Source organism: Roseateles sp. L2-2 (genome assembly GCF_050613215.1).
Lineage (GTDB): Bacteria > Pseudomonadota > Gammaproteobacteria > Burkholderiales > Burkholderiaceae_C > Roseateles > Roseateles noduli.
This window is the reverse complement of sequence record NZ_CP192509.1, coordinates 4,220,909-4,278,193: the sequence shown is the minus strand read 5'-3', so window position 1 is coordinate 4,278,193 and position 57,285 is coordinate 4,220,909. Positions and strand designations below refer to the sequence as shown.

46 protein-coding genes and 2 tRNA genes (2 of these 48 only partly in view) are annotated in these 57,285 nt (G+C 67.9%); 22 read left to right on the top strand and 26 right to left on the bottom strand.

Features of this window, described 5'->3' with window-relative positions; translation table 11 throughout:
* The 5 genes from ACQZ13_RS19125 to ACQZ13_RS19105 form a co-directional block, all read left to right on the top strand.
* On the top strand, positions 1–712 hold the 3' portion of the coding sequence (locus tag ACQZ13_RS19125; protein WP_431047142.1) for a sulfonate ABC transporter substrate-binding protein. Its footprint begins 272 nt before the window's first position; only the last 712 of its 984 coding nucleotides appear in the window; the start codon falls outside the window, past its left edge; the stop codon is at positions 710–712.
* 84 nt (positions 713–796) lie between these two features.
* Positions 797–1,978: an FMNH2-dependent alkanesulfonate monooxygenase gene (ssuD, locus tag ACQZ13_RS19120; RefSeq protein WP_431047140.1), complete on the top strand. Its 1,182-nt coding sequence runs from the start codon at positions 797–799 to the stop codon at positions 1,976–1,978.
* Between the two features lies 1 nt (position 1,979).
* Positions 1,980–2,810 (top strand): aliphatic sulfonate ABC transporter permease SsuC, encoded by an 831-nt coding sequence (gene ssuC / locus ACQZ13_RS19115; RefSeq protein ID WP_431047138.1) that lies wholly within the window; start codon positions 1,980–1,982, stop codon positions 2,808–2,810.
* 13 nt (positions 2,811–2,823) lie between these two features.
* On the top strand, positions 2,824–3,726 hold the full coding sequence (locus ACQZ13_RS19110) for an ATP-binding cassette domain-containing protein (RefSeq protein WP_431053292.1): 903 nt from the start codon (positions 2,824–2,826) through the stop codon (positions 3,724–3,726).
* A 139-nt stretch (positions 3,727–3,865) separates the two neighbouring features.
* Entirely contained in the window at positions 3,866–5,188 is a 1,323-nt protein-coding gene (locus tag ACQZ13_RS19105) for an MgtC/SapB family protein (RefSeq protein ID WP_431047136.1), read from the top strand.
* Between the two features lie 10 nt (positions 5,189–5,198).
* Here ACQZ13_RS19105 and ACQZ13_RS19100 read toward each other — a convergent pair whose 3' ends face one another.
* From ACQZ13_RS19100 to ACQZ13_RS19085, 4 genes are all read right to left on the bottom strand, one after another.
* Positions 5,199–6,311 carry an alpha/beta hydrolase gene (locus tag ACQZ13_RS19100; protein WP_431047134.1) on the bottom strand — a complete coding sequence of 371 codons (1,113 nt, stop codon included), beginning with the start codon at positions 6,309–6,311 and terminating at the stop codon, positions 5,199–5,201.
* Positions 6,312–6,475: 164 nt separating this feature from the next.
* Positions 6,476–7,426 carry a lysylphosphatidylglycerol synthase domain-containing protein gene (locus ACQZ13_RS19095; RefSeq protein ID WP_431047132.1) on the bottom strand — a complete coding sequence of 317 codons (951 nt, stop codon included), beginning with the start codon at positions 7,424–7,426 and terminating at the stop codon, positions 6,476–6,478.
* The gene (clsB, locus tag ACQZ13_RS19090) at positions 7,423–8,799 is read right to left on the bottom strand and encodes a cardiolipin synthase ClsB (RefSeq protein WP_431047130.1); all 1,377 of its coding nucleotides are present in this window, start codon (positions 8,797–8,799) and stop codon (positions 7,423–7,425) included. Before clsB ends, ACQZ13_RS19095 begins: the two co-directional genes overlap by 4 nt.
* A complete protein-coding gene (locus ACQZ13_RS19085; RefSeq protein ID WP_431047128.1) occupies positions 8,796–9,533 on the bottom strand; it encodes an endonuclease/exonuclease/phosphatase family protein in 738 nt (245 codons plus the stop codon). The genes clsB and ACQZ13_RS19085 overlap by 4 nt, the downstream gene beginning before the upstream one ends.
* A gap of 584 nt (positions 9,534–10,117) precedes the next feature.
* Between ACQZ13_RS19085 and ACQZ13_RS19080 the strand changes: the two genes are divergently transcribed.
* Together ACQZ13_RS19080 and ACQZ13_RS19075 are read left to right on the top strand one after the other, a co-directional pair.
* On the top strand, positions 10,118–12,766 hold the full coding sequence (locus ACQZ13_RS19080; protein ID WP_431047126.1) for a TonB-dependent receptor: 2,649 nt from the start codon (positions 10,118–10,120) through the stop codon (positions 12,764–12,766).
* A 15-nt stretch (positions 12,767–12,781) separates the two neighbouring features.
* The gene (locus ACQZ13_RS19075) at positions 12,782–14,125 is read left to right on the top strand and encodes a sugar MFS transporter (RefSeq protein WP_431047124.1); all 1,344 of its coding nucleotides are present in this window, start codon (positions 12,782–12,784) and stop codon (positions 14,123–14,125) included.
* A gap of 86 nt (positions 14,126–14,211) precedes the next feature.
* Here ACQZ13_RS19075 and ACQZ13_RS19070 read toward each other — a convergent pair whose 3' ends face one another.
* The 6 genes from ACQZ13_RS19070 to ACQZ13_RS19045 all read right to left on the bottom strand — a co-directional run bounded on the left by ACQZ13_RS19070 (position 14,212) and on the right by ACQZ13_RS19045 (position 20,854).
* Positions 14,212–15,687, bottom strand: a complete 1,476-nt coding sequence (locus ACQZ13_RS19070; protein ID WP_431047122.1) for an ATP-binding protein — start codon at positions 15,685–15,687, stop codon at positions 14,212–14,214.
* Positions 15,677–16,396: a response regulator gene (locus ACQZ13_RS19065; RefSeq protein WP_088408256.1), complete on the bottom strand. Its 720-nt coding sequence runs from the start codon at positions 16,394–16,396 to the stop codon at positions 15,677–15,679. The genes ACQZ13_RS19070 and ACQZ13_RS19065 overlap by 11 nt, the downstream gene beginning before the upstream one ends.
* A complete protein-coding gene (locus ACQZ13_RS19060) occupies positions 16,393–17,691 on the bottom strand; it encodes an ABC transporter substrate-binding protein (RefSeq protein WP_431047120.1) in 1,299 nt (432 codons plus the stop codon). Before ACQZ13_RS19060 ends, ACQZ13_RS19065 begins: the two co-directional genes overlap by 4 nt.
* A 298-nt stretch (positions 17,692–17,989) precedes the next feature.
* Positions 17,990–18,065, bottom strand: a tRNA-Ala gene (locus tag ACQZ13_RS19055).
* An 88-nt stretch (positions 18,066–18,153) separates the two neighbouring features.
* On the bottom strand, positions 18,154–19,611 hold the full coding sequence (locus tag ACQZ13_RS19050) for a hypothetical protein (RefSeq protein ID WP_431047118.1): 1,458 nt from the start codon (positions 19,609–19,611) through the stop codon (positions 18,154–18,156).
* A gap of 79 nt (positions 19,612–19,690) precedes the next feature.
* Positions 19,691–20,854, bottom strand: a complete 1,164-nt coding sequence (locus ACQZ13_RS19045) for an NlpC/P60 family protein (RefSeq protein ID WP_431047116.1) — start codon at positions 20,852–20,854, stop codon at positions 19,691–19,693.
* 18 nt (positions 20,855–20,872) lie between these two features.
* Between ACQZ13_RS19045 and ACQZ13_RS19040 the strand changes: the two genes are divergently transcribed.
* Together ACQZ13_RS19040 and ACQZ13_RS19035 are read left to right on the top strand one after the other, a co-directional pair.
* Entirely contained in the window at positions 20,873–23,050 is a 2,178-nt protein-coding gene (locus tag ACQZ13_RS19040; RefSeq protein ID WP_431047114.1) for a propionate--CoA ligase, read from the top strand.
* Positions 23,050–25,044, top strand: coding sequence for a M3 family metallopeptidase (locus ACQZ13_RS19035; protein ID WP_431047112.1), 1,995 nt, complete (start codon positions 23,050–23,052; stop codon positions 25,042–25,044). Before ACQZ13_RS19040 ends, ACQZ13_RS19035 begins: the two co-directional genes overlap by 1 nt.
* On the opposite strand, the gene ACQZ13_RS19030 is transcribed toward ACQZ13_RS19035, so the two are convergent.
* Entirely contained in the window at positions 25,029–25,880 is an 852-nt protein-coding gene (locus tag ACQZ13_RS19030; protein WP_431047110.1) for an HAD family hydrolase, read from the bottom strand. The two genes, ACQZ13_RS19035 and ACQZ13_RS19030, sit on opposite strands and share 16 nt — an antisense overlap.
* Positions 25,881–25,985: 105 nt before the next feature.
* On the opposite strand from ACQZ13_RS19030, the gene mdtD reads away from it, so the two are divergent.
* Complete coding sequence (gene mdtD, locus ACQZ13_RS19025; RefSeq protein WP_088408250.1) at positions 25,986–27,449, top strand: multidrug transporter subunit MdtD; 1,464 nt, start codon at positions 25,986–25,988, stop codon at positions 27,447–27,449.
* A 76-nt stretch (positions 27,450–27,525) separates the two neighbouring features.
* On the opposite strand, the gene ACQZ13_RS19020 is transcribed toward mdtD, so the two are convergent.
* The 3 genes from ACQZ13_RS19020 to ACQZ13_RS19010 all read right to left on the bottom strand — a co-directional run bounded on the left by ACQZ13_RS19020 (position 27,526) and on the right by ACQZ13_RS19010 (position 30,606).
* Entirely contained in the window at positions 27,526–29,295 is a 1,770-nt protein-coding gene (locus ACQZ13_RS19020) for a PhoH family protein (RefSeq protein WP_431047108.1), read from the bottom strand.
* A 307-nt stretch (positions 29,296–29,602) separates the two neighbouring features.
* Entirely contained in the window at positions 29,603–30,082 is a 480-nt protein-coding gene (locus tag ACQZ13_RS19015) for a peroxiredoxin (protein ID WP_067270239.1), read from the bottom strand.
* A gap of 149 nt (positions 30,083–30,231) precedes the next feature.
* Positions 30,232–30,606, bottom strand: a complete 375-nt coding sequence (locus ACQZ13_RS19010; RefSeq protein ID WP_431047105.1) for an Mth938-like domain-containing protein — start codon at positions 30,604–30,606, stop codon at positions 30,232–30,234.
* Between the two features lie 132 nt (positions 30,607–30,738).
* Here ACQZ13_RS19010 and ACQZ13_RS19005 point away from each other — a divergent pair, with 132 nt between their 5' ends.
* The 5 genes from ACQZ13_RS19005 to ACQZ13_RS18985 are packed head-to-tail and all read left to right on the top strand — an operon-like array spanning position 30,739 to position 36,260.
* On the top strand, positions 30,739–31,965 hold the full coding sequence (locus tag ACQZ13_RS19005; protein WP_088408247.1) for a pyridoxal phosphate-dependent aminotransferase: 1,227 nt from the start codon (positions 30,739–30,741) through the stop codon (positions 31,963–31,965).
* A gap of 27 nt (positions 31,966–31,992) precedes the next feature.
* Positions 31,993–33,303 (top strand): homoserine dehydrogenase, encoded by a 1,311-nt coding sequence (locus tag ACQZ13_RS19000; protein ID WP_431047102.1) that lies wholly within the window; start codon positions 31,993–31,995, stop codon positions 33,301–33,303.
* A complete protein-coding gene (gene thrC / locus ACQZ13_RS18995; RefSeq protein WP_431047100.1) occupies positions 33,300–34,709 on the top strand; it encodes a threonine synthase in 1,410 nt (469 codons plus the stop codon). The genes ACQZ13_RS19000 and thrC overlap by 4 nt, the downstream gene beginning before the upstream one ends.
* Positions 34,702–35,982, top strand: a complete 1,281-nt coding sequence (locus ACQZ13_RS18990; RefSeq protein WP_431047098.1) for a molybdopterin molybdotransferase MoeA — start codon at positions 34,702–34,704, stop codon at positions 35,980–35,982. Before thrC ends, ACQZ13_RS18990 begins: the two co-directional genes overlap by 8 nt.
* 26 nt (positions 35,983–36,008) lie before the next feature.
* The gene (locus ACQZ13_RS18985; protein ID WP_431047096.1) at positions 36,009–36,260 is read left to right on the top strand and encodes a MoaD/ThiS family protein; all 252 of its coding nucleotides are present in this window, start codon (positions 36,009–36,011) and stop codon (positions 36,258–36,260) included.
* Between the two features lie 31 nt (positions 36,261–36,291).
* On the opposite strand, the gene ACQZ13_RS18980 is transcribed toward ACQZ13_RS18985, so the two are convergent.
* The gene (locus tag ACQZ13_RS18980) at positions 36,292–39,126 is read right to left on the bottom strand and encodes a tetratricopeptide repeat protein (protein WP_431047095.1); all 2,835 of its coding nucleotides are present in this window, start codon (positions 39,124–39,126) and stop codon (positions 36,292–36,294) included.
* A gap of 116 nt (positions 39,127–39,242) precedes the next feature.
* Positions 39,243–40,055, bottom strand: a complete 813-nt coding sequence (locus ACQZ13_RS18975; protein WP_431047092.1) for an acyl-CoA thioesterase — start codon at positions 40,053–40,055, stop codon at positions 39,243–39,245.
* Positions 40,056–40,375: 320 nt separating this feature from the next.
* On the opposite strand from ACQZ13_RS18975, the gene ACQZ13_RS18970 reads away from it, so the two are divergent.
* Complete coding sequence (locus tag ACQZ13_RS18970) at positions 40,376–40,708, top strand: type II toxin-antitoxin system RelE/ParE family toxin (RefSeq protein ID WP_431053290.1); 333 nt, start codon at positions 40,376–40,378, stop codon at positions 40,706–40,708.
* Between the two features lie 260 nt (positions 40,709–40,968).
* On the opposite strand, the gene ACQZ13_RS18965 is transcribed toward ACQZ13_RS18970, so the two are convergent.
* From ACQZ13_RS18965 to ACQZ13_RS18945, 5 genes are all read right to left on the bottom strand, one after another.
* Positions 40,969–42,633, bottom strand: a complete 1,665-nt coding sequence (locus ACQZ13_RS18965; RefSeq protein ID WP_431047090.1) for a flavin monoamine oxidase family protein — start codon at positions 42,631–42,633, stop codon at positions 40,969–40,971.
* A complete protein-coding gene (locus ACQZ13_RS18960) occupies positions 42,615–44,222 on the bottom strand; it encodes a polyamine aminopropyltransferase (RefSeq protein ID WP_431047088.1) in 1,608 nt (535 codons plus the stop codon). The genes ACQZ13_RS18965 and ACQZ13_RS18960 overlap by 19 nt, the downstream gene beginning before the upstream one ends.
* A gap of 56 nt (positions 44,223–44,278) precedes the next feature.
* Positions 44,279–45,211: an SOS response-associated peptidase family protein gene (locus ACQZ13_RS18955; protein WP_431047086.1), complete on the bottom strand. Its 933-nt coding sequence runs from the start codon at positions 45,209–45,211 to the stop codon at positions 44,279–44,281.
* Between the two features lie 108 nt (positions 45,212–45,319).
* Complete coding sequence (locus ACQZ13_RS18950) at positions 45,320–46,168, bottom strand: metallophosphoesterase (protein ID WP_431047084.1); 849 nt, start codon at positions 46,166–46,168, stop codon at positions 45,320–45,322.
* Positions 46,168–47,109, bottom strand: a complete 942-nt coding sequence (locus ACQZ13_RS18945) for a LysR family transcriptional regulator (RefSeq protein ID WP_431053288.1) — start codon at positions 47,107–47,109, stop codon at positions 46,168–46,170. The genes ACQZ13_RS18950 and ACQZ13_RS18945 overlap by 1 nt, the downstream gene beginning before the upstream one ends.
* Before the next feature lie 89 nt (positions 47,110–47,198).
* On the opposite strand from ACQZ13_RS18945, the gene msuE reads away from it, so the two are divergent.
* Genes msuE through ACQZ13_RS18930 form a run of 3 tightly spaced genes read left to right on the top strand, consistent with a single transcriptional unit; the run spans position 47,199 to position 49,896 of the window.
* Positions 47,199–47,780 (top strand): FMN reductase, encoded by a 582-nt coding sequence (msuE, locus tag ACQZ13_RS18940; protein WP_088408236.1) that lies wholly within the window; start codon positions 47,199–47,201, stop codon positions 47,778–47,780.
* 45 nt (positions 47,781–47,825) lie between these two features.
* Complete coding sequence (locus ACQZ13_RS18935) at positions 47,826–48,821, top strand: DUF1852 domain-containing protein (protein ID WP_431047082.1); 996 nt, start codon at positions 47,826–47,828, stop codon at positions 48,819–48,821.
* Positions 48,822–48,870: 49 nt separating this feature from the next.
* Positions 48,871–49,896, top strand: coding sequence for a methionine synthase (locus ACQZ13_RS18930; RefSeq protein WP_431047078.1), 1,026 nt, complete (start codon positions 48,871–48,873; stop codon positions 49,894–49,896).
* 31 nt (positions 49,897–49,927) lie between these two features.
* Here ACQZ13_RS18930 and ACQZ13_RS18925 read toward each other — a convergent pair whose 3' ends face one another.
* Complete coding sequence (locus ACQZ13_RS18925) at positions 49,928–50,230, bottom strand: hypothetical protein (RefSeq protein ID WP_431047076.1); 303 nt, start codon at positions 50,228–50,230, stop codon at positions 49,928–49,930.
* A gap of 65 nt (positions 50,231–50,295) precedes the next feature.
* Here ACQZ13_RS18925 and ACQZ13_RS18920 point away from each other — a divergent pair, with 65 nt between their 5' ends.
* A complete protein-coding gene (locus tag ACQZ13_RS18920; protein ID WP_431047074.1) occupies positions 50,296–51,108 on the top strand; it encodes a platelet-activating factor acetylhydrolase IB subunit in 813 nt (270 codons plus the stop codon).
* Between the two features lie 45 nt (positions 51,109–51,153).
* Here ACQZ13_RS18920 and ACQZ13_RS18915 read toward each other — a convergent pair whose 3' ends face one another.
* The 3 genes from ACQZ13_RS18915 to ACQZ13_RS18905 form a co-directional block, all read right to left on the bottom strand.
* Complete coding sequence (locus ACQZ13_RS18915; protein WP_431047072.1) at positions 51,154–51,714, bottom strand: phospholipase D family protein; 561 nt, start codon at positions 51,712–51,714, stop codon at positions 51,154–51,156.
* Positions 51,715–51,859: 145 nt separating this feature from the next.
* A tRNA-Arg gene (locus ACQZ13_RS18910) sits at positions 51,860–51,936 on the bottom strand.
* Positions 51,937–52,106: 170 nt separating this feature from the next.
* Positions 52,107–54,092: an OPT family oligopeptide transporter gene (locus ACQZ13_RS18905; RefSeq protein ID WP_431047070.1), complete on the bottom strand. Its 1,986-nt coding sequence runs from the start codon at positions 54,090–54,092 to the stop codon at positions 52,107–52,109.
* Positions 54,093–54,485: 393 nt separating this feature from the next.
* Between ACQZ13_RS18905 and ACQZ13_RS18900 the strand changes: the two genes are divergently transcribed.
* Complete coding sequence (locus ACQZ13_RS18900) at positions 54,486–55,943, top strand: putative bifunctional diguanylate cyclase/phosphodiesterase (RefSeq protein ID WP_431047068.1); 1,458 nt, start codon at positions 54,486–54,488, stop codon at positions 55,941–55,943.
* A 34-nt stretch (positions 55,944–55,977) separates the two neighbouring features.
* On the opposite strand, the gene ACQZ13_RS18895 is transcribed toward ACQZ13_RS18900, so the two are convergent.
* Positions 55,978–57,081, bottom strand: a complete 1,104-nt coding sequence (locus ACQZ13_RS18895; RefSeq protein WP_431047066.1) for an NADH:flavin oxidoreductase/NADH oxidase — start codon at positions 57,079–57,081, stop codon at positions 55,978–55,980.
* A gap of 141 nt (positions 57,082–57,222) precedes the next feature.
* On the opposite strand from ACQZ13_RS18895, the gene ACQZ13_RS18890 reads away from it, so the two are divergent.
* Positions 57,223–57,285 carry the 5' end (the start) of a LysR family transcriptional regulator gene (locus tag ACQZ13_RS18890; RefSeq protein WP_431047064.1) on the top strand. The gene runs 867 nt beyond the window's last position, so 63 of the gene's 930 nt are visible here — the first part of the coding sequence; the start codon lies at positions 57,223–57,225; its stop codon lies beyond the right edge, outside the window.

Sequence of the window (57,285 nt, the reverse complement as noted above, 5' to 3'; positions counted from 1 at the left end):
CGGCACCGTCGGCGAGGCGCCGCCGATCTTCGCGCAGGCCGCCGGCGCGGACCTGGTCTATGTCGCCAATCAACCGCCCGCGCCGACCGCCGAAGCGCTGATCGTGCCGAAGGACTCGCCCATCAAGACGCTCGCCGACCTGAAGGGCAAGAAGGTGGTGCTGAACAAGGGCTCCAACGTCCATTACCTGCTGGTCAAGCTGCTGGAGAAGCAGGGTCTGAAGTACACCGACATCAACGTCGTCTACCTGCCGCCCGCGGACGCACGCGCCGCCTTCGAGCGCGGCGCCGTCGACGCCTGGGTGATCTGGGATCCCTTCCTGGCCGCGGCGGAACGCCAGCTCGGCGCGCGCGTGGTGGCCGACGGCAAGGGCGTCGTCGCGAACCACCAGTTCTACCTGGCCGAGCGCGGCTACGCCGAGAAGTACCCGCAGGTGGTGCAGGCCATCATCGAGGAGCTCGCCAAGCTCGACCGCTGGTCCGAGAACAACAGCGCCGCGGTCGCCGCGCTGCTCGCGCCGCAGATCGGACTGGACCTCGCGACGACGGAAGTCGCCGCTGCACGCTTCGCCTACGGCATCCAGCCGATCACGCCGGCCATCGCCGCCGAGCAGCAGAAGATCGCCGACGCCTTCCATGCGCTCAAGCTGATCCCCAAGCCGATCCGCATCGCCGACGCGTTGCCGAAGTCGGTCCGCACCGCGGCCAAGTAAGCGACTCGCCACCCGCGCCCTGCACCCATCCCCGCAAGCCCTCCGTCGCGGCGTCCGCCGCGGCCCCTACACGAGCTTCCCCCCATGAAGATCCTCTGGTTCATCCCCACCCACGGCGATTCGCGCTACCTCGGCACCTCCAAGGGCGCCCGCGTCGCTGACTTCGACTACTACCGCCAGATTGCGATCGCGGCCGACAGCCTCGGCTACGAAGGCGTGCTGCTGCCCACCGGCCGCAGCTGCGAGGACAGCTGGATCGTCGCCGCCAGTCTCATCGAGGCGACGCGGCGGCTGAAGTTCCTCGTCGCGCTGCGGCCGGGGCTGGTGCAGCCGGTGCAGTCGGCGCGCATGGCGGCCACGCTGGATCGTCTGTCCGGCGGTCGGCTGCTGGTCAACCTGGTGACCGGGGGCGATCCCGATGAACTCGCCGGCGACGGGCTGTTCCTGCCGCACGAGGAGCGCTACGCGCTCTCCACCGAGTTCCTGACCGTGTGGCGCGACGTGCTGCGCGCCAGCCACGACGGCGAGGACATCGACTTCGACGGCGAGCAGCTGCGCGTCAAGGGCGGCAAGTTGCTGTACCCGCCGATCAACAAGCCGTATCCGCCGGTGTTCTTCGGCGGCTCTTCAGGGCCGGCGATCGACCTCGCGGCCGAGCAGGTCGACACCTACCTGACCTGGGGCGAGCCGCCGAAGGCCGTCGCCGAAAAGATCGGCGAGGTGCGCGCGGCCGCTGAAGCGAAGGGCCGCAAGCTGGAGTACGGCATCCGCCTGCACGTCATCGTGCGCGAGACCGAGGAAGAGGCCTGGGCCGCCGCCGGAGATCTGGTCAAGCATCTGGACGAGGACGTGATCGCGGCGGCGCAGGCCAAGTTCGCTTCGATGGACTCGGTCGGCCAGCGTCGCATGGCGGAGCTGCACGGCGGTCGCTTCGACAGGAACAACATCCGCGCGGGCCTGGAGATCTCGCCCAACCTGTGGGCCGGGGTGGGCCTGGTGCGCGGCGGCGCGGGCACGGCGCTGGTCGGCAATCCGCAGCAGGTGGCCGATCGCATCCAGGAGTACGCCGCGCTGGGTCTCGAGTACTTCGTGCTCAGCGGCTACCCGCATCTGGAGGAGGCCTACCGTTTCGCCGAACTCGTCTTCCCGCTGCTGCCGCTGGACGTGCGCGAGAAGCTCAGCGCACCGAAGCTGACCGGCCCCTTCGGCGAGATCGTCGCCAACAACTTCGTGCCCGGCCCGGCCAAGCTGGCCGCGGCGAGCTGAGATGAGCACGGTCGCGATCAAGGGCCGGGCTCAGGCCCAGGTCAGAGCCGGTGCGACAGCGGGCCGCGGCATCGGCGCCTTCAAGGGCCTGGTGCCTTGGATCGTGCCGCTGGCGGTGCTGGCGCTGTGGCAGTTGAGCGCGCAGGCGGGCTGGCTGTCGACGCGCGTGCTGCCGGCGCCGTCGTCGGTGGCCAAGGCGGCGTGGGAACTCGCGGTGTCGGGCGAGCTGTGGCGGCATCTGGCCGTGAGCACCGGTCGCGCCTTCATCGGCTTCACGATAGGCGGCGGGCTCGGCCTGCTGCTGGGGCTGCTGACCGGCTCGCAGCGCTGGGCCGAGACCGCGCTCGACACGACGCTGCAGATGCTGCGCAACATCCCGCCGCTGGCGCTGATCCCGCTGGTGATCCTGTGGTTCGGGATCGACGAGACGGCCAAGCTGTTCCTGGTCGCGCTGGGCGTGTTCTTCCCGGTCTACCTGAACACCTTCCACGGCATCCGCGGCGTGGACCGCGACCTGATCGAGATGGCGCGTTCCTACGGGCTGAGCGGCTGGTCGCTGTACCGGCAGGTGATCCTGCCCGGCGCGGTGGCGTCCATCCTGGTGGGGCTGCGCTTCTCGCTGGGGCTGATGTGGGTGCTGCTGATCGTGGCCGAGACCATCTCGGCGCAGAGCGGCATCGGCTACATGACGATGAACGCGCGCGAGTTCCTGCAGACGGACGTGGTGCTGGTCGGCATCCTGATCTACGCGCTGCTGGGCAAGCTGGCCGACGTCGCGGCGCAGGCGCTGGAACGCGCGTGGCTGCGTTGGCATCCGGGCTACCAAACATGACGGGCAAGACATGATGAGCGTGACCGAGATCGACGTCCTGACCGAATGGCAGGATTCGCAGCCCGCGGCGCAACAGCAGGCGGTCACGCGGCGCGTCGCCGTCGAGGCGTCGCCAAATGGCGGGCAAGGCGGGCAAGGCGAGCTGAGCGGGCAACCCGTGACCCTGGACGGCCTGGGCAAGTCCTTCGGCGAGCGCCAGGTCTTGCACGGCATCGACCTGGACATCGCGCCCGGGGAGTTCGTCGCCATCATCGGCCGCAGCGGCTGCGGCAAGAGCACGCTGCTGCGTCTGCTCGCGGGGCTGGAGACGCCGAGCGCCGGCGCGCTCGCGGCCGGCGACGCCGAAGACACGCGCTTCATGTTCCAGGACGCGCGGCTGCTGCCGTGGGCGCGCGTGCTGGACAACGTGGCGCTGGGGCTGGAAGGCGCCGATGCGCGCGACCGCGCCCGGCAGGCGCTGGCGCAGGTCGGTCTCGCCGACCGCGCCGGCGAGTGGCCCGCGCGGCTGTCCGGCGGACAGCGGCAACGCGTCGCGCTGGCGCGCGCGCTGGTCCATGCGCCCAGGCTGCTGCTGCTCGACGAGCCGCTCGGCGCGCTGGACGCGCTGACCCGCATCGACATGCAGGCGCTGATCGAATCCCTGTGGACGCGGCATCGCTTCACCGCGCTGCTGGTGACGCACGACGTGGCGGAGGCGGTCGCGCTGGCGGACCGTGTGCTGCTGATCGAGGACGGGCGGCTGGCGCTCGACCTGCGTGTCGACCTGCCGCGCCCGCGCCGGCGCGACGCCTCGTTCGCGGCGCTGGAGCAGCGGCTGCTTGACCGCGTGCTCAGCACGCCGGGTCGCGAGCCTGAACCGGCTCACGAACCTGCTTCCCTTTCCGTCGCCGCGCCGATGTTGCGCTGGGCGGTGTAAGAGCGCTGCGCGGGCCGTCGGTGGTTGAAGGGCCGGGGGGCCTTCGCAACACCGACGGCCTTGCGCGGCCATCTTGCGCACACCCGAGGCGGGGGTCGCGCCCTTCGCGAGCGGGGCGGGTTGCGGTACGCTGGGTCGAATGACGCCAGTGCTTCCGACATCGACGCCACTGCCCAACGCCGAGTGGCCCTATCTCGAAATCCTGATCCGCCTTGCACTCGCCCTGTCCCTGGGGCTGCTGCTCGGTCTTGAGCGGGAACGGCGCGGCAAGGAAGCCGGCCTGCGGACCTTCGGCTTCATCGCGCTGCTGGGAGCGCTGGGCGGCTCGCTGGGCGAGCACTACGCGCTGCTGAGCCTGCTGCTCGCCGCGGGCCTGGCGGTGCCGCTCAACGTCCACACGATGCGCGGCGGGCATGGGCCGGAGCTGACCACCTCGGCGGCCATGCTGGTGACCTGCATGGCGGGCATCCTCTGCGGACTGGGGCACACCGTGACCCCGGCGGCGGTGATGGTCAGCACGACCGCGCTGCTGGCGTGGAAGGAGCGCCTCTCGGGCCTGTCCATGGGCCTGACCGAGGGCGAGGTCCGCTCCGCGCTGCTGCTCGCGATCCTGGCGATCGTGATCTACCCGGCGCTGCCCGCAGGACCGATCGGACCGTGGCATCTCATCGAGCCGCGCGCGGCCTGGGTGACGGTGATCCTGATCGCCAGCATCGGCTTCGTGAACTACATCCTGTGGAAGCTCTACGGCTCCAAGGGCGCGGAGCTGTCCGCGTTCTTCGGCGGTCTGGTCAACAGCAACTTCACCGTGGTGGAGATGGCGACCCGCGTGCGCGAGACGTCCGGCCGCTTCGCCGAAGGCGCGTACCGCGCGGTGCTCGTGGCCGTCGCCGCGATGGTGATGCGCAACGCGGTGCTGCTGCTGATCCTCACGCCGCTGGCCTTCGTGAACGCGGCGGCGGCCTTCGGTTTCATGGTGCTGTCGGCGGCGGGCTTCGTGGTGCTGAGCCTGCTGTCGCGCCGCAACGGCGCGGCCGTCGAGGACGTCACCGACATCAAGCTGGAACTGCCGTTCTCTCTGCCCGTGGCGCTGCGCTACGGCGTGCTGTTCCTGGCGCTGCACGTGGTGGGCCGGCTGATGCAGCGCGAGTTCGGCGAGGGCGGCTTCTACCTGGTCACGGTGATCGGCGGCCTGCTGTCCAGCGCGAGCGCCGTGGCCGCCGCGGCCAGCATGGCGGCGCAGGGCGCGATCGGGTTCGACGTCGCGGCCAACGGCGCGGTGCTGGCCTCGATGACCAGCCTGGCCTTCAGCCTGTCGTTCATCCTGAAGACGGGCCACCGGCGCCTCATCGCCCGCCTGGCGCTGGCCATGGTGGCCATCGCGGTGGCGGGCGGACTCGGCGTGCTCCTGCGCGAACTGGTCGCGCCGTTGATCGCCAGCCTGCTGCCCAACGGCGGCTGAGCCCGGTGCCTCAGTTCCCGAACGCCTTGCGCAGCCGTTCGCCGGCGAAGGCCTGCGCGTTGCGGGCCTTCTCGACGACCGCGGCGGCGCCGAAGAACTCGTGGGTGACGCCCTCGTAGTCGCGGCGCTCGACCAGCACGTCGGCCTTCTTCAGCGCGTCTTCCATCTTGGCGCTGTCCGATCGCAGCGGATCCACGCGGGCGCTGATCAGCGTCACCGACGGCAGGCCGGCGAGCTTGGCGTCGACGAGGTTCAGGCGCCAGTCCTTGAGCTGGTCCTTGTTGTCGAGCAGCTTGTCGACGAACCACTCCACCATCGCGCGGTTGAGCGGCTGGGCGGCGGCGTTCTCCAGGTAGGACTCGGTGTTGAGGCTGCTCTGCGTGACCGGGTAGACGGCGAGCACATGCGCGGGCTTCTGCAGGCCGGCGTCGCGCGCCGCGATCGCGGTGGCCAGCGCGAGGTTGCCGCCGGCGCTCTCGCCCGCGAGCGCGACGCGGCTCGCATCGCCCTTGAAGCCGGCGGCGTTGGCCAGCGTCCACTTGTAGGCGGCCAGCGCATCGTCCCAGGCGGCGGGGAACTTGTGCTCCGGCGCCTGGCGGTAATCGACGGAGACCACGACCGCCTGCGCCTGCCTGGCGATGCCGCGAGCGCTGGCGTCGTAGACCTGCTTGTCGGCGATGACCCAGCCGCCGCCGTGGAAGTAGACGACGACAGGGAAGGGGCCCGGACCGGCCGGCGTGTAGAAGCGCGCCGGGATCATGCCGGCGGCGCCCTGCACGGTGCCGTCGATGCTGGTCACGCCGGGCACGAGCTGCGCGGGATCCGTGCTGCTGCCGTTCTTGCGCAGCAGCGCGTTGACCGCGTCGGCGATGGTCGGGTTGGCGCGTGCGGCGGCGACGTCGATCTTCTCGATCGCCTTGGGCCGCAGACCCTCGTGGGCCTTCAGCACGGCGAGCATGTCGCCGTCGAGGCGGATCCGGCCCATGGTCTTGGCGATGGCGGTCTTGACCTTGCCGGGCTGCTCGTTGCCCGTGCCCTTGCCGGCCTCGTCGGCGGCATGCACGAAGGGCAGGGTGAGCAGCAGCGCGCTCAGCGCGGCGATCTGGAATCGGAGGTGGGGCATGGCGACGTCCTTGTTGAGCGGTGCGGTGCATCCGGATGCGGATGCTCGCGGAGGGCTCAGCAAGGCGGGTGCCCGGGTTCGCAGGAGGTGGCTCACTGCCGAGGCCGCTGGCCCTCACCCCCGCCCTCTCCCGCAAGCGGGAGAGGGAGTCATACAGGAGGCTGCTACTTCCTGGATTTCGCCTCCAGCACGAAGTACGCGACGGCCGCGATCGACAGCGGCGCGAGGTAGTACAGCGCCCGGTACGCGATCAGCGCGGCCAGGACCTGGCCGTGACCCAGCGTCGGGCCGAGGAAGGCGACGAAGACCCCTTCGAGCACGCCCAGGCCCGCAGGCACGTGCGCGATGACGCCGGCCACCGCGGCGACCAGCAGCACCGACAAGGTGTGGCCGTAGTCGACGCCCTGCTGCAGCAGCACCCACAGCACCGCGCCCATCGTGAGCCAGTTGGCCGACGAGATCGCCAGCTGCATCAGCGCGAGGCGCAGGCTGGGAACGAAGAAGTCGTGGCCGCGCAGCCGGAAATCGCGTCGCGGCGAGAACGCGCACAGCGCCAGATAGACGGCGACGACGGTCCACATCAGCGCGCCGAGGCCGCGCAGCGCGGTGGCGCTGATCTGCCACTCCGGAGGCGGTTCGAGCCAGCCGAAGAGGAACAGCCCGCCCGCCAGCAGCCCGTAGCCGAGCCAGTTCGAGGCCATGCTCAGCGCGAGGATCTTCGCGGGCTCCGGATGCCTCAAGCCCTCCCGCGCATAGAGCCGCAATCGCATCGCGACGCCGCCGACCAGCGAGCCCAGGTTGAGGTTGAACGCGTAGCTGATGAAGGTGATCAACATCACCCGACGAGTCGGGATCGTGTGGTGCGCCCAGCGCTTCCCGATCAGGTCGTAGCCGCTGTAGATCAGGTGGCTGAGCGCGCACAAGACCGCGCCCCCGATCAGGACGCCGACCGGCAGCTGACGCAACGCATCGCCGACCTCGTCCCAGTCGACCTGTCGCGCGGCCCAGGCGAGCAGCGCCACCACGGCGACCGCGAACACGCCGCTCAGCCATCGGCCCCAACGCCAGCGCGCCGGGTGTCGCCCCGCGGCGTCCGGCGTGGGCGTCGCACTCACTCGGCGGTCTCCTTGCGCAGGCATGCCGCGCCGGAAGTGCAGGAAGTGCCGGAAGCGCCGGGAGTGACAGACAGGGAGACGCCTTGCCACTGCCAGGCCTCGGCGTCCGGCAACTGCGACGCGCTGACGACCACCGGCGTCTGTGCCACCGGCATCACCGGTTGCGCCTGTCGCGGCAATCGCGCCAGCCAGCGCGGGAAGTGGCGCATCACGTGAAAGACGAAGGCGCCCATGCCCAGCCGCCACCACCAGCGATGCGCGTTGGTCTCCTCGATCTTCAGCAGCTTGCACTGGCTCTTCATCAAGGGCAGCAGCTTGTCGCGCAGCGCGCGGTTGAATGCGCGGTCCTCGACGATGAGGTTGGCCTCCAGGTTCAGCGACAGGCTCAGCGGATCGAGGTTGCTCGAACCCACCGTGGCCCAGTGATCGTCGACCAGCGCGACCTTGGCATGGATCGGTCGTTCGCAGTACTCGTGGATCTGCACGCCGGCGCGCATCAGCCGGTCGTAGACCAGTTGGGCCGCCCAGCGCGCCCACGCGATGTCGGGTTGTCCCTGCAGGATCAGGTGGACCTTCACGCCGCGGCGCGCGGCGCGCTGCATGCTTCGCAGCAGCAGGAAGCCGGGGAAGAAGTAGGCGTTGGCGATGATCACCTCATGCTGTGACGCGTGCAGCGCGAGCCGGTACATGCGCTCGATGTCGTCGCGGTGGCGGTGGTTGTCGCGGGTGACGATGACCGCCTTGGCCTGGCCGGCCGTGGCCGCGCCGCTGCCGGTGGAGGGATTGCTCGTGCGCGGTTCCTGCGCGCGGCTGCGCCACCAGCGGCGCTGCGCGGTCGGGCCGGCGGAGCGCGTCTGCGGCGTCGCGGTCGCGAGGATCTCCCCCGTCACGCGCCGCAGCTGCGCCACGACCGGTCCCTGCACGCGCACCGCATAGTCCTGCTTGGCCTCGGGGCCGAAGTCGATCAGGTGGTCGGCCGAGTAGTTGATGCCGCCGATGAAGCCCGTCTCGCCGTCGACGACGACGATCTTGCGATGCAGCCGGCGGAAGGGCTTGAGCCGGCGCGACAGCTTGGGCGGCGGGTCGAAGACATGCAGCCGCACGCCCGCGTCGGTGAGCCCGTTCACGAAGTTCATCGACAGCTCCGGCGAGCCGAAGCCGTCCACCGTCATGTCCACGCGCACGCCGCGTTTCGCGGCGGCGATGAGCACCTCGCGCAGCGCCAGGCCGACCTTGTCCTCGAAGAGGATGAAGGTCTCGATGATCACCTCGTGCTTCGCGCCCTTGATCGCGGCGAAGACGGCGGGGAAGAACTCCTCGCCGTTCTCGAGCAGCTCGAGATGGTTGCCGGCGCTCCAGTCCGGGCGCTTCACAGCCGGATCTCCGCCGCCAGCGGCGCGTGGTCGGACAGGTGCGACCAGGGCCGGCGCGGCAGCACGATGGGGTGCTGCACCGACGCGCCGCGCACATAGATGCGGTCCAGCGCCAGCAGCGGGAACCGCGCCGGGAAGGTGCGCGCCGCCGCGCCGTAGGACTTCACGAAGACCTCCGCGAGGCCGGCGCAACGGCTCAGCATCCGGTGCGCGCGCTGGCGCCAGTCGTTGAAGTCGCCGGCGACGATCACCGGATCCCCCGGCGGCAGGCTGTCGATCAGCTGGCACAGGCGCTCGACCTGGCGCTGACGGTGCGATTCGCGCAGGCCCAGGTGGACGCAGATCGCGTGCAGCTCGCGGCCGTCGGCCAGCGTGAGCACGCTGTGCAGCAGGCCGCGGCGCTCGGGGCCTTCGACCGAGACGTCGTGGTTGGTGTGCCGCGCGATCGCGAACTTGGACAGCAGCGCGTTGCCGTGGTGGCCCTGCGGATAGACCGCGTTGCGGCCGTAGGCGAAGTCGCTCCACAGGCTGTCCGCGAGGAACTCGTAGTGGGGCGTCTGCGGCCAGGTGGGCACCCGGGCCGCATGCAGTTCATGCTCGCCGAGGACTTCCTGCAGGAAGACGACGTCGGCGGACACGGCCCTCACCGCCTCCCGCAGCTCGTGCAGGATGAAGCGGCGGTTGAAGAAGCCGAAACCCTTGTGGAGATTGACGGTGAGGACGGTGAATTTCATGGCTTGCCCAGGCAAGCCTTGTTCCCGTCACCGCGCCTCGACGGAAGGAGGCGTCAGCGGTCGTCGCCCTGGAGGATCATGGGTCCGACGCACAGGACCCCGAAGGTGAGGGCGAATGCGCCCACGAGAATCGCGCCTATCAGTTCAAGCATGGGGTGCTCCTGGTGGCGGTGCCGCTTGGCAGTGCCGGGATGGCAGTGTCGACTTGCGGCGGGCTCCCGGATCCCTGGGCCGCGTGGCCCGGATCACCGGGTGGGAGCGATCAATACTAGACCTGTCGGACGCCGCGCCGCAATCGCGTCGGACGGAGTCCCACCGCTCGTTCGGGGGATTCCGGGCCCGGGTTGCGCAATCTTTCCAGCCGTGCTCGGAACGGGGACTAGGCGGTATGGCGTGCCGTACGCGTCCGACAAGGGAAAAGGGGCGGCAAGAGCCTTTCAAGGCGGTTGCAAAGCGGCCTCGACCTGACCCTGTCTTGCGCCAACGTAACGTCGGTGCAATGAAGTCCTGCAAAGCGCAACGCGCCGCGCCGGACAGAGGCCGCGCCACTAGATTGCGGGCACTCGTTGCCCAGGAGCATCTACGTGGACCAGCCTCTCCCCAAGCGTCTTCCGAAGTCTCAGTTCGAGCGTCAATCCCGGCCGGCGCCCCGACCGCTTCTGCTGCCCAGGCTCATCAGCCTGGCGCTCGGCGCCGCGGCATTCGGTGCCGCCCATGCGCAGGAAGCGAAGACGCAGGAAGCGAACCAGCTCGACACCGTCGAGGTCCGCGGCGTGCGGGCCACGCTGAAGAAGAACCTGGCCGAGAAGCGCGAGGCGCAGAGCATCGTCGACAGCATCAGCGCGGAGGACGTGGGCAAGTTCCCCGACAAGAACGTGGCCGACTCGCTCCAGCGGGTGCCCGGCATCTCGGTGGACCGCATCTGGGGGGAGGGCAAGGCCATCTTCGTGCGGGGCACCGACAAGAACCTCAACATGACGCAGCTCAACGGCCAGGCCGTGGCGTCTTCCGAGTGGTGGCTGAACGAGCCGCAGACGCGCAGCTTCAACTACGACGTGCTGCCTTCCGAGATCGTCGGCAGTCTCGATGTCTTCAAGAGCCCGTCGGCCGACCTGGATGAAGGTTCCATCGGCGGCCTGGTCATCGTCAAGACGCGCAAGCCGTTGGCTTTCAAGGATCCACTGACGGTGCAGGTCGCCGCCGAGGCCATGTACAGCAAGCTGCCCGGCAAGACCGACCCGCAGCTCTCGGGCCTGCTGAACTGGAAGAACGACGCCAAGACCTTCGGCGTGCTGCTGGCCATCAGCAGCCAGAAGCGCCACATGCGCCGCGACGGCCTGGAGCAGTTCTCCGACGGCAAGTACGACGTGAAGGACCAGAACGGCGTCGTCACCAACGCCTACGCCTCCTGGGGCGGCGGCTCGGCCATCTTCCGCCAGGAGCGCGAGCGCACGACGACCAACCTCGCGCTGCAGTTCCAGCCCAACCCGGCTACCGATCTCGTGCTGAACCTGATGGATTCAGACATGAAGATGAACAACAACAACCAGAACTACCTCTGGCAGGCCGGCGGCCTGGCGGTGGGCGGCGTCATCAGCGCCGTCGACCCGAAGTTCATCACCGTGGCCGACGGCAGCAAGGCGCTGGTCGGCGGCACCTTCGGCCCCAAGACCGGCGTGTCCTTCGAGCCCATCTATCGCGAGAGCTACATCAAGTCGCGCGTGGCCGACCTCGACGGCACCTATCAGGGCGGCAACTGGCAGCTCCACGGCCAGGCAGGCACGACCAACAGCTCGGGCGGCAGCAAGCATGACCGCCACTTCTGGATGGAAGGCGACACGCGCACGACGATCTCGCTGGGGCCGGACCATTACGGCGTGAAGTACCTCGACATCAATCCGCTGGACCCGAACGCGCTGACGCTCAAGTCCGGCGACGACCGCATCCGCCGCATGGACGCCAAGGAGAACTACGCCCAGGGCGACGTCACCTTCGACATCGACGGCGCCGTCGTCAAGGCGGTGAAGGTCGGCGCGAAGTTCCGCGACAACACGCTGAAGAACACCCGCATCCAGGGCACGGCCGGGCCGGGCTCGCCGGGCTGGCAGTCGTTCTCGCTGGCCGACCTGTCCACGGGTCCCTCGCCGTCGCTGAGCCAGGCCGCGGGCACGTCCGACGCGCTGCGGCAGTACGCCTGGTTCGACGACGGACTCGTCGCGAGCAAGGGCATCCCGATGTTCGACCAGGCGATGGTCTACAAGGACGTGCTCAACGAGAACTACAAGATCCACGAGCGGATCGGCGCCGTGTATGCCAAGGCCGACTTCGCGGTGGCGAAGTTCCGCGGCGACGTCGGCCTGCGCGTCGTGCGCACCCAGCAGACCTCGGAGGGCTACCTGGGCAACGCCAGCGGCGGCTTCACGCCCACCAGCGTCGACCACAACTACACCGACGCGCTGCCCAGCCTGAACGTCGTCTACGACCTCAGCAAGGAGGTGGTCCTGCGCGGCGCGGTGTCGCGCGCCATGGCCCGCCAGACCTTCGACCTGCTCAGCCCCGGGTTGCGCCGCGACGGCACGGTACTGTCCAAGGGCTACGCCGGCAACCCGCTGCTCAAGCCGGTGCACGCCAACCAGGCCGAGATCGGCGCCGAGTGGTACTACGCCGATGCGGCGCTGGTCTCGGGCACCTTCTTCATCAAGAAGCTGGACACCTTCACCTACAAGGCATCCAAGTCCGAGCAGGTGGGCGGCGAGACGCTGACCGTGGAGCGCCCCTACAACGCCGACAACGGCGCCGACATCAAGGGCTTCGAGCTGCAGTGGCAGCAGCCCTTCGGCAACACCGGTTTCGGCACGGTCGTGAACTACACCTTCACCGACGCCAAGGCCGGCGCCGTCGCGGGCCAGCCGCGGCTGAAGGTGCTGGGCAACTCGCGCGACCAGTTCAACTTCAGCGGCTATTACGAGCGGGGCGGCATCACGCTGCGCGTCTCCTACAACTACCGCTCCAAGAGCTACGGCAACGTGGAGATGGGCGGTCAGGTCGTCAACGCCGCCTACGGCCAGTGGGACGCGTCGGCCAGCTGGGACGTGACCCGGAACATCGCCCTCTACGCCAGTGCGGTGAACATCAACAACGAGGTCATCAAATCCAACACCGTGGACGGCATCCCCGTCGGCATGTACGAGAACGGCGCGCGCTACAGCGTCGGCGTCCGGGCCAAGTTCTAAGGATCGATGTCCTCCATGCACACCACCACTCTCCCATCCCCCGCACGCCAGGGCGTGCTGCTGCCCATGCTCTTCATCGGGCTGATGTTCTTCATCCTCGGCTTCGTCACCTGGCTGAACGGCTCGCTGATCCCCTTCCTCAAGATCGTCTGCGCGCTCAACAACTTCCAGGCCTTGTGGGTGGCCTTCGCCTTCTACATCGCCTACACGGTGATGGCGCTGCCGTCGGCGGCCGTGCTCGCACGCATCGGCTACAAGAAGGGCATGACCGCCGCGCTGGGCGTCATGGCCGTGGGCGCGCTGGCCTTCATCCCGGCGGCGCGCTCGGGCCAGTACGCGATCTTCCTCGTCGCGCTGTTCACGCTGGCCAGCGGCATGACGCTGATGCAGACGGCGATCAACCCCTACATCGTCTGCATCGGCTCGCGCGAGAGCGCGGCCATGCGCATCTCGATCATGGGCCTCTTCAACAAAGGGGCCGGCATCGTCGTGCCGCTGGTGTTCTCGGCGCTGATCCTGTCGGGCATGGAACGGTTCTCCGAATCCGCGCTCGCGGCGCTGGACGCCGCCGGCCGCGAGGCGCTGCGCAACGAGCTGTCGCAGCGCCTGGTCGTGCCCTACACGGTGATGGCGGCGGGGCTGCTGGTCTTCATGGCGCTGATCCACTTCTCGTCGCTGCGCGAGCCCGATCTGGATGAGGACGATGCGCCGTCGGGTGCGTCTTCGGGCGCGTCTTCGGACGGGGTGAAGCCCTGGGGCGTCTTCCAGCATCCGCAGGTCGTGCTCGGCGCGATCGCGCTGTTCGGCTACGTCGGCGTGGAGGTGATCGCGGGCGACACCATCGGGCTCTATGGTCGTGAACTCGGGGTGGCGCACTACGGGGTGCTGACCTCGTACACCATGGGCTTCATGGTGCTGGGCTATCTGCTGGGCGTGGCGCTGATCCCGAAGTGGATGTCGCAGCGCACCGCGCTCATTCTCTCGGGAGCGGGCGGCATCGCCTTCGTGCTCGGCGTCGCGCTGTCGTCGCCGACGTCGACCGGTGTCTCGCAGGTGCTGCTGGGCTGGGCGGGCGTCCCCGCCGTTCCCGATACGGTGTTCTTCCTGGCGCTGCTGGGCCTGTCCAACGCCCTGGTGTGGCCGGCCATCTGGCCGCTGGCGCTGGAGGGTCTGGGGAAGTACACGGCGGCCGGCTCGGCGCTGCTCATCATGGGCATCGCCGGCGGTGCGCTGATCCCCATGCTCTACGGCCATCTCGCCGATGTGACCAGCCCGCAACTCGGCTACTGGGTCATGCTGCCGTGGTACGCGCTCATCCTGCTCTACGCCCTGTTCGGGAGTCGCCTCAGGAAGTGGTGACGGCGGCGCCATTCTTTCTCCCTCTCCCGCTTGCGGGAGAGGGCAGGGGTGAGGGCCAGCGGCGGTGGCAGTACGGCAGTGAGGGCTCAGCCTGCAGGAAGTGCGACGCGCACTTCGAATCCGCCCGACGGATGATTTCGGAAGCGCACCGTGCCGCCGTGATCGGCCACGATCTCGCGCACGATGGACAGCCCCAGCCCCAGGCCTTCCTTGCGGAGGCTGGCACCGTGCTCCAGCCGCGTGTAAGGCTGGCCCAGGCGGGCGAGGGCGCCGTCGGGCACGCCGGGCCCGCGGTCCCGCACCGTGACGAGCACGAGTCCCGCCTCGTCGCTGCCCACGCTGACCTCCACGGCCTGCGCGGCGTCGCCGTAGAACATCGCGTTGTCCAGCAGGTTGCCGAGCGCGCGCTTGAGCGCCAGCGGCTTGCCGACCACCGTCAGCGGCTCGTTCTGCAGCTCGATCGTGTGTCCGCCCATGCGCGCGTCCCGCACCATCTTCTGCAGCACCAGGTCGATGCGCAGCGGCGCGCGGTTCTCGTGGATGTCGGTGTCCTTCACGATCTGCAGGGCGGTCTTCACCATCATGTCCAGCTCGTCGAGGTCCTCGTGGAACTCGTCCTGCACGGCGGTGTCGTCCAGCAGCTCGCTGCGCAGCCTCAGCCGCGTGATCGGCGTGCGCAGGTCATGCGAGATCGACGCGAACAGCCGCTCGCGATCGCCGATGTAGCGGCGGATGCGCTCCTGCATGTCGTTGAAGGCCTCGATGGCCTGACGCACCTCCTGCGTGCCGCTGACGCGCAGCGGCTTGGGCGCCACGCGCCGGCCCACGAGGGCCGCTGCGTGGCTCAGACCCGCCAGCGGCCGCGTGATCGCACGCACGGCGATCAGCGTCAGCAGCACGGCCAGGCCCAGCGCGATCAGCTGCGGGGTCAGGCGTTGCCAGGTGAAGAACTCCAGCTGTTCGAGGTAGTAGGGATCGGGCAGGGTGCTGCTGAGATAGAGCCAGGTCCCCGGCTCGGTCTCGGCCTGGATGACGAGGAAGGGCGCGGGCCGCTCGACGGCGATCAGCGAGGGTTCCACCCAGCTCTCCGGCAGATCGCTGAGCAGCGCGCCGCTGGGCGACACCGCCAGGCCGACGGGCGAGGCCAGCGAGACGCGCACCGGCGTGCCCGGGGGGAGCTGGGTCGTCAGCTCCTGGGTGACCCGCTGTTCCAGCATGCGCGCCATGGCCTGGTCGGGCAGGGGCGTCACCGTCACCGCGGCGTTGTTGAAGAACACCTGGAAGCGCGTGCCGCCCATGGTGCGCAGCTGCTCGATGAGCAGGGGCCGGTAGGCGGCGGGCAGTTCGCGCAAGGCGCGCACGGCCCCCATCGCGCCGCTGGTCACATGATGGGCGGCCAGCTCCGTCTGGCGCCGCACCCGCTGCTCGATCTGGCTGTACCAGACGAGGTTGACCGTGAGCTGCACCAGGGCCAGTCCGCCCAGCATGGCCAGGACGAAACGGCCCTGCAGGCTGTCGAACAGGAACTTGCGGGCGCGCTGCCAGGCGGATTCACGGCGCATGCCGCGGCGTCACGGTCGTCGAGAACACATAGCCCGAGCCGCGCACGGTCTTGATCAGCGCGGGCTGCTTGCCGTCGTCCTGCAGGCGCTGGCGCAGGCGGCTCACCTGCACGTCCAGCGAGCGGTCCAGCGGTCCCAGGTCGCGTCCGCGCGTGACCTCGGCCAGGCGGCTGCGGTCCAGCACCTCGCCGGGGTGTTCGACGAGCAGCTTGAGCAGCTGGAAGTCCATGCCCGACAGCGCCGTGGCCGTGCCGTCGGGGTCGACGAGGCTGCGCTCCAGCAGGTCCAGCGTGAAGCCGTTGAAAGCGTAGTAGCGCGGCTCGCGGGTCTTCTCCTGGCCGGTGCGACGCGTGATGGCCTTGATGCGCGCCAGCAGCTCGCGCGGGTTGAAGGGCTTGCCGAGGTAGTCGTCCGCGCCCAGCTCCAGGCCGACGATGCGGTCGGTCTCGTCCGCGCTCGCGGTCAGCATGATGACCGCCACCTCGGAGCGGCGGCGCACCGACTGGCACAGCGTGAAGCCTTCGGTGTCGGGCAGCATGACGTCGAGGATGCACAGGCTGATCTCGTCGCGGTGGCGCTCGAACTCCGCCATGAAGCTGGCGCCGTCGTGGGCCAGCAGCACCTCGTACTGGTTCTTCTCCAGGTAGGTCTTCAGCAGGCTGCGGATCTTCTGGTCGTCGTCGACGATCAGGATTTTTCTCGGGGTCATGGGGCGGCTTTCCTCGGACTCAGCGCGCGCAGCAGGCCCTGCAGCTTGCGCTGGGCGGCGGCGGGCGTCTGGCTGGGGTCCAGCGCGAAGCGGTGGACGGTTTCGATGATCGCGTTCTTGCCGATCTCGCCGAAGGCCATGCGGTGCACGAGGCTGGGCACGCGCGGCGTGGCGGGGTTGGCGAAGAGGTGGAAGGAGGCCTGCGCGCAGGGGTCCAGTTCGTCCACCGGCACGTCGCGGCGCACGGGGATGGAGCCCTTGATGCGGTTGTAGCCCAGCTGCAGCGTGGCGCTGCCGAGCAGCTCGGCCATCTTCTCCTGATCGGCCTGGCTGCCGCCGTTGCCGCTCAGCATGGCCAGCGTGTCGATGCTGTAGAGGTGGGCCTGGGCGGTGCCCGGCACGGCCTTGCAGGTGAAGTCGCGCTCGCCTTCCAGCCCCAGGGTGCCGAGCTCGCCGCGGGCCCAGTCGCCCATGATCATCATGGCGCTGCGCTCGTTGGCGAAGTCGGCGACGACCTCGGTCCAGGGCCGCTCGCCGGGCGCCGCGCCGCCGGCGGGCAGCGCGAGGTTGCGCCAGTTGCGCAGTCGCCTGAGCGCGCGCTCCAGGGCGGGATCCTCGAAGGCGCTGAGGTCGCGCTGCTCCAGCATGCGGCGGTACAGCGCGGGGCCGGCTTCGCTGAGCAGCAGCGCCTCGAAGACGGTGGCCACCTGCCAGGGCTCGTCGCTGAAGGCCACCGGCGTGACGCCGGCCGCGCGCAGCTTGATCGCGGCGCGCTCCAGGCCGTCCCAGTCGTTCGGAGGCTCGATCCCGTGGCGCTTGAGCAGGGCCTTGTTCAGGTAGAGGTTGTTGATGCGTTGGATGCCCAACGGCGCTGCGACGATGTGGCCGCGCACGGTGACCTGGGCCATCACCTGCGGGAACATGACCGAGGACCAGTTGCGTCTGGCCGCCACGCCGTCGAGTTCGAGCAGCAGGCCCATGTCGGCCCACTCGTTCATGGACGCGCCGTTGAGCTGCGCCACCTGGGGCGCCATGCGGCGCAGGATGCGTTCGTTCAGCACCTTGATGGCCGGGCCGCCGCCGCCGCCGGCGACCGCGCCGTCGACCCATTTCAAGCCGTTCTCGGCCATGCGCGCGGCGACGTGGTTGGCCGCGGCCCGCTCGCTGGCGGAGGTCCACCAGTGCAGCACGTTCAGCTCACGCGCGCCGTCGACGGGCGGGGCGGCCACGGCCGGGCCGGCCGCCAGGACCGCGCAACTCCAGGGCAACACCGCCGACGCCACCATGCGTCGCATCTTGCGGGTTGCCCAGGCGCGCCCACCTTGCGTTTTGTACGACCACTGTAATGTTGTGTGACTCAAGGACGCCGCCGGCTGCAGGGAGGCGTGGATTGTCTTGAGCGCGCCTTCGGATGGCGATTGGGGCTTTACCGCGAGGCGCTGGCGTCGGGCGCGCGCAAGGAAGTTCGGCCGTCCGGCCCACGACGCGCCGGCCGTTCTCTAGGAACTCGCGGAACCGGAAGCCGCCGCGCCAAAGAGGTCCGGCCAAAGAGAAAGGGGTCGCGCCTTTCGGTGCGACCCCTTCCGGATCTGTTGGTGGAGAGGAGGAGGATCGAACTCCCGACCTTCGCATTGCGAACGCGACGCTCTCCCAGCTGAGCTACCCCCCCAACGAAGACATCGACTATAGCAGAGATTTCACGAATGCCGCCTGGCCGGCTGGAACTGGCATGGAGTTCGCACAACGCGCTGCGGACCTCACCAGCGGCAGCCCTTGTCGCGCGCGGCGTCCCGCACCAGCGGAACGACCGCCAGCAGGCCCTTGTCGGCGTAGGCCTTGCGGCATTCCTGCTGGCCGGCTTCGCGGATCTTGTCGGCGAGCGGGTCTTTCTCTTCCGGCGGTTTGGGCACCGCGGAGATCACGCCCGACGGCAGCCCGCGCGGGCGCATCGGTCCGCGCGCCGCGTTCATGTCGAGGTTCAGCTTGGGCGCGTTCGGCGGCGTCGAGGCCGGTGTCGCCACGTCATGGCCGGTGCGCGCGCCCGCGTCCGGCGCGCCGACGCTGGGTTGCGTCGTCGTCGGCGTGGTCGAGCCGTCGAGCGAGATCCGGTTCGCGGGCGTCGGCGTCGGTGACGGCGTGGTGGACACGCGCGGTTGCGCCGTTGGTGCCGCGGTCGGTGCGGGTGTCGGCGCAGTCGTTGCGGGAGGCGTCGGAGCGGGGCTTGGCGTCGGCGTCGGGGCGGGCGCGGGCGCTGGCGTAGGAGTCGGCGGCGCCACCGGCGTTGCAGGCGCAGGCGTCGGTGCCGGTTGAGGCGCTGCGGCCGGCGCCGGCGTCAACGGCGGAAGCTCGGCGGGCGCCTTGAGATCCGTCGGCACGGGCGGAGCCGTCGTCCGCTCGATCGGCGAACGATCGAGGCGTCTGACCGTCGTGGGCGTCTCGCTGAGGATGGGCGCGGGGCGCTCCGGCAACTGCAAGGTCGGCGAGGGCGCCTGCAGGGCCTCCGTCGGAGCCGCCGGACGCGTCGGTGTGGTCTCGCGCGCGGCGGGCGCGATGCGCGTGGGTGCCGCCACCGTGGCCTCGCCCGGGGTGGTCAGCGTCGTGATCGCGGGCGCGGGTTCGACGGCTGGCGCTGGCGTCGGTGTCGGCGCTGGGGACGGCGACGGCACGACCGCTGGCAACGGTGAGGGCGCAGGCGCCGGGGTTGGCGTCGGCGGCGCCGGCGAGGGTGCAGGGGCCGGTGCGGGCACTGGCGTCGGTGCCGGAGGCGGCGGCGCAGGCGTCCGTGTCGGCGCGGGCGCCGGCGTCGTGGCGGCCGGCGGCGCGCTGCGATCCGCAGGCGCGTCGCCGGTCAGTTCATCGCCGGGCTGTTGCCGCCATTGCCCCTGGCGCGCGGCGCCGGGCGTCTTCTGTTCTTCCAGAGTCGGCGGTCGTTCCCGCACCGCGCCGCCGGAGCGTGGCTGTTTGGCGTCGCCGACCGGTCCGCGCTCGGGAATCACGATGGCGGGTTCGCCTGAGCCGGGTTCGTAGCGGTCACCCTGCAGGCGCACGTTCAAGGGGCCCCAGACGCCTTCGCCGGGCTTGGCGGTGCCGCCGGGCGCGTTGCCGATCGCCACCAGCAGCAGCACATGTAGCAGGACCGCCAGCAGCAGGGCTTGCCCCATCTGGTCGGGGACTCGGTGCAGCGGTGTCAGGGCGGGATCGAGGACGGCGGACAAGGTGGATCGCGAGGATCGCGGCGGACGGCGCTGGGGCGCAGCATAGCCGGGATCAACACGGTCCCGTGTCAGGACTTGCTCAGGTGCCCGGATTGGCCTGGTTCAGGTCGGCGCGGCGCGCGCCCGTGAAGCGCTTGGCCCAGTAGGCCTCGCGCATGTCCTCGACGCGCACGGCGCCGCCGACGCGCGGCGAATGGATGAACTTGCCTTCGCCCACGTAGATGCCGACGTGCGAGAAGGTCGCGCGCATCGTGTTGAAGAAGACCAGATCGCCGGGCTTGAGGTCTTCCTTCTTGATCGGCACCAGGCTGGACAGCTTGGCCTGCTCGTCGGCGCGACGCGGCAGCACCAGGCCCACGCTCATCTCGAAAATGTGGCGGGTGAAGCCGCTGCAGTCGAAGCCGTTGTTGACGGAGTTGCCGCCGCGCTTGTACGGCACGCCCAGGAAGTTCATCGCCGACAGGACCAGGTCCGAGGCGTTGTCGCGCACGCGGTTCAGCAGGCCCGGGGCGGGGGCGTCGGCGCCCGGCGTCGCGGGCGAGGACGTCTGCGCCTGCGCGACGATGCCGCGCTGCTGCAGGAAACGGGCGACGGATTCGCTGGCGTTCGCGTTACCGGCGGCAGCACCCATCAGGGCGGTCGGCGGCAGCGAGGCGGTCGCCGTCGGTGTCGTGTTGTTGGCGGCGGCTGCGGTCGGGGCGACCAGCGCGGCAGCGGTGCCCGCCGCAGCCACGGTCGTCACGGCGGCGGTCGCGGCCGCCGGCGAGCGCATCAGGCTCTGGCCGTAGGCGCCCATCATCGTGCCGGCGGGCGGAGCGGCCTCGGACTTGGCGTCCCTCGCTTCGGTCTTCACCGATGCAACCTTGTCCGAGCTCTTCGTTTCCGGCTTGGCCGAAGCGACCTTGTCGGCGCTCGCCTTCTCGGCAACGGTCTTCTCGGTGGCGATCTCGGTCGACGGGGACTTGTCCTCGTCGGCCTTGGTCTTCTTGTCCTTGCCGGCGTCCTTGCTCGCGACCTGCTTCGAGGACTTGGCGTCCTTGCCGTCCTTCGCGGACTTGGTCGTCGACTTCGCTTCAGCGGTCTTCTTGGTGGCAGGTTTTGCCGCCGGCTTGGCTGCTGCCTTGGCCGGCGCCGCCTTGGCTTGCGCCTTCGGCTTGTCCTGCGACTCGGTGGTGGACGACGTCGACTGTTGCGCCCAGCAACTACCGCTCGCGAAGACGCAGATCAGCCCCAGTGCGGCCATGGCGCGCTGGAGCTTCTTGTGTCGGGGAGCGGAGCGGGAAGGACGAACAGTACTCATCGGTGTTGGGCGCGGAGACTAGGCACCATCTCCGTACCGGTCAAGCGCGAATGCCCGCAGGTGCGCGCCTGGCTAGGGAAAGTCCGGGCGTGGCCACGAGACCCTTCCCAGGAAAACCCGGATTGGACCACAGCCCCCCTGCGCAAGGCTGTGAACGAAAGTTTCAGAAAAGCTGTCGATGCGAGGATCCGTGCGGAATTCGCGCATTCGAGACCCACATCCAAGGAGACCCTGATGACCGAGAGCTACGCGGCCATGTACCGGCGTTCGATGGACGATCCAGACGGCTTCTGGACCGAACAGGCGCAGCTGATCGACTGGGCTCGGCCGTTCGAGCAGGTCTGCGACACGAGCCGGCCGCCGTTCGCGCGCTGGTTCGTGGGCGGGCTCACGAACCTGTGCCACAACGCGGTGGACCGCCATGCGGCGCAGCGGCCCGGCGACGCGGCCTTGATCTGGGTGTCGAGCGAGGTGGGGGAGGAGCGCGTGCTCTCCTTCGCCGAGCTGCAGCGCGAGGTCGAGGCCATGGCCGCGATGCTGATCGAGCAGGGCGTCGGCATCGGCGACCGCGTGCTGATCTACCTGCCGATGATTCCCGAAGCGGCGTTCGCGATGCTGGCCTGCGCGCGCATCGGTGCCATCCACTCGGTGGTGTTCGGCGGCTTCGCCAGCCACGCGCTGGCCGATCGCATCGACGACGCCGAGCCGAAGCTGGTCGTCAGCGCCGATGCCGGCAGCCGCAACGGCAAGGTCGTGCCCTACAAGCCGCTGCTCGACGAGGCGATCCGCCTCGCCGCGCACAAGCCGGCGAAGGTGCTGATGGTGGACCGCGGGCTGAGCGCGTTCGAACGCGTCGAGGGCCGCGATCTCGACTACGCCTTGCAACGCGAGCGGCTGCTCGACACGCGCGTGCCCTGCGAGTGGCTGCCGTCCGACGCCATCAGCTACACGCTCTACACCAGCGGCACGACGGGCCGGCCCAAGGGCGTGCAACGCGACGTCGGCGGCTACGCCGTCGCGCTGGCCGCGAGCATGAAGCACATCTACGACGGCCATCCGGGCGAGACCTTCTTCTCCACCAGCGACATCGGCTGGGTCGTCGGCCACAGCTACATCGTCTACGGCCCGCTGATCGCGGGCATGGCCACGCTGATGTACGAAGGCACGCCCGTGAGTCCCGATGCGGCGATCTGGTGGCAGCTCGTCGAGCGCCACCGCGTCACGGTGATGTTCAGCGCGCCGACCGCGGTGCGGGTGCTGAAGAAGCAGGACCCCGCCTGCCTGACGCGGCACGACCTGTCGTCGCTGCGCGCGCTGTTCCTGGCCGGCGAGCCGCTCGACGAGCCGACCGCGCGCTGGATCGCCGACGCGATCGGAAAACCCATCGTCGACAACTACTGGCAGACCGAGACCGGCTGGCCCATCCTGACGCTGGCGCGCGGCGTCGAGCCGGCGGAGCCGAAGTTCGGCTCGCCCGGGGTGGCGATGTTCGGCTACCGCGTCCAGCTCCTCGACGAACGGACCGGCGAGGTGCTGGACGCGCCGAACCAGAAGGGCCTGCTCACCATCGCCTATCCGCTGCCGCCGGGCTGCATGCAGACCGTCTGGCGCGACGACGAGCGCTTCGTGCGCACCTACTGGGACAGCGTGCCGGGCCGGCAGGTGTACTCGACCTTCGACTGGGCCTTGCGCGACGAGGACGGCTACTACTTCATCCTCGGGCGCAGCGACGACGTCATCAACGTGGCCGGTCACCGGCTCGGCACGCGCGAGATCGAGGAGTGCATCGCCGGCCACCCGGCGGTCGCGGAGGTGGCCGTGGTCGGCGTCGCGGATCAGCTCAAGGGTCAGGTCGCGATGGCCTTCGCAGTACTGAAGGATCCGACGCGCGCCGCCACGCCGCAGGACGCGCTGGCGCTCGAAGGCGAGATCCTCAAGCGCGTCGATCAGCGCCTGGGCGCGGTGGCGCGGCCGTCGCGGGTGCGCTTCGTGGCGCTGCTGCCGAAGACGCGCTCCGGGAAACTGCTCCGTCGCGCCATCCAGGCCGTCTGCGAACATCGCGATCCCGGCGACCTGATCACCCTCGACGATCCGGCCGCGTTGCAACAGATCCACGAGCTGATGAAGGGGACGACCTGATGAAGCAAAGGCCTGCGTTGATCCTGGCCGCCTGCGCGCTGATGAGCGCGCCGGCGTTCGCTGAACTGGAGTTCGGCTTGTCCCCGCTGCCCACGCCGGCGTTCCCCAGCTTCGCCGACGGCAAGGCCGTGGACCAGGCCTGCGATGCCGGCCTGAAGGCGCTGAACGCCGAGGTCGCCCAGCTGGCCGGCCGCAAGGTCGACAAGGGCTGGCTCGCGGCCTACGACCTAGTGATCGCGCATCACGAGGATGCGCGCTTCCCGATCGACTTCGTCCAGAACGTGCATGCCGACAAGTCCGTGCGCGACGCCGCCCAGGACTGCGCGCTGCGCTGGACCGATTTCCAGACCGCGCTGACGCAGAACGAGAAGATCTATCGCGGCCTGAAGACCGCGCCCGCCGCCAACGCGATCGACCGGGAGCTCAAGCGCAACGCGCTGGGCCTGTTCGAGGACAGCGGCGTCGGCCTGTCCAAGGACAAGCGGGCGCGCGCCAAGGAGATCCTGGACCGGCTCTCCGCGCTCGACCAGCAGTTCTCGAAGGCGATCCGCGACGCCAACATCCGTGTCGCGTTCACCGCCGACGAACTGCGCGGAGTGTCCGACAGCGTCTGGAAGGACAAGCCCCGCGACGACCAGGGACGGTATCTGCTCGGCGTCGACAACCCGACCTACACCGCGCTGATGCAGACCGCCGAGAACGGCGCCGCGCGCGAGCGCATCTGGCGCGCCAAGACCAACGAAGGCGGCGAGGGCAACCTCAAGCTGCTGACCGAGATCATCACGCTGCGCAAGGAATACGCCGGCCTGTTCGGCTACGACAACTACGTCGACTTCAACCTGCGCCGCCAGATGGCCAAGGACGCGGCGACGGCGACGCGATTCCTCCGCGAGGTCAAGGGCACCGTCCAGCAGGGCGAACGCGCCGATCTGGAGGAGCTCCGCCGCGCGAAGGCGACGCACCTGGGCACCGCGGTCGAGGTCACCACGGTCACGCAATGGGACGGCGTCTACTACGCCGAGCGCATCCGCAAGCAGCGCTTCACCGTCGACCAGGAGGCTTTCCGGCCGTACTTCCCGCCCGCGGAAAGCCTGGCCTTCACGCTGCGCGTCGTCGACCGGCTGCTCAACGTCACGCACACGCCGGTGTCAGTACCCGGCCTCTGGCATCCTGACGTCAAGGCCTATGTCGTCCGCGACGGATCCTCGGGCAGGTCGCTGGGCACGCTCTACGTCGACCCGTTCCCGCGCGACGGCAAGTACAACCACGCGGCGGTCTGGCCGCTGCGGTCGAGCAGCACGCGCCTGGGCCGCCATCCCGCCGCGGCGCTGGTCGTCAACCTCGATCGCGGCGGGCTGTCGCTGGACGAGCTGGAGACGCTGCTGCACGAGCTCGGCCACGCGGTCCACAACAACCTGGCCAACACCCGCGACGTGTCGCTGGGGCAGTGGGCGGTGATGCACGACTTCGTCGAGGCGCCGTCGCAGATGCTCGAGGACTGGGTCTACGACCCGAAGGTGCTCAAGCTGATGGCCGAGGTCTGCCCGTCCTGCAAGCCGGTGCCCGACGAGCTCGTCGGCAAGGCCCGCGAGGCGCGCGACTTCGCCAAGGGCACGAAGTTCGGCCGCCAGCATCTGTACGCGAGTTATGACCTCGCGCTGCACGGCGCGACCATCCAGGATCCGCTGGCGCTGTGGGCGAAGATGGAAGGCGACACGCCGCTGGGCCACGTGACCGGCACGATGTTCCCGTCGCGCTTCGCGCACATCGCGGGCAGCTACGGCGCGGGCTACTACGGCTACCTGTGGAGCCTGGTCGTCGCGATGGACCTGCGCACGCCGTTCGCGGCGAACAAGCTCGACGCTGCCGTCGGTCGTCGTTATCGCGAAGCGGTGCTGTCGCGCGGCGCGGAGAAACCGGCGCCGGCGCTGGTGCGCGATTTCCTCGGCCGTGACGCCAACGCCAACGCGTTCTACGACTACTTGCGCAAGTAGGTCGCCCGCCAGTCGTCGCGGATGAACTGCACCACGGCGTCCTCATGGTGGAAGCCGATGATGCGGTGCGCGGCCTGCTTCACGTCGTCGCTGGCGTTGGCCATGGCGATGGCGTGATGCGCGGACTTCAGCATCGTCAGGTCGTTGACCTGGTCGCCGAAGACGACGAGCTCGCGCTCGTGCAGCGCGTAGCGCTGCGCCAGCGTGGCGATCGCCTGGTCCTTGCTGGCCCGGCGGTCGTGGACGTTCAGCCAGGGCCAGCCCGGCATGTAGAGGTCTTCGGCCAGGTGCGTGGTGACGAGGTCGCCGCAGGTGGCCAGGATCTCGGCCTGCAGCGCTTCCAGCGGTTCGGCGCGGCCGACCACCAGCAGCGTCACCAGCGGATCGTCCAACTGGTCCTGGAGACGGTCGACGTGGCGCAGCCGCGGGTCGGCGTTGCGCTGGCGCTCGGCGACGAAGCGCTGCTGGCCTTCGTTCTGCACCTCCTGCCAGAACAGCTGGTCGCCCTTGGCGCCGTGCGTCGCGATGAAGGGCATCAGCCCGTGGCGCCGCACGAGCGCGAAGATGGCCTGACCGAGCGCCGGCTCCATCGCGTTGACCAGCTCGTGCCGGCCGGTGCGCAGGTCGCTGATGTAGGCGCCGTTGGACGAGACCACCGGCAGTGAGATCGGCAGGCCTTCGAGGATGCGGGCGATCGACACCACGTGCCGCGCGCTGGCGACGGTGAAGGCCAGCCCCTCGGCCAGCAGTTCGGTGAGGCCGGCGCGGGTGGCGTCGGAGAGGCGGGCCTGCGGATCGAGCAGGGTGCCGTCGAGGTCGGAAACGTAGAAGCGCATGGGTCCTGGGCGTCGCGCGGGAGGGGCGGCGGCCGGTTGCCACCGCATGCCGCGACAGGCGCACATCCTACGCCGCCGGGGTCCGATACTTGCCGGATGCCGCCCATGCCTTCCTCCTCGACGACGCCGCTCGACGTGCTCGGCCGTCCCATCCTCGACGACGCCACGCGCCGCTGGCTGCCCTGGGTCGTCGCGCTGGCGTTCTTCATGCAGACGCTGGACACGACCATCCTCAACACCGCGCTGCCCGGCATGGCGCGCGACCTCGGCGAGGACCCGCTGCGGATGCAGTCCGCCGTCGTCGCCTACCTGCTGACGGTGGCGCTGCTGATTCCCGCGTCGGGCTGGCTGGCGGACCGCTTCGGGACGAGGACAGTCTTCCTCTGGGCCATCGGGTTGTTCAGCGCGGGGTCGCTGGCCTGCGCGGTGTCGCCCAGCCTGCACGTGCTGGTCGCGTCGCGGGTGGTGCAGGGCATAGGCGGCGCGCTGCTGGTGCCCGTCGGACGGCTGGTCGTGCTGCGCGCCTTCCCGAAGGCGGAGTTCCTCGCGGTCATGACCTTCATCAGCCTGCCGGGGCTGCTCGGTCCGCTGCTCGGGCCGACGCTGGGCGGCGTGCTGGTGGAGTTCGTCAGCTGGCACTGGATCTTCCTGATCAACCTGCCGGTCGGGCTGGCCGGCGCCTTCGCCTGCCGACGCTTCATGCCCGAGATCAAGGGCCCCATCGGCAAGCGCTTCGACTGGGGCGGCTACGGGCTGTTCAGCGTCGGGCTGATGCTGATGTCGCTGGCGCTGCAGGGCTTCGGCGAGCACATGGTCAGCGTCGCCGTCTGCTTCGTGATGCTGATCGCCGGCGTGGCCTGCATGATGGCCTACTGGCTGCACGCGACCCGCACCGAGGAGCCCCTCTTCACGCCCGCGCTCTTCGCCGTGCCGACCTTCCGCATCGGGCTGCTGGGCAACGTCTTCGCGCGGCTGGGCAGCGGCGCGACGCCGTTCCTCACGCCGCTGTTCCTGCAGGTGGGGCTGGGGTTCTCGCCGAGCGAGGCCGGACTGTCCATGATCCCGTCGGTGCTGGGCGCGATGTTCACCAAGACGCTGGCGATCCGCCTGATCAAGCGCGCCGGCTACCGCCGCGTGCTGATCGTCAACACGCTGCTGCTGGGCGTGCTGATCGCCAGCTTCGCGCTGATCCCGCGCGGCGTCGGCCATGTGTGGCTGGCGATCCACCTCGGCCTGTTCGGGATGATCAACAGCATGCAGTTCACCGCGATGAACACGCTGACGCTGGGCGACCTCGACGAGCGCACCGCCAGCCCCGGCAACAGCCTGCTGGCGGTGGTGATGCAGCTGTCGATGAGCCTGGGCGTGGCGACGTCCAGCGCCTTCCTGCTCTTGTTCTCGCACGGGCTGCCGCGCACCGAAGGCGCCGCCATCGTGCCCGCCTTCCATGGCACCTACCTGGCGCTGGGCGCGATGGCCGCGCTGGCGGCGTTCATCTTCTACCAGCTGCGCCGCGACGAGGGCGCCGCCGAGGAAACGGTCCAGTCCAAGCTGACCCCCGAAGAGTAGGGTGCATGAAAAAGCCACCCCGAGGGGTGGCTTTGAGGAAGAGCGAAGGCCGGGAGGCCCTGCGTCCCGTGCAGCGTCAGAGCACCTCGGACGCGAAGTCCGCCAGTCGCGAGCGCTCGCCGCGCGCCAGCGTGACGTGGCCGCTGTGGGCCCAGCCCTTGAACTTGTCGACCGCGAAGGTCAGGCCCGAGCTGCCTTCGGTGAGGTAGGGCGTGTCGATCTGCGCCAGGTTGCCCAGGCAGACGATCTTCGTGCCCGGACCCGCGCGCGTGATCAGCGTCTTCATCTGCTTGGGCGTCAGGTTCTGCGCCTCGTCGATGATCACGTACTTGTTCAGGAAGGTGCGTCCGCGCATGAAGTTCAGGCTCTTGATCTTGATCTTGCTGCGCACCAGGTCGTTGGTGGCCGCGCGGCCCCATTCGCCGGCGCCGCTCTCGCCGCGGCCCAGCACTTCCAGGTTGTCGTCGAGCGCGCCCATCCACGGGCCCATCTTTTCCTCTTCCGTGCCAGGCAGGAAGCCGATGTCCTCGCCGACCGGGACCGTCACGCGGGTGACGATGATCTCGGTGTAGCGGCGGTCGTCGAGCACCTGCGACAGGCCGGCGGCCAGCGTCATCAGCGTCTTGCCGGTACCGGCCGAGCCGGTCAGCGTCACGAAGTCGCAGTCCGGATCCATCAGCAGGTTCAGCGCGAAGTTCTGCTCGCGGTTGCGCGCGGTGACGCCCCAGACCGAGTGCTTCTGGTGGCCGAAGTCCTTCAGCGTGCGCAGCACGGCGGTCTTGCCGGTGATCTCCTGCACCTTGGCGTACAGCGGGGCGGCGCCCGGCGCTTCCAGGTAGATCAGCTGGTTGACCAGCAGCGTGGGCACCAGCGGACCGCTGATGCGGTAGAAGGTGGTGCCGCCCTGCTGCCAGCTCTCCATCGTCTTGCCGTGGCGCTCCCAGAAGTCCGCCGGCAGCGCCTGCACGCCGGTGTAGAGCAGGTCGGAGTCCTCCAGCGTCTTGTCGTTGCGGTAGTCCTCCGCCGGCAGACCCAGCGCGCGGGCCTTGATGCGCATGTTGATGTCCTTGGACACCAGCACCACCTCGCGGCCGGGCTGCTGCTGCTTCAGCGCCTGGACGACGCCCAGGATCTGGTTGTCGGCCTTGCCCTGCGGCAGGCCCTGCGGCAGCGGCGTCTCGAACAGCGTGGTCTGGAAGAACAGCTTGCCGCCGGCCTCGCGGTGGCCGGTCTGGTCCAGCGGCAGGCCCTTGGACATCTCCTCGATGGTGCTCGACTTGAGGCTGCCGGCCAGCGCGTCCAGGTCGCGGCTGACCTGGCGCACGTTGCGGGCGACCTCGGTCATGCCCTTCTTGTGGCCGTCCAGCTCCTCGAGCGTGATCATCGGCAGGTAGATGTCGTGCTCCTCGAAGCGGAACAGCGACATCGGGTCATGCATCAGCACGTTGGTGTCGAGCACGAACAGCTTGGGATCGCCGACCGGCTTGCGCGCCTTCGAGCGGGCCGGGGCGGATTTCTTCGCCGGGGCCTTGGACGGGGCGGGCGAGACCAGCGCCAGCGAGGGCGACTGGCCGCCGCGGGCTTCGACCGGCTCGGTGCGGGTGCGGGCGTTGGACGCCTGCGGCTGAACGCCCGCGCTGGTCGGTGCGGTGGCCGGGGCCGGCAGCTCCGCGCGCGCCTCGGCCCGAGGCGCGGTATCAGCGCGCGATTCAGCACGGGAGGCGGCGATGGGGGCGGACGGTCTGGCCTCGAGCGCGGGCGGGCGTTTGCTGGGCGACAGGTCGGTCGCGAAGGCGTCGGAATCTAGGCGGCTGGCGCGCTTGGTCGGAGGCTTGGGCAGTGGCATGTGCGGGGGTGACGGGCTTGCGTGATGAGCCTGGGGCGATGCCGACCAGGGGTCATGCCCCGGGCCTGACGGGCGCTGGCGATGCCGGAGGTGTCGGCGGCATCGGTGGCCTCGAATTCGCTGGCGGATCCCAGAAGACAAAAAGCCGCACCGGGGCCGGTGCGGCTCGTCTTCGGGAGGTCATTCGCTGCGATCAGGCACAGGGGCATGCGACTGATTATGCACAACTCCTGACCCGCGCCCATGACGGACGCAAGAAGATCGTCAGGCGCGGATCAGACGCCCTTCAGGGCGGGTCCGCGACAGATCAGGCGGCTTCCTTCTTGAGGGCCTTGACGGCCTTCAGGACTTCCTCGACATGGCCGGCGACCTTCAGGCCACGCCACTCTTCGCGCAGGATGCCCTGGGCGTCGATCAGGAAGGTCGAGCGTTCGATGCCCTTGACCTTCTTGCCGTACATGATCTTGTTCTTGACCACGCCGAACATGTGGCAGAGTTTCTCTTCCGTGTCGGCGATGAGCTCGAACGGCAGTTCCAGGTTCTGCTTGAACTTGTCGTGCGAGGCCATGTTGTCGCGGGAGACTCCCAGCACGACGGCGCCGGCCTTGACGAATTCCTTGTGATGATCGCGGAACTGCATCGCTTCGGTCGTGCAGCCCGGGGTGTTGTCCTTCGGATAGAAGTACAGCACCACGACCCGTCCCAGGAATTCCTTGGGAGTGAACTTCACGCCTCCCGTGGCAAGAGCTTCAATGTCCGGGAGGGGTTTGTTGAGCGCTGGCGTCATGTGGCGTTCTTCAGAGAGATGTGCCCGGGTGGGCATAGCCAGCGATTATACGTTGAATGGGTCGTTCCTCGCCCCCTCTGACATGGACGAGTGATTGGCCTCCCTGGGAGAGGGAGGGAAGGGGCGATCAAGACTCGATCAGGACTCGATCAGGACTCGATCAGGAGCGCCGCCAGCACCGCCCGACCTTCGCTCGCCAGCACGTTGTAGGTGCGGCAGGCGGCGCCGATGTCCATGGTCTCCATGCCGATGCGGGCCTGGATCAGGCCGCGGTACAGCGCCGGCCGCACGAAGCGCAGCTTCGAGCCGCTGCCGAAGATCACCAGTTCCGGCTTGAGCTTGAGGATGCGCTCGAAGTGGGCCTCGCCGAGGTCCTCGAAGCGGGTGACGTCCCAGTTCTCCGGCTGGCCCTGCCAGGGCACGAGCACGCTGTGGGCCTGCTCGACGCCGTTGACCCACACGTGGTTCAGGTCGTGGGCCGAGATCATGTTGCCGCCTAGCGGCTGGTCGGGTTGAAATTTCATTGAGGGTGATTCTGGCAGCGACGGAGGGTGTGTCCCCGCGGGCGTGGGATTACCCGCGATAACCCTGTGTTTAAATCGATGGCCCCGATTTTCCCCTCTGGGAAAGTCGCCACCTTCCTGCCCGGAGCCATCTTGAGAACCGTCGCCAAGTCCAGCAAGCTTTCCAGCGTCAGTTACGACATCCGCGGACCCGTGCTGGACAAGGCGCGGCAGATGGAGGAAGAGGGCCAGAAGATCATCAAGCTCAACATCGGCAACACGGCGGTGTTCGGGCTGACGCCGCCGGACGAGATCGTGCAGGACATGATCCGCAACCTGGCCGACGCGGGCGGCTACACCGACAGCAAGGGCCTGTTCGCGCCGCGCAAGGCGGTGGTGCACTACACGCAGGAGAAGGGCATCCGCGGCGTCACGGTGGACGACGTCTACCTGGGCAACGGCGCGTCCGAGCTGATCCAGATGGCGATCAACGCGCTGGTCAACGACGGCGACGAGATCCTGATCCCCTCGCCCGACTTCCCGCTGTACACGGCGGTGGTGGGCCTGTCGGGCGGACGCCCGGTGCACTACCTGTGCGACGAGGGCAGCGGCTGGCTGCCGGACCTGGCGGACATCGAAAGCAAGATCACGCCGCGCACGCGCGGCATCATGGTCTGCAACCCCAACAACCCGACCGGCGCGCTGTATCCGGACGACGTGCTGCTGGGCATCATCGAGATCGCGCGGCGCCACGAGCTGATCGTCTTCGCCGACGAGATCTACGACAAGACGCTCTACGACGGCAACACCCACACCAGCATGGCCAGCCTGGCCGACGACGTGCTGTTCGTGACCTTCAACGGCCTGTCCAAGAACTACCGCAGCTGCGGCTACCGCGCCGGCTGGATGGTGGTGTCGGGCGAGAAGCGCCACGCCCGCGACTACATCGAGGGCCTGAACATGCTGGCCTCGCTGCGGCTGTGCGCGAACACGCCGGGCCAGCTCGCGATCCAGACGGCGCTGGGCGGCTACCAGAGCATCAAGGACCTGGTCGCGCCGACCGGCCGGCTCTGCCACCAGCGCGACCTCGCGTACGAGCTGCTGACGCAGATCCCCGGCGTGAGCGTCGTCAAGCCCAAGGCCGCGCTTTACATGTTCCCCCGCCTCGACCCCAAGATCTACCCGATCGAGGACGACCAGCAGTTCGCCTACGAGCTGCTGGCCGAAGAGAAGGTGCTGATCGTCCAGGGGACGGGCTTCAACTGGCAGGCCCCCGATCATTTCCGGCTCGTGTTCCTGCCCAACACGGACGATCTCCGTGAAGCCATCGGCCGCATCGAGCGATTCCTGGCGCAATACCGCAAACGCCACGCACGCTGACCTCCCGACCTTCTGAAAGACAAGACGATGAACCCGATCAAAGTTGGCCTGCTGGGCATTGGCACCGTCGGCAGCGGCACCTTCCAGGTGCTGCGCCGCAACCAGGAAGAGATCCGTGGACGCGCCGGCCGCGGCATCGAGATCGCGATGGTGGCCGACCTGGATGTGGAGCGCGCCCGCAGCATCGTGGGCGACGCCTGCACGGTGGTGGGCGACGCGCGCGAGGTGATCGCCAATCCGGAGATCGACATCGTCGTCGAGCTGATCGGCGGCTACGGCATCGCGCGCACGCTGGTGCTGGACGCGATCAAGGCCGGCAAGCACGTGGTGACGGCCAACAAGGCGCTGCTGGCGGTGCACGGCAGCGAGATCTTCGCCGCGGCGCGCGAAAAGGGCGTGATGGTCGCCTTCGAGGCGGCGGTGGCCGGCGGCATCCCCATCATCAAGGCGCTGCGCGAAGGCCTGACGGCCAACCGCATCGAGTGGATCGCCGGGATCATCAACGGCACCACCAACTTCATCCTGTCGGAGATGCGCTCCAAGGGGCTGGATTTCGCGACGGTGCTGAAGGAGGCGCAGCGGCTGGGGTATGCCGAGGCCGATCCGACCTTCGACATCGAGGGCGTGGACGCCGCGCACAAGGCCACGATCATGAGCGCGATCGCGTTCGGGATCCCGGTGCAGTTCGAGCAGGCGCATGTCGAGGGCATCACGGCGCTGCAGGCGACCGACATCAAGTACGCCGAACAGCTGGGCTACCGCATCAAGCTGCTGGGCATCGCGCGCAGAAGAGACAAGGGCATCGAGCTGCGCGTGCATCCGACGCTGATTCCGGCGGGCCGCCTGATCGCGAACGTCGAAGGCGCGATGAACGCGGTGCTGGTGCAGGCCGATGCGGTCGGCACGACGCTGTACTACGGCAAGGGTGCGGGCGCGGAGCCGACGGCCTCGGCGGTGATCGCCGACCTGGTCGACATCACGCGCCTGGCGACGGCCGATCCGGACCACCGCGTGCCGCACCTGGCCTTCCAGCCGGACGCGATGAACGACACGCCTATCCTGCCGATGGCGCAGGTGCAGACGGCGTTCTACCTGCGCCTGCGGGTGGCGGACCAGGCGGGCGTGCTGTCGAGCATCACGACCATCCTGGCCGAGCATCAGATCAGCATCGACGCGGTGCTGCAGCGCGAGTCGGCCGAAGGCGAAAGCCAGACCGACCTGATCATCCTGACGCACGACACGCAGGAAGGCCGCATGAGCGAGGCGCTGGCGAAGATGCAGGCGCTGACGACGGTGCTGGCGCCTATCGTGAAGCTGCGCAAGGAAGAGCTGGCGTGAAGTACCTGAGCACCCGCGGCGACAAGACCGAGCGCCACTTCTGCGACATCCTGCTGGAGGGCCTGGCGCCCGACGGCGGGTTGTACCTGCCGACCGCGTACCCGCAGGTCGACGGCGCCACGCTGGCGCGCTGGCGCGGCCTCTCGTACGCCGACCTGGCGTTCGAGATCCTGTCGCTCTACATCGACGACATCCCCGCCGCCGACCTGAAGGCGATCGCGCACCGGACCTACACCGAAGCCGTCTTCGGCACGCCGCAGATCACGCCGCTGAAGCCGCTGGAGCCGGGTCTGGCGCTGGTGGCCCTGTCCAACGGCCCGACGCTGGCCTTCAAGGACATGGCGATGCAGCTGCTCGGCCAGCTGTTCGAGTACGAGCTGCAGCGCCGCGGCGAGACGCTCAACATCCTGGGCGCGACCTCCGGCGACACCGGCAGCGCCGCCGAGTACGCGATGCGCGGCAAGGCCGGCATCCAGGTCTTCATGCTGAGCCCGCACGGCCGCATGAGCCCGTTCCAGCAGGCGCAGATGTTCAGCCTGCAGGATCCGAACATCCACAACATCGCCGTGCAGGGCGTGTTCGACGACTGCCAGGACATCGTCAAGGCGGTGTCCAACGACCTCGCGTTCAAGCGCGGTCACCGCATCGGCACCGTCAACTCGATCAACTGGGCGCGGCTGCTGGCGCAGGTCGTCTACTACTTCGCCGCCTACTTCCAGGCGACGAAGTCCGACAGCGAACGCGTCAGCTTCACCGTGCCGTCGGGCAACTTCGGCAACGTCTGTGCGGGCCATGTGGCGCGCATGATGGGCCTGCCCATCGAGCGCCTGGTCGTCGCGACCAACGAGAACGACGTGCTCGACGAGTTCTTCCGCACCGGCGTCTACCGCCCGCGCGGCGCCGAGCACACGCTGGAAACCTCCAGCCCGTCGATGGACATCTCCAAGGCGAGCAACTTCGAGCGTTTCGTGTTCGACCTGCTGGATCGCGACGGCGACCGCGTGAAGCGGCTGTTCGGCGAGGAGCTGGCCTCGAAGGGCTTCTTCGAGATCACCGCCGAGGAGCGTGCGCGCATCGGCGAGCGCTACGGCTTCGTCTCGGGCCGCAGCACGCATGAAGACCGCGTCGCGACGATCCGCTTGTGCCACAAGCAATACGGCGTCGTGATCGACACGCACACCGCGGACGGCCTGAAGGTGGCGTTGGTCCATCGCGAGCCGGGCGTGCCCATGCTCGTGCTCGAAACGGCACTGCCGGCCAAGTTCGCTGTCACCATCGAGGAAGCGCTCGGGATCGTGCCGCCGCGGCCGGCCGCGTTGGACGACCTCGAATCGCGCCCCAAGCGCGTGAGCGTGATGCCGGTCTCGGTGGATCAGGTCAAGCAGTTCATCGTCGACCATGTCTGACGCGAAGAACGCTCCGGGCGCACCGCGCGCGCCGATGATGCCGATGGAGGAGGCGCTGGAGCGCCTGCTCTCGCAGGTCACGGCCCTGGGTCGGACCGAGTCCGTGACGACGCCGCTGGCGCGCGGCCGCGTGCTGGCGCAGGACCTGGTGTCGCCGCTGGACGTGCCGCCCTACGACAACAGCGCGATGGACGGTTACGCGATGCGCGCGGCCGACGTCGCGGCGCTGGGCGGCGAGGGCGCGGTGCTGCCGGTGTCGCAGCGCGTGCCGGCAGGTTCGGTGCCTCAGCCGCTGCAGCCGGGCACGGCGGCGCGTATCTTCACCGGCGCGACGGTGCCCGACGGCGCCGATTCCGTGCTCATGCAGGAACAGTGCGAGGCCATCGCCGACGCCTCCGGCGCGGCGGGAAGCCTCGGTCAGGTGCGCATCAACGGGCCTCTGACGGTCGGTCTCCACATTCGCCGACGCGGCGAGGACCTGCGCGTGGGTCAGCCGGTGCTGAGCGCCGGCATGCGCCTGAACGCGGCCTCGCTGGGCCTGGCCGCGACGGCCGGCGCGGCGGCGCTGACGGTGGCGGCGCCCCCGCGCGTCGCGCTGTTCTCCACCGGCGACGAGCTGGTGCTGCCGGGCCAGCCGCTCGGCCCCGGCCAGATCTACAACTCCAACCGCACGACGCTGCACGCGCTGCTGCTCGCGATGGGCTGCGAGGTGCGCGACCTGGGCATCGTCCCTGACACGCTGGAAGCGACCCGTGCGGCGCTGCGCGAGGCCTCCAAGGACACGGACCTGATCCTCAGCTCGGGCGGCGTGTCCGTCGGCGAGGAAGACCATCTGAAGCCCGCGCTTGAACACGAAGGCCGGCTTGACCTGTGGCAGATCGCGATCAAGCCGGGCAAGCCGCTGGCGTTCGGCGAAGTCACGAGCACCGGTGGGCGCACCTGGTTCATCGGGCTGCCGGGCAATCCGGTGTCGAGCTTCGTGACCTTCCTGCTGTTCGTGCGGCCGGTGCTGCTGCGCATGCAGGGCGCGACGCAGCTGACGCCGCGCTCGTTGCCGCTGCCGGCGGAGTTCACGTGGACGAAGGCCGACAAGCGCCGCGAGTTCCTGCGCGCGAAGCTGAGCGACGCGGGCGGCCTTCAGTTGTTCGGCAACCAGAGTTCGGGCGTGATGAGCTCGGCGGCCTGGGCCGACGGCCTGATCGATCTGCCGCCGGGCAGCACGGTGACGCCGGGTCAGGTCTTGCGCTTCATTCCGTTCAACGAGCTGTTCTGACAGCTGTCCTGAAGAATCGACCCGAGATGACGATCACCGTGCGCTACTTCGCTTCGCTGCGCGAGGCTCTGGGGACCGACGAGCGCTTTCCGCACCACGCCGGCGCGACGCTGGGCTCGATCCGCGATGCGCTGATCGCCAGCGACGCGGCGCACGCGGAGGCGCTCGCGCGCGGCCGCGCGATCCGTTGCGCGCTGAACCAGCAGATCCTGCCTGAGGACACGGCCGTCGTGGACGGCGCGGAAGTGGCGTTCTTCCCGCCGGTCACCGGCGGGTAACGGCATTGTTGTCAGCAACAACTCTTCGGGCTTAGGACTTACTTGGCTCGATCGCCTTCTGATTCCTGCGCTCCAATCGAGCTCTTGCGGCATTGATGCCGGCCTTGACGTCTTGTCGAAGGGCGAAGTGCCTTTCAATTTCTGCGAGAAGTTCTAGTGCGCGCTGCATTTCGTGCTGGCCGATGCACTCCGCCAATCCAATGCTCGGCATCGGGGATTCCGGATTGACCTGCTGTGCTATTGAGAAGTGCGAACGTGCCAGCGCGAACTCATTATTTCGAATGGCTGCGTCTCCAGCCGTCATCAGCGCTAAGAAATGGCGAGGGAATCTTTCAAGGATATCGTTTGCCGTGCGCCACATGGCGAAATACTGCTTTTCCCCGCGATAAAGCTCTGCGAGTCGAATTTTTAATCCTGAACTGAACTCCGGAGGGAAAGTGCGCGCTCGCAAGATGCATTCAGCAATCGCGTCGCTTCTCCCTTTGATCTTCTCTATCAGTTGGATAAGAATATCGACGAACATTGGAGACTGTGGGCAAGCGGCGGAGGCATCGCGCGCAAAAAGTAGTGCGCGCGACCCGTCAGTTCGTGCCATATTGGTTAAGTATGCATGCCAAGCTCCAGGGGCATCGCACGCGACTGCTTTTCTAAACAGCGTCTCCACATCCGAGTCATCTCCACCGGATGCAAGAATCGCCTGAGCCCGATAGATATATGCTGCTCCTAGGAACGGATGTGTTCTGACCACGGAATCTAGAATCGCATGCGCCTCATCGATGTGCCCTTTTCGTTGCAGCAAATCTGCACAGTCTAGACGTGTCCAGGCGTGCAAAGGATGTAGCTTCAAAGCTTTTTCAATTGCTAGACCTGCCGCGAGCATAGAACGCTCATGTCTAAGGGGTAAGTTGGACTCCCGAGCTCTGTGAACATTTGCGCGCGCCCTCCAGCCTTCAAGATCTTGTGGCCAACGTTTACAGAACTCCCGCGCGATCTGTAGAGCAGAAGTCCTCCGCCCGAAATCTACCAGGGATCTCACTCTCTCAGCATGAAAGCCAGAATGGTAAGGTGCGAGCTTGCTTGCTTGCTGCGTAAACCATAGCGCCGTGCCCGGATTACCCGCCGCACGATGAATGCGAGCCCTCGAAATCATTACGTCCGGTCTAGACTGTATCGATTTTGGAAGGGCGTCGAGTTGGGCCATAGCCTCGCGCAAGCGGCCTGCCATCAACAAGGCTCCGCTGATTCGACATGTCGCCCACAGGTTCCAAGGTGCGATCTGATGTGCTCGATTGATGCAGTCGTTTGCGACAGTTGCTTCTTGGACCCGCGACAGCACGGAGTGCGCCGCCAAAAGTGCATCTGGATGCTTCGGGGCGATAGAGAGCAACGCGTCTATTCCCTGTCGTGCATCTGCAAGTCGTCCCATCTCAAGAAGTGCCTCTGCGCGGCGACCATGGCTGCCGATGTCTCTGGGCATTAGTCTAATCGCCTGCTCGTACATGTCGACCGCTTCGACAAACTGATATTGCCCGAGTAAGTGATCTCCCCAGGCTCGGTAGAGGGGGCCAAAGGATGGGTCGATCGTCTTCAGTACTTCTAATTCATGAATCACCCGCGCATCCTCGCGCGTTGATCGCAAAAATTCGATTCGGTTGAGTCTGGGCCAGCAAGATCTTGGGGTTAAATCAATCGCGCGATCAATCCAGTAGAGCGCATCTGTGAAATCTGAGTTACGGCCTGCCACGAGTGCAAGGCCACGATATCCCCGGCTCGAATTCGGTCGACATTCAATTGCTTTTCGGAACCAGAGTTTGGCGGCCTCAAGATCGTTTCGATCTAGATATACAAAGCCAATGCTCGCCAATGCGGATACATTTCTTGAAGGTTGGGCCGCAGCCGCCAGTTGGAAGTGGCGCAGTGCTCCATCTAAATCCTGTCGTTCACGTAACAGGCCGCCGAGAAAAATGCAGAGCCTCGGGCCCATTGCGCCACGAGCTTGTCCTCTCCAAGTTGGTGGGCCAACTTGTCTGGCGTGCCGGAGCTTATTGTCCATTTCCACTTCCTCGCCGAGGCGACGATGGATTGAGGCCCATAATACATATGCGTCTTGATGCGTAGCGGCCGGCGTCGAGGATAAATGTAGTTTGAGAGCGTCTAATGTCTTCGAGAAATTGTTGGACCGACTCTCTTCGCCAAAGAATATTGAGGCGGCCTCTAGCGGATTTGAAAGGGTAATCGCTAGCTCTGCGGCTGCCTTTAATGCTGGTTCTAGTGACTCGATACTCGAAAAGCGAGTTGAAACGTCACGCGCGCGGCCAGAAGAGAGTCGGAGACGGATCGCATATCCGTCTTCACGCTTCAGTACTTCTCCAAGTAGCCGGTTGTCGTGACGTCCCAACAGTTGCCGGAGATATCTGATCGCGCTTCTCAATGAAAGCGCGATCCCTGGCAACTGCAGGTCGACCTGCAGCTTCGGGAGTTCGACAAAATTTATATCGAATTCGTCGTCATCGATGCGCGCGGTTCTTTGGAGAATCGCGACATGATCTGAAATCAACTGAGAGAGCACGGTGCCGGTGAGGCCGACATCTTGCAAGTCCTTCGGTACATCGAAAGGTTCAATGACCAGGCTGTCGCGCCGCCACTCGCGAATGAATATCCATGCCAGAAACCCCAGGGCTATAAGTAGGAAGAGTTGCGATGCGATGGAGAAAGACGTGTCGAGGAACTGCTTTGCAACACTGAGGCCTTGGGAAATTTCGGTGGCGACAGTCGGCGCTTGCGAGCTGGTCGGTGCCGCGACAGCCCACGTCCCGACATAGAGTGCTGAACTGACTGCCGCACGGGTCCAAAGGACGTGTTGCATGTTGTCGCCTCCCCGGCGTTCTGAATTTGGCAGAAGACTCTAGCCTCGTGTAGGGGGGGGGAGCCAACCCCTGGTCTGCGGGGCGTTTCAAGGATGCTGAAATTCCGAGCGTTCAACTATTCCTTGAAATAGACCATCTGATGCGTGCTGGCCAGCATCTGGCCGTCGTCGCTCCAGACTTCGGCGGCCTGGTCGAAGTAGCCGTTGCGGAAGTTGAGCGCCCTGGCCATCGCGAGCACGTGGCGGTCGCCCTGCTGCGCGAGCATGAGCGAGTCCGCATGGAAGTAGGTCGTCAGCGTCACGGTGCCGATCGCGCCGGGCTTGCGGCGGCGCACGAAGATGCGCGGGAAGAAGCTGTCGCAGATCGCGGCGAGGGACGGGAAGTCCATTGGCCGCGCGGGTTCGTCGCGGACCCAGTAGCGACTGATCGAATGCGGCTGCTCCTGGCCGTCGAACGGCCCCGGCCCGAAGCCCGGCAGGAAGCGCATGTCGTAGCGCGAGACCCAGGCGGGCAGGAAACCGACTTTCGGCAAGGGCTGGAGTTCCGAGGCGGGCGGGACGTCCGCGGGCAGCTCGGCCTCCTTGGCTGACCAGGTCTCGCGACGCTGCGCGAAGACGGCGCTGCCGGTGGCGGCGACCTCGCCGTTCTGCGTGAGTTCGAGCACCCAATGCTGCGTGGACCGGTTCGTGCGGGCGGGGCGGGCCTCGACCTCGAAGGCGCCGTCGGCGAGCGGGCTGCAGAAATTGATCGTCAGCGCGATCGGCTCGCCGATGCGCTCCGAATGCAGCAGCGCGGCGTTGAGCATCGCCGCCCCGGTCGTGCCGCCGAACGGTCCGACCATGTTGGCGTAGGCCGGATTCGTCGCGCCGGCGAAGCGGTGTCCGCCGGCGGGGGCGAGAAGGATGGCCTGGTCGAGGTCGTGCGGCATCGGAAGAATCCTTGAACGGCGAAGGTGGCCACATTCTGCGCAGGGAATGCCTGCGCCGATGTCACCTCAACGACCGATTCAAGCAGGCTGTATCCGAGGAGCGTCCATTTACTCCCCCAACAGAAGGCCTCCTTCAGGACGAGATTCCCAAGCGCATGACACCGCACTGATCGTCGTCGCAGTGTCGCCGGAGGTCGACGTGATCGGATCGGTGTACGTGGTGGAAGGCTTTCGCCGATGGATGAGCAAGCAGGTCTTGAGCGAGCGCGACCTGTGCCGCGCTGTGGCTGAAATGGCACGGGGATTGATCAGACGCAGATCTGGGTAGTGGACTGGTGAAGAAGCGGATCGCACGATCTGGGGCTGGCAAGCGAAGCGGATTTCGCGCGCTCGTTGCCAATCGCCGAGGCGGTCCGTGGTTCTTCATCAAGGGCTTCGCCAAGAACGCGATGGATGACGTCGATGCGGGGACGCGCCTGCTTTGCGCGGAGATGGCGCGCGAGTTGAACGCCATGAACGAGGCGAGCCTGTTGGAGGCCGTGGCCAATCAAGAACTGAAGGAGTTGAGCTGTGATGCGCAAGAGGAAGAACGAAACGGTGTTGGAGATGCTGCGGTTGAGTCGTGCACTCCACGCATGCGGCGCATTCGATGACGACGCAGCCCGGAGGATCGAGCATGCGGGCATGCTGCCCCCGGAGCCGCTGACGCGGGAGGACTTCCGGTCGCTCCTGGAGCAGCCCTCGTGCAACGTCTATACGTTGGCTCGAATGCTCAACACGACGGACCGGCGCCTTCGTCGATGGGCGCAAGGACTTGGCAAGCCCAAAGGTGCGGAGCTCAGGCTGCTTCGCATGATGCGGGACCGGGGTGTCGACGCAGTGTTCCCGTGAACACAGGCGTGAGCGATCGCGCTCATGCGCTCCCGCGACCCTTGCCCAGAAACCGTGCGGCCACAGCCTCTCCTTGCGTGAACGCTTCCTCGAACACCGAGTAGCCCGCCAGGTCCGCATGCGCGAAGTGGAGCCGACCGTGCGCGCGCTCGCGCAGCGCGGCCAGCGCCTGCGACCCGCGCAGTCCCGGATGCGGGATGCTCATCGCGTGCCCGTAGCGCATGAGTTCGATGCGCTGCAGCCGCTCCGGCAGATCCGGATGCAGGGGCGCCATGTCCGCGAGCACGCGGGCGCTCCAGGCGCGCCAGTCGTCCTGCAGCAGGTCCTTGCGCTGCGACTCGCGCAATGAGCGGTAGGCCGTCAGCACCATCGGGCCGCGGCTCGGATCGAGGTCCTGCTGGTTCGCGTTGACGTAGCCTAGCGCCTCGCCGCCGTAGGCGACGTTGTCCCAGGACATCGGCACACCCAGCCGCTCCAGCGGTGGCGCGTCCAGCAGCAGGTTCGCGACCAGCCACGGCGCGTAGCGCATGACGCCAGCGGCTTCCGTCAACGCGGACGGCGCTTGCTCCGGCAGCCGCGCCGCGATGAACAGCGGCATCGCCATCACGACCTGATCGGCCTCCCAGCGCTCCGCCGCCTGTTCCTTGTCGTTCCAGACCAGCACCTGCACGCCATGGCGTTCCTCGCGCACGCGCAGTGCCGTACGGCCGCCGTGGAAGGCGTCCGCCAGCGGCGCGGCCAGGCGCTCCGACAACCAGCCGTTGCCTTGCGGCCAGGTCAGCACGGCCTCGCGTTCCTCGCCGCTCATGAAGCCGTGACGGCTGCCGAAGTAGTGCAGCCCCGCCCACGCGGACACCTGCGTCGCATCGGCGCCGTAGTCGTCGCGGCAGCAGTAGTCGAGGTACCAGCGCAGCGGCGCCGCGGTCAGCTGATGCTCGTCGAGCCATGCGGCGAAAGTCTTCGCATCGAGCGCCTGATGCGCCGGCGTCCACGCGCGATGCGTGCTCGGCATCGCGAAGCCGATCTCATGCCGCGCCTGGTCGACCAGCTCGCCAAACCGGCGGTACTGCGCCTGCACGTCCGGCGACTCCGCCGGCGGCAGCAGGCCGTCGACCCACTGGTCCTGCCACCAGAGCCGCTCCTGCGGGCTGTGGCAGAGCCAGCGCTCCTCGTAGACGGTCTTGCCGTGTTCCTGGCGCGCGAGGCCCAGGTCCTCCAGCAGGGCGTGCACCTCCACCGCCTCCGGCCCCGGCGTCGGCAGGTAGTGCGCGCCGAGCGGGCAGCGCAGTCCTTCGCCGAGCGTAGTCCCCGCGCCGATGCGATGGCCGCGGCTGTTGCCGCCGGGGCGGTCCTCCAGATCCAGCAGCGCGACGTCGACGCCTTGCAGCCTCAACCTGCGCGCGCAGGCCAGTCCCGCGATGCCCGCGCCGAGCACCAGCACCTGCGCGCGCTTCGGCGTGCCGGTGGCTGCCGACCAGACGGGCAGGGCGCCGCGCAGTCGATGGCCGCGCTCCCAGTTCGCGCCGGTCCAGCCACCGGGAAGTTCCGCGAGGCGCTCCGCCAGCCGGTCGGCGAGCGGCCTCGCCTCGCGCCCGCAGGCCGCCAGCATCGGCACCAGCGACGCCGCGAGCGACGCCGTCAGCGTCCGTGTCAGCAGGTCGCGGCGCTTCAATGCAGCTTGCCCCATTCGCGCTCGAACTCGTGGACCAGCACCTGGTTGGAGAGCCGGTTCACTTCAAGGTGCTCCGGCCGCGCCATGTCCGGCGGGAAGCTCATCAATGCCGGGATACCGTCAATGCTCAGGAAGCGCAGACCGTCCGGCAGCTTGCGCGGCACCGACCAGGGCCGCCGGCTCGCCAGCACGAAGCCCCATTCGCCGAAGCTCGGCACATGCGCGTGGTACGGCGTCGCGGTGAGACCGACCGACTCCACCGTGTTCACGACGGTCCAGAACGCGCGCGGCGCCACCAGCGGCGAGGTCGACTGGATCACCGCGTAGCCGGAGGCGCTCAGGTGCTGGTCGACCATCTTGTAGAGGCTGGCCGTGTACAGCTTGCCGAGCGCGAAATTGCTCGGATCGGGGAAGTCGATGACGATGACGTCGAAGATCTCGTCGGTCGTCTCCAGCCAGCCGAAGGCGTCGGCGTTGACGATGTGCAGCTTCGGGCTCAGCAGCGACTCCTTGTTGAGTCCCTTGAGCAGCGGCATGGTCGAGAACAGCGTCGTCATGTGCGGGTCGAGCTCGACCAGCGTGATCTGCTCGACGGACGGGTAGCGCAGGATCTCGCGCACGGCCATGCCGTCACCGCCGCCCAGCACCAGCACCTTGCGCGGCGCGCCCTGCGCGGCCATCGCGGGATGCACGAGGGCCTCGTGATAGCGGTACTCGTCGCGGGAGTGGAACTGCAGGTTGCCGTTGAGGAACAGCCGCGTGCCCGCCGCGCCCTGCGTGACGACGATGCGCTGGTAGTTGCTGCTTTCCTTGAAGACGATCTGCTCGCCGTAGAAGCGGTCCTCGGCCCAGGTGCTGAGCCGGTCCGCGCCGGCCATCGCCGCGGCGAGCAGGCCGATCGAGACCGCGCAGGTCATGGCGTGCGACCGCCAGCTGCGCAGTTCCGCGCGGAACAGCCACAGCGCCCACACCGCGACGGCGACGTTCAGCAGCCCGAAGAACAGGCCGGTGCGCACCAGGCCGAGGTTGGGCACCAGCAGCAGCGGGAAGGCCACGGCGACCAGCAGCGCGCCGAGGTAGTCGAAGGTCAGCACCTGCGACACCAGTTCCTTGAGCGCGTAGCGCTGGCGGAAGTGGCGCTTGAGGATGCGCATCACCAGCGGGATCTCCAGGCCGACCAGCGTGCCGACGAGCAGCACCAGGCCGTAGAGCAGCACGCGGAAGCCGGCGACCTGGGACGGCGGCAGCAGGCTGTGCGCGGTGAAGAGCGCGGCGGGCATCAGGCCGCCGATGACGCCCACGAGCAGCTCCAGGCGCAGGAAGTGCGCGACCAGTTGCCGGTCGATGTAGCGCGACAGCCAGGAGCCCACGCCCATCGCGAAGAGGTAGGCGCCGATGATGGTCGAGAACTGCAGGACGGAGTCGCCGAGCAGGTAGCTCGCGAGCGCGCCGGCGGCCAGCTCGTAGACCAGGCCGCAGGCGGCGATGACGAAGACGCTGGCGAGCAGCAGGACCTCGGGCAGCGAGGCGCGCGCGGGGACGTCGTCGAGGGTGGGCTCCGGAGGCTCTGGCGGCTCCTGGGAAGCGGGGTGCACTTGGGACATGGGGCGCGAGGCTATCACGCGCCCACGCGAGCCAAGGCGGTTTCAGGCGGCCAGCTTCAGGCCGCGAGCCGGTGCTCGAAGAACGGTCGCTCGCGGTCGTCGAGCAGGCGCTGCATGGCGTCGAGATCGCCTCTCGGATCCAGCCACGCATCCAGGTGGGATGCCTTGATCGGAATCACGCAGCGGTCGTGCCCGGTGGCCGCGATTTCTGGCGGCGGATCGTCGGTGATCGCGGCGAAGGACAGCAGCGGCGGCTCGTCCGGCGTATCGGGCGACTCCCAGCGCGACCACAGGCAGGCCACCAGCATGTCGCCCATGCCTTGCGGACGGAACTCCAGCACGACCTTCTTGCCGTCGCGCTCGACGACCTCGAAGAACGCCTCGGCGACCATCACGCCGTGGCTCACGCCGAATTCACCCTTCCAGAAACCGGACAGGCTGTCGCGCCGCGCGTTGTAGGTGCCCGGGAACTTGGCGTCGAAGAAAGCAGGCTTGCCGGCCGGACGGCATTGGTAGCGCATCGGCTTGAGCACGCGCTCCCCGTTCTCCATGACGATCACCGGCACATACCAGCCGGGATAGATGCGCGAGTCCTGCTCCTCGGTCGGGAGGTCGCGGCGCAGATCGACCAGCCAGCGCAGGCGCTGATCGATCTTGTTCGTCGCGATGCGGCGGCTGTCCTCGGCGGACTTGGTGGGCTTCGCGGCGAGCTTGCGCTCGGCGTCCGCGACGCGGCGGCGCAGATCGAAGAGCTCCTGCTCGACCTCCGCAGTCCGCGACTCGCGGTAGCGGACGACGGCGTCCCAGGCGCGCTGCTCGTCCCCCGTCCGAGGGTCCGTGAACATCGCCTCCATCGTCTTGGGGATCGACAGCTTGCGGCCGTCGGCGCGTTCCCAGAACAGCTCGATGTAGTCGGCCAGCGAGATCTTCACGCCCAGTCGGGCGCAGAAGGTCTTCCACTCCTGACGGATGCGGGCGCTGTAGCACATGAGGTCGATGCTAGCGCCGGCCTGGCGGAGGACGCGTCCCCCAATCGCGGGCCTTGTCGCCGCGTCATCGACGAGTGGTGGCCGAGCTATGGCCGAGCCTTGACCGCGCTACTTCTGCGGCTGGCCGCTCATGCTGAACATCACCCACTCCGGCCGCATGTTGATGCGGATCGGATAGATGCTGACGCCCAGGCCGCTGGTGATGTAGATCGGGCGTCCACCGATGTCCACCCAGCCGTGGGTCTTGTCCTTGGGCCAGCCGTGCGGCGCGACGGCGGAGCCGACGAAGGGGATCCAGACCTGACCCCCGTGTGTGTGCGCGGCCACGGTCAGGCCGGGCAGGGGCGGCAGCTCCCGCGCGCTGGCGGGGTCATGCATAAGCGTGAGCACCTGGGCACCGGCGGGAAGCTGGTGGACCGCGCGGCGCGGGTCGCTGTGCCACGAGGTCTTGTCGCCGATGCCCAGCACCCACACGTCGGTGCCGGGCAGCGGCACCGCTTCGTTGAGCAGGACCTTGATGCCGGCCGCGCCCAAGGCCTGGTTGAACCGCGCGCCGTCGGTCCACCAGTCGTGGTTGCCCAGCACCGCGTAGACGCCGCGCGTGGCCTTCAACCGGCCGAGCACGGCGGCCACGTCTTCCGGCGTGGTGCCGTCCTCGCCGCGGCCGGAGATGAAGTCGCCCGGCAGCAGCACGACGTCGGGCTTGGCGGCGTTGATCTCGTCGACGATGGCGTTGGCGCGCGCGATCGTCATGACGCGCTTGAACTCGTGCGCGATGTGCCAGTCGGAGGCGACCGCGACCTTCAACCCCGGCGGGCCCCGCCAGCCCGGTACCTCGACCGCGATCTCGCGATGGGCGACCCAGCGGGGTTCGATCAGGAGGCCCCAGACCGCCAGCAGCGCGGCGGCGACGAGCAGCCCCAGCAGGAACTTCAGGAACTTGAGGAGGACGTTCATCAGTGGGCGCCTCGCGCGGCGGCGGGGGCCGTGGAAGTTGGTGTGGTCGCGCCGGTTGCGGCCGGCTGCCGGGCCAGCTCGATGAAGGCCTGCACGTAGTCGATGGCGGTCTCCGACTCGCGCGCGCCCAGGAAGATCTGCTTGGCGATGCCGCGCGGGCCCAGCCGCACGGGCACGACGTCCATCCTGGCCGCGTATTCATCGACCAGCCAGCGGGGCAGGGCGGCGACGCCGCGGCCGCTGGCGACCATCTGCACCATGATGTCGGTGGTCTCGATGGCCTTGTGGCGCCGGGGCGTGACGCCGGCTGGCAGCAGGAACTGGTTGTAGATGTCGAGCCGCTCGATGTCCACCGGGTAGCTGATGAGCACCTCGGGGATCAGTTGCTGAGGCTTCACATAAGCCGCCGACGCCAGCGCATGGCTCTTGGCCACGACGAGCACCTGCTCGTAGTCGAACACCGGGACGAAGCTCAGCCCCGGCTTGAACAGCGGATCGGGCGTGACCAGCAGATCGATCTCGTAGCCGAAGAGCGCCCCGATCCCGCCGAACTGGAACTTCTGCTTCACGTCCACTTCCACGTCCGGCCATGCAGCCAGATAGGGCGACACCACCTTGAGCAGCCACTGGTAGCAGGGGTGGCACTCCATGCCGATGCGCAGCGCGCCGCGCTCGCCTTGCGCGAACTGGCCCAGGCGTTCCTCGGCCAGATCCAGTTGCGGCAACACGCGGTTCGCGACGGCCAGCAGGTACTGGCCCGCCTGCGTCAGGCGCAGGCTCCGACCTTCGCGCAGCCAGATGTCGGTGCCCAGCTGCTGCTCCAGCTTCTTCATGCTGTGGCTCAGGGCCGACTGGGTCAGGTTCAGCACGCCGGCAGCGGCCGTCAGCGACCCCTGCCGCTCGACCTGCTGAACGATGCTGAGGTGGATGCGTTCGAGCATTCGGATGAGCCGCTGATGAGCGGATTTCATGGATTCGTGAGATTAAACCATTTTACGTCATGACCTCGTCTGACTAGCATCCGCTCCCTATGACCCGTCCTCTCCGTCTAGTCGCCGTTTCCGGCGGGATGCAACGCCCCTCCAAGTCCGCTGCCCTGGCAGAGCACCTGCTGGATCTGATCGCCGAAGCGATCCCCGTCGAACAGCGCCTGATCGAGCTGGGCCCGCTGGCCCCCCAGTTCGCCGGCGCCGTGTGGCGCTCCCAGGTGCCCGCTGCGGTGGAGCGGGAGCTGGTGGCGGTCGAGCAGGCCGACGTCCTGGTGGTGGCCACGCCGGTCTTCCGCGGTGCCTACACGGGGCTGTTCAAGCACTTCTTCGACTTCATCGATCAAGACGCCCTGATCGACAAGCCGATCCTGCTGGCCGCCACCGGCGGCAGCGAGCGCCATGCGCTGGTCATCGACCACCAGCTGCGGCCGCTGTTCAGCTTCTTCCAAGCGCGCACCTTGCCGCTGGGCGTCTACGCGACCGACAAGGACTTCGTCGACTACCGCGTGCGGGACGAAGCGCTGCTTCAGCGGGCCGCATTGGCGGTCCATCGGGCACTGCCGCTGATCGACCTGACGCGCAACACCCGACCCTCCCTGGCGGCGCAGCGGGCCGTGGCCTGACACCGCGATCGACGTCTCTTCCAGAAATCAGCCCACCCCATCGCCATGAACGACGCATTCACCTTCAGCCTCAAGAGCATCCGCTTCGATGAGGACTATCAGCCGGCGGACGGCACGCGCATCACCACCAACTTCGCGAATCTGGCGCGCGGAGAACGTCGGCAGCAGAACCTGCGCAACACGCTGCGGATGATCGACAACCGCTTCAATGACCTCGCGCACTGGGACAACCCGACGGGGGATCGCTACGCGGTCGAACTGGAGATCATCTCCGTCGAGATGAACATCGAGACCGCGCGCGGTGCCCAGGCGTTCCCGCTGATCGAGATCCTCAAGCCCGGCATCCTCGACAGAAAGACCGATCAGCGCATCGCCGGCATCGTGGGGAACAACTTCTCCTCCTACGTGCGCGACTACGACTTCAGCGTCCTGCTCCCGGCGTACAACGCCGACCGCCCGGAATTCGGAACGCCGGAAGGCTTCGGCGAGCTGCACGGCAAGCTGTTCAAGCAGTTCGCGAGTTCCGATGCCTACCAGGCGCGCTTCGACAAGCCGCCGGTGATCTGCATCAGCGCCTCGACCAGCAAGACCTATCGGCGGACGGGGAACGTTCATCCCGTGCTGGGCATCGAATACCAGCAGAGCGAGCCGTCGTCGACCGACCAGTACTTCGCGAAGATGGGGATGAAGGTCCGGTTCTTCATGCCGCCGAACGGCGTTGCGCCGTTGGCGTTCTACTTCTTCGGCGACCTGCTGAGCGACTACACGAGCCTGGAGTTGATCGGCACCATCAGCACGATGGAGACCTTCCAGAAGATCTACCGCCCGGAGATCTACAACGCCAATTCCGCGGCGGGACACTTCTACCAGCCGAGCCTGAAGCATCAGGACTACTCGTTGACGCAGATCGTGTACGACCGCGAGGAGCGCAGCCAACTGGCCGTCAAGCAGGGGAAGTTTGCCGAGGAGCAGTTCATCAAGCCCTACCGGCACCTCCTCGAAAAATGGGCGACCAACGTCGAGCTCCAACCCGTCGAATGAATCGCGAGAGCACTCGCCACACCCCGCTTTGCCTGAAAGGAATTTCCTGATGTTTGAGACCTCGATCGCCGGCAGTCTGCCCAAGCCCGCCTGGCTGGCAGAAACCAACAAGCTCTGGCCGCAATGGCGGGCTGAAGGCGACGCGCTGCGTCAGGCCAAGGCCGACGCGACCCTGCTGTGGATCAAGGCCCAGGAAGACGCGGGCCTGGACATCGTGTGCGACGGCGAGCAGTCGCGACAGCATTTCGTGCACGGCTTCCTCGAGCAGGTCGAAGGCATCGACTTCGAGAACAAGGTGAAGATGGGCATCCGCGACAACCGCTACGACGCGATGGTGCCGCAGGTGGTGTCGGCCTTGCGCCTGAAGGGGCGCGTGCACGCCTTCGAAGCGCAGCTGGCGCGTGCGCATACGAAGAAGAAGCTGAAGTTCACGCTGCCCGGCCCGATGACCATCGTCGACACCGTGGCGGACCGCTTCTACGGCGACAAGGTGAAGCTCGCGTTCGCCTTTGCCGAGCTGCTCAACCAGGAGGCCCTGGCCCTGCAGGCGGACGGCGTGGACATCATCCAGTTCGACGAGCCCGCCTTCAACGTCTACATGAAGGACGCGGCCGATTGGGGCGTGCAGGCGCTGGAGCGCGCGGCGCAGGGGCTGACCTGCACGACGGCCGTGCACATCTGCTACGGCTACGGCATCAAGGCCAACACCGACTGGAAGAGCACGTTGGGCGATGAATGGCGCCAGTACGAGACGGTGTTCCCCGCACTGGCCCGCAGCCGCATCGACCAGGTGAGCCTGGAATGCATCCACTCGCACGTGCCGCCCGATCTGATGAAGCTGCTGGCCGGCAAGGACGTGATGGTCGGCGTGATCGACGTGGCGAGCGACGTGGTCGAGACCGCGGAGGAGGTGGCCGACACCATCGGTCGCGCGCTGCAGTTCGTGCCGAAGGAGCGCCTGTTCCCGTGCACGAACTGCGGCCTCGCGCCGATGGCGCGCGACGTGGCGTGGGGCAAGCTGGAGGCGCTGGCGGAGGGAACGAAGCTGGCGAAGGAGCGGCTCGCCAAGGCGTGACGCCAGCCCGATCGGCGCCTGGCGTGAGGCGCTAGTGGGCCGTGACCGGTGGAACAGGATGGCTCGCGATCCATTCGTCCATCGGCGCGAACGTCTCTTCGAGGTCGTCGTCGAAGAAGATCCAGCCGCCGCACTGTCGGCTCAAGGTGTCGAGCTTTTGAACGTCGTCCGGCGACAGGTGCAGAGGCGCCCCGCGATGCGCCGGCGAATGCAGGGCTCGCCAGAGCTCGACCTCGATGTCCGTCATCCAGCCTGCGAAGTAGGCGCGCTCCGACAGCTCGGACATGAATTCGGCGAGCGCGCATTGAGGCGAGGTCAGGTCATCGAGTGCCACGAGCGTTCCTGGAAGCTTGTGTAGGGGGCGGGCGATCACGAACGCGCGCGCTAAGCTGGCGCCCCATGAACCGCACCCAGTTTCGCATCGAGTCGTGGCGTCTGTTGATCTCCGTCGCCATCGGCGCAGTGGCGATGACCGCTTGTGCCAGCCGGGATGGCCCTGTTGCGGACGCTGCGCCGGCGGCTGTCGCGGCGCGATCCGAAGCAGAGATTCCGGCGGCGCAGACAGCGGCCTGGACGCAGCCCTGGTGGCGACCGCGTCACGAGGCCAAGCTCGCCGAGGTCCGCACGATGAGAGCGGCAGGCAAGACGCCGCAGCTCGTGTTCATCGGCGACTCGATCACCCAAGGTTGGGAAGCCGCCGGACAGGCCGTGTGGGCTGAGCGCTTCGCCCGCTACGACGCGCTCAATCTGGGCTTCAGCGCCGACCGCACCGAGCACGTGCTGTGGCGCCTGCAGCAGGGCGAGATCGACGGCATCGCGCCCAAGGTGGCCGTGCTGATGATCGGCACCAACAACACGGGCGATCGCCATCACGATCCCGCCGTCACCGCGGCCGGCGTGCGACGCGTGATCGACGAGATCCGCACGCGCCTGCCCACAACCAAGATCCTGCTGTTGGCGATCTTCCCGCGCGGCGCCAAGTCGGACGACGCGCTCCGCGCGATCAACACGCAAGTCAACGCGCGGATTCGTGCGTTCGCGGATGACCGGAGCGTCTACTTCCTCGACGTTGGTGCGTCGCTGGCGAACGCAGATGGCTCGCTGTCCCCGGAGGTGATGCCGGATCAACTGCATCTCAGCGAGCTGGGCTATCGACGATGGGCGCAGGCCATGCAGCCGACCTTGGACCGCCTTCTCGAAGCGTCGCGCTGATCGCGCGCTTCCGTTGCCGAAGAGGCGCGCCTCCGGCGCCAAGGCTCAAGGCACGGGCGCGGCGGCGGCCTTGTCGGGGAACGTCTTGGAAACGTACGGCTGCCCGAGGTCCCAACGCGACTGCCAGTGCGCGACGTACTGGCGCACGATCTCCGGCGCGTTGCGGATCACGACGACGTTCTCCGAGTTGAGCGTCTCCGCCGACGGCGCGAAGTTGAATGAGCCTGTCTCCACCGTGTGTCCGTCCACGATGATGGTCTTGTCGTGGTGGATGTGGAAATGGTCGTTGGTGCGCAGCTCCACGCCCTTGCTCGTCACGAAGTCCATCGCCTTCTTGCTCGGCTTGTTCTGGTTGCGCTTCTTGTCCACGACCACCTGCACCTGAACGCCGCGCTGCTTGGCGTCGACCAGTGCCTGCATGATGTCCGGCGCCTGGAAGGCATAGGCCAGGATCTGGATACGCTCCTTCGCGCTGCCGATGGTCTCCAGCACGAGCTGCCGCGCCGAGCCCTCGGGCGAGAAGCCGACCTGGATCTCGGGTTCAGCATGAGCGGCAAAGGAAACGCTCAGCAAGGCTGCGAGCGCGAGGCGTCGAATCGGTGTCAAGGGAGCTTCTCCGTTGCTTCGGAAGGCGATATCGCCGCGCTGATTGCAGCATGTCGTCCGGCGACGAGGCAATGGAAGACCTGTCAGGTGGGCAGCAGCTGAACCGTGTCTCGCGGACACGCCTAGCGAACTCGTCTTGCAAGCTTGGCCTGCCCGGAGGGACTCGAACCCCCGACCTGCTGCTTAGAAGGCAGCTGCTCTATCCAGTTGAGCTACGGGCAGACTGAAATCAGTCAGTTGACTGCCCGGCGTCCGGAAACGACGTCGGGCCCTTGGAAGGCGTTCCCACGCCTCCGAAGGGCCCGAATTGTGCCACGCGATCCGCCGTCAACGGCGGCCGTGGAACGGTTCGAAGTCGATCCTTGTCCGATCGACTGTCGATAAGCTCAAACTCAGATCAGCACGTTGACGATCGCGTTGCCGATGCCCATGAGCGCCGCACCCGAGATCAGGCCCGCGCAGATCGGCTCGCAGCCGTCCACCCAGCGCTTCCAGCCCTTGGTGCCCGGCGTCTTGTAGAGCTTGCCCATGACGAAGAACATCATGGCGCCCACCCACATCGCGAAGGTCGACTCCGGCGGCAGCACCACGCCCAGGCCGATCGCCACCGACGACAGCGGGAACTTGCCCTTGGTCGCCATCTTGATCACCTCGATCACCACCGCGCACACCGCCGCGATCGCCATCGTGATCAGCGCCGACGCCGGCAGGCTGTGCAGCCCGTTGGCGATGATCTCCGCCACGCCGCGCCATTGCACCGCGGCAGGCATCGAGAACTGGTCCGAGATGATGGTCGCCGTGCTGCGCACGCCTTCGGCGTTCTTCGGCACGAACAGCAGGAAGAACAGCGGCACGCAGAACAGCACGCCCGCGATCACGCCGATGATGTGGCCGATGGCTTGATGACGCGGCTTGCCGCCCAGCATGTAGCCCGGCTTGATGTCGCTCAGCAGGTTGGCCGCATTCGACGCGATCTCCGCGGTCATCCCCGCCGGCACCAGGTTGGACGCCGGGTTGGACCGGTCGATCGCGCCCATCGTGAACTGCGTGATCTTGGACAGCGCGCCGGTGGGCGTCCACGAGGTCAGCGCCATCGAGTTCGTGCAGATCACCGTCAGCACGAAGATCAGCGGCAGCGAGATCAGCGCCATCAGGAAGGGCACGCCGAAGAACGCGTGCGAGGTCCACGCCGCCAGCACGCCGAAGACCGGCACGCCCACGTACGAGATCCACAGCGGCACCTCGATGTGGTTGAGCAGGTCGCTGCCCTCGCTCTTGCCCGCGGGCTTCTTCTTGAAGACCTTGAACACCGCCAGGAACAGGTCGGGCTTGGCCAGCAGCGTCGTCAGCGAGCCCGCGACCATCATCGCCACGCCCCACCACATCGACCACTGGTTGACGATCTCCACGCGCGAGATCGGGATCAGCGCGCCCGTCGGGCCCACGCGCTGCACGATGTCGCCGGCCTGGATCATGATCGGCGCCAGCACCACGAAGTTGACGAAGGCGCCCAGCAGGCAGCTCGTCGCCACCGCGATGCCCATCAGGCCGCCCACGCCCAGCATCGCCGCGTCCAGCGTCAGGCGCAGGCCCAGCGCGCGGATGTCGGTGCCCAGGATCTTGGGGATCCAGATCTCGGCCTTGGCCGCCAGGCCGTAGTAGTACTGGTCCAGCCGCTCGTGGAAGGTCCAGGGCTCGGTCATGCCGGCCCACTGGTCCATGCGCAGGATCTTGAACTGCAGCAGCTTCATCCAGCCGTCGCTCACGATCGCCTGGTACAGCGCGGCCGCGCCGGCCACCTTGGCCAGCAGCTTGGCCTTGTAGATGCCTTCGCCGCCTTCGCCGGTGTACAGCGAGTCCAGCACCACGCCGCAGGCGCGGCCTTCAGGGAAGGGGAGCTGGTCCTCGTTGATGAAGCGCCGCTTCATCGGGAAGGCCACCAGCACGCCCAGCACCGCGATCACGACCATCCAGATGATCATCTGCCACCACGGCACGATGCGGTCCACCACCAGCATGTAGGCCGCCAGCGACGAGAACAGCGGCGACACCACGTAGCCTGCCGCCGTCGCGATCGACTGGGTGCAGTTGTTCTCCAGGATCGTGTAGTCCGACGCCCAGCCCAGCGTCGCGAAGATGCGGAACATCGCGAAGGCCAGGATCACCGAGGTCAGCCCCACGCCGACGCTGATGCCGGTCTTGCCGCCGATGTACAGCGAGGTCGCCGCCAGGATGCCGCCCAGCATGAAGCCGGTGAAGCCGGAGCGCAGCGAGAGCTGCGCCATGTCGCCGCGAAAGACGTTCTTGAACCACCACTCGTCCTTCTGCGCGCGCGACCAGGTCTGCACCTGCTCGTCGGTCAAATGCTGTAGCGCCATGCTGTGCTCGATCTTTCCGGGTTCGTTCCCGTTGCCGCGCCGGCTCCCGGCTCGTGACCAGGAGAACAGGAAAAGGCGCCGTTTTGAAACAAAAAAACAGCGCGCATTGTCTCTGCCTGACATCGTGCTGACATGGCTGTGCGCATGGGGTTTCCACCTATCGGGCGCTTGCCGGCACTTGCCTATCGCCCCTAAGGGTGGGGTGTCGCGCGCTCGCCTCGCCACACGGACAGTTTTGACGCCCAGCGCCCGGCCCGCGCCGAGTTCTTCACAGCCTCAAGTAACTGCTGGTGAGACCTGCCCCCGCATTCCGGTGCTATGGGCGCACGAAACACCGTTCAGCGCCTAGCATGCGAACTTCCTGCCCTGCTTCCGGAGCTCTTGTTGACGCTGATGTGGGTTCTCCTGGGCGTCCTGCTGGGCGTCGCGCTGACTCTGGCCCTGCTCATGGCGGCCCAGGGACGCTTCAGCGTTCTCGGTCGCTTCGGCCGTCGGCGCCAGCGTGACCGCCTCACCAGCCTGCTGCTGTCGCGCCGCTTCGAGGACGAATTCGCCGTGGTGCTGGAGGCGCTCCAGCGCCGCAACGGGCAGGGCAGCCTCCTGTACATCGGCCTGGACGGCTTCCGCCTGGTCAACGACGAGCACGGCAAGGAATTCGGCGATCACCTGCTGGTCCGCACCGCGGAGCGCTTGCGCCAGATCGGCGGCAAGAAGGCGTTGGTGGGCCGGCTCGCGGGGGATGAATTCGCCCTGTGGAGCGAGCTGCCGCCGTCGCAGGCCGACGCGCTGGTGCGTCAGGTGCTGGACGGTCTGAGCCAGCCCGTGGTGATCGGCGCGACGCCGCTGCGCGTGGGGCTGTCGGTGGGCGTGGCGATGGCGCCCGAGCACGGCAGTTCGATCCGGCTGATCCGGCGCGCGCAGACGGCGATGCGCTCGGTGAAGCGCCTGGGCGGCAACGGCCACGCGTTCTTCGATGCAGTCCAGGAAGAAGAGCTGCGCGAGGAACTGACGTTGGCGCGCGAGCTGCGCGAGTCGATCAAGAACAGGGAACTGGAGCTGGTCTACCAGCCCAAGATGAACGCGGCGACCATGCAGGTCACCGCGGTCGAGGCGCTGCTGCGCTGGCGGCATCCGACGCTGGGCATGGTGAGCCCCACGCGCTTCATCCCGATCGCGGAGCGCTACGGCGTGATCGACGCGATCGGCGACTGGGTCGCCGATACGGCGCTCGCCCAGGCCGCGCGCTGGCGCGAGATGGGCCTGCGCATGCGCGTGGCGATCAACGTGTCGGGCTATCAGATGCGGTCGGACGAGTTCATCGTCCGGCTGGAGAAGGGCCTGAAGAAGCACCGTCTGCGGCCGGAGCGCTTCACCGTCGAGATCACCGAGTCCGTGGCGATGGAGCACGCCACCGTGACCGGGCGCGCGTTCAAGCGGCTGGGCGCGCTGGGCGTGCACGTGTCCATCGACGACTTCGGCACCGGCTATTCGAGCCTGGCCTCGCTGCGTCAGCTGCCGGCGCAGGAACTCAAGATCGACAGCAGCTTCGTCGCCGACGTGGCGACCAGCGTCGAGGCGCAGGCCATCGTGCGCGCCATCATCGAGATGGCGCGTGTGCTGCAGCTGAAGGTGGTCGCGGAGGGCGTGGAGACGCCGGCGCAACGCGACCAGCTCGTCGAGATGGGCTGCGACGAGCTGCAGGGCTACCTCTTCGCGAAGCCGATGTCGGCCCGCGCGATCGAGGCGCTGGCGTCGGACTCGGGCAGGACGTCGAGCGGCTACGCCGAAGGCTTCCGGCCGTCGATCTTCGTGGAGACGGCGGCCGTGCCGCTGGACGCGGCGCGGCACTGAGCCTGCGCCGCGCGCGAGCCGGTCTCGCAGGCCCTCAGCCCTGCTGGGGCTGATAACGCTCCAGCCAGTGCGCGTACGGCGCGGGCAGCACCCAGGTCGGCTTGTCCTTCTTCAGCTCCTGCGCGGCCTGGTACGGCCAGTGCGGATTGGCCAGCAGCGCGCGGCCGATCATGACCAGATCCAGATGGCCGTCGGCCACGGCGCGCTCGGCCAGCTGCGGCGTGTGGAAGCCCCACGCCGACGCGACCGGCAGGCCCGTCTCGCGGCGCACGCGCTGCGCGATCGGGCCGAGGAACGCGGGACCCCACGGCACCTGCGCGTCCGGCGTCGAGAAGCCGACGCTGACGTTCAGCAGGTCCAGCCCTTCCTCCTTCATCGCCCGCGTCAGGCCGATGGCTTCGGCCAGCGTCTGCTCGTCGCGGCCGTCGTACTCGATGACGCCGAAACGCGCGGTCAGCGGCAGGTGCTCGGGCCAGACCTTGCGCACGGCGCGCAGCGTCTCCAGCAGGAAACGGCCGCGGTTCTCGGCGCTGCCGCCGAACTCGTCGTCGCGCTGGTTGGCGTGGACGGAGAAGAAGCTCTGCGCCAGGTAGCCGTGCGCGAAGTGCAGCTCCAGCCAGCGGAAGCCGGCGTCGCGGGCGCGCTGCGCGGCGGCGACGAAGTCGGCCTGCACGCGGGCGATGTCGTCCTTGTCCATGGCCTTGGGGACCTGCGGCAGGCCCTTGCCGAAGGGCACGGCGGACGGCGACAGCGTGGCCCAGCCGCGCGGGTCGCCGACGGCGATGTGGTCGTCGCCTTCCCAGGGCTTGTGGGCGCTGGCCTTGCGACCCGCGTGGCCGATCTGGATGCCGGGGACGGCGCCGAAGGAGGCGATCGCGGCGGCGATGCGGGCCAGGCCCGCGGCCTGTTCGTCGTTCCACAGGCCCAGGCAGGCCGGCGTGATGCGGCCGTCAGGCGCAACGCCGGTGGCCTCGACGATCACCAGCCCCGCGCCGCCGCGCGCCAAGCCGGCGTAGTGCGTCAGGTGCCAGTCGTTGACCAGGCCGTCGGTGGCGCTGTACTGGCACATCGGCGGCACGGCGATGCGGTTGCGCAGCACGACGTCCTTGAGGGTGAACGGAGAGAACAAGCTGGACATGGAAACCTTGGGAGTGAAGAGGAGGGGGACGCGGAGGAGCGGGAGCAAGGGAGGCAGGAAAGACCTGCGGAGGCGGCAGTCTAGGAACTGCGATCCATAATGAAAAGCGATGCGGCCTTATTGCCGCGATAAGACTTGCTTATGTTGAATCCCCAATGGCTGCGGAGCTTCGCCACCCTGGCGCGCCTGGGCAGCTTCACGCGC

Coding starts and splice junctions, on each gene's coding strand:
- ACQZ13_RS18930 (WP_431047078.1), top strand. CDS start 48,871: ATGTTTGAGACCTCGATCGCCGGCAGTCTGCCCAAGCCCGCCTGGCTG.
- ACQZ13_RS18945 (WP_431053288.1), bottom strand. CDS start 47,109: ATGCTCGAACGCATCCACCTCAGCATCGTTCAGCAGGTCGAGCGGCAG.
- ACQZ13_RS18985 (WP_431047096.1), top strand. CDS start 36,009: ATGACGATCACCGTGCGCTACTTCGCTTCGCTGCGCGAGGCTCTGGGG.
- ACQZ13_RS19045 (WP_431047116.1), bottom strand. CDS start 20,854: ATGGCCGCACTGGGGCTGATCTGCGTCTTCGCGAGCGGTAGTTGCTGG.
- ACQZ13_RS19105 (WP_431047136.1), top strand. CDS start 3,866: ATGACGCCAGTGCTTCCGACATCGACGCCACTGCCCAACGCCGAGTGG.
- ACQZ13_RS18950 (WP_431047084.1), bottom strand. CDS start 46,168: ATGAACGTCCTCCTCAAGTTCCTGAAGTTCCTGCTGGGGCTGCTCGTC.
- ACQZ13_RS18920 (WP_431047074.1), top strand. CDS start 50,296: ATGAACCGCACCCAGTTTCGCATCGAGTCGTGGCGTCTGTTGATCTCC.
- ssuC (WP_431047138.1), top strand. CDS start 1,980: ATGAGCACGGTCGCGATCAAGGGCCGGGCTCAGGCCCAGGTCAGAGCC.
- ACQZ13_RS18975 (WP_431047092.1), bottom strand. CDS start 40,055: ATGCCGCACGACCTCGACCAGGCCATCCTTCTCGCCCCCGCCGGCGGA.
- ACQZ13_RS18960 (WP_431047088.1), bottom strand. CDS start 44,222: ATGTCCCAAGTGCACCCCGCTTCCCAGGAGCCGCCAGAGCCTCCGGAG.
- ACQZ13_RS19035 (WP_431047112.1), top strand. CDS start 23,050: ATGAAGCAAAGGCCTGCGTTGATCCTGGCCGCCTGCGCGCTGATGAGC.
- ACQZ13_RS19030 (WP_431047110.1), bottom strand. CDS start 25,880: ATGCGCTTCTACGTTTCCGACCTCGACGGCACCCTGCTCGATCCGCAG.
- ACQZ13_RS18980 (WP_431047095.1), bottom strand. CDS start 39,126: ATGCAACACGTCCTTTGGACCCGTGCGGCAGTCAGTTCAGCACTCTAT.
- msuE (WP_088408236.1), top strand. CDS start 47,199: ATGACCCGTCCTCTCCGTCTAGTCGCCGTTTCCGGCGGGATGCAACGC.
- ACQZ13_RS19060 (WP_431047120.1), bottom strand. CDS start 17,691: ATGCGACGCATGGTGGCGTCGGCGGTGTTGCCCTGGAGTTGCGCGGTC.
- ACQZ13_RS18905 (WP_431047070.1), bottom strand. CDS start 54,092: ATGGCGCTACAGCATTTGACCGACGAGCAGGTGCAGACCTGGTCGCGC.
- ACQZ13_RS19070 (WP_431047122.1), bottom strand. CDS start 15,687: ATGCGCCGTGAATCCGCCTGGCAGCGCGCCCGCAAGTTCCTGTTCGAC.
- ACQZ13_RS19000 (WP_431047102.1), top strand. CDS start 31,993: ATGAACCCGATCAAAGTTGGCCTGCTGGGCATTGGCACCGTCGGCAGC.
- ACQZ13_RS19020 (WP_431047108.1), bottom strand. CDS start 29,295: ATGCCACTGCCCAAGCCTCCGACCAAGCGCGCCAGCCGCCTAGATTCC.
- ACQZ13_RS18965 (WP_431047090.1), bottom strand. CDS start 42,633: ATGGGGCAAGCTGCATTGAAGCGCCGCGACCTGCTGACACGGACGCTG.
- ACQZ13_RS19010 (WP_431047105.1), bottom strand. CDS start 30,606: ATGAAATTTCAACCCGACCAGCCGCTAGGCGGCAACATGATCTCGGCC.
- ACQZ13_RS18990 (WP_431047098.1), top strand. CDS start 34,702: ATGTCTGACGCGAAGAACGCTCCGGGCGCACCGCGCGCGCCGATGATG.
- ACQZ13_RS18900 (WP_431047068.1), top strand. CDS start 54,486: ATGTGGGTTCTCCTGGGCGTCCTGCTGGGCGTCGCGCTGACTCTGGCC.
- ACQZ13_RS18935 (WP_431047082.1), top strand. CDS start 47,826: ATGAACGACGCATTCACCTTCAGCCTCAAGAGCATCCGCTTCGATGAG.
- ACQZ13_RS18895 (WP_431047066.1), bottom strand. CDS start 57,081: ATGTCCAGCTTGTTCTCTCCGTTCACCCTCAAGGACGTCGTGCTGCGC.
- ACQZ13_RS19015 (WP_067270239.1), bottom strand. CDS start 30,082: ATGACGCCAGCGCTCAACAAACCCCTCCCGGACATTGAAGCTCTTGCC.
- ACQZ13_RS19110 (WP_431053292.1), top strand. CDS start 2,824: ATGAGCGTGACCGAGATCGACGTCCTGACCGAATGGCAGGATTCGCAG.
- ACQZ13_RS19100 (WP_431047134.1), bottom strand. CDS start 6,311: ATGCCCCACCTCCGATTCCAGATCGCCGCGCTGAGCGCGCTGCTGCTC.
- ACQZ13_RS19085 (WP_431047128.1), bottom strand. CDS start 9,533: ATGAAATTCACCGTCCTCACCGTCAATCTCCACAAGGGTTTCGGCTTC.
- ACQZ13_RS18955 (WP_431047086.1), bottom strand. CDS start 45,211: ATGTGCTACAGCGCCCGCATCCGTCAGGAGTGGAAGACCTTCTGCGCC.
- ACQZ13_RS19065 (WP_088408256.1), bottom strand. CDS start 16,396: ATGACCCCGAGAAAAATCCTGATCGTCGACGACGACCAGAAGATCCGC.
- mdtD (WP_088408250.1), top strand. CDS start 25,986: ATGCCTTCCTCCTCGACGACGCCGCTCGACGTGCTCGGCCGTCCCATC.
- ssuD (WP_431047140.1), top strand. CDS start 797: ATGAAGATCCTCTGGTTCATCCCCACCCACGGCGATTCGCGCTACCTC.
- ACQZ13_RS19075 (WP_431047124.1), top strand. CDS start 12,782: ATGCACACCACCACTCTCCCATCCCCCGCACGCCAGGGCGTGCTGCTG.